Below are 51524 nucleotides of genomic sequence, written 5' to 3'. Positions count from 1 at the left end.
TGCATTTCCTGGTCTTGGATGTACTTGCGAATCTTTGCCTCATTTCCTCCAACCGTATTTACATAGTACCCTTTTGCCCAAAACACTCTTCTTCCATACTTGTACTTTAAATTCGCATGCCTCTCAAAAATCATCAGCGTACTCTTGCCTTTCAAGTACCCCATGAAATCTGCCACCGCCAGTTTCGGCGGAATCGATACCAGCATATGAATGTGGTCTGGCATTGCATGTCCCTCGATGATTTCCACATGCTTGTAATCACAAAGCATTCTCAGGATTTTTCCAATATCTTTTCTTAATTTCCCGTAAATTACCTTTCTGCGATACTTTGGCACCAGTACTATGTGATATTTGCAATTCCAACTCGTATGTGATAAACTTTTTTCGTCCATATGGATGAACCTCCTTTTGCTTTAGTGCGGTTGGCGTTACCCGCTTCTATTGTAGCAAAAGGAGGTTCTTTTTTTACCGTTTCAACGCTCGTGCTCTTCTCGTCCACAAGCATAGCTTGTGGTTTTCTAGTTAACAAAAAATGCCTGTGCCCGGCGGAAAGCCGCCGGACACAGGCATTTTATTTATTATTCTGGAGATACTCAGCCGAAATAGGCGGCAATCTCCTGCATGCGGGCCATCTGATCCACCTGGAAGGGGCATCGGCTGTTGCAATGCCCGCACTGCACGCAATCCCCTGCGTCCCGTCCCAGGCCATGGTAATGCTCTGCGGCCATGGAATCCCCGTTTCGGGCCAGATCGTAATACTTGTTCACCAACCCCACATCGATCCCCATCGGACAGGGCTTGCAGTGGTTACAGTAAACGCATTTGCCCACCGCGTCCACCGGGCTGAAAGAAGCGATCATGGAGTAGTCCCGCTCCTGCTCGGAGGCATTGAAAAAGCCCAGCAGATGCTCAGCCTGCTCCACACTGCTCATACCCGGCAGCACCGTAAGGACCCCGGGCCGGTCGAGAGCATACTGCATGCACTGATACTGGGTCAGCGCCTGCCCGAAGGGCGAGAGAGAAGCATCCAGCAGCTGGCCGCCGGAGAAAGGTTTCATCACGGCAATGCCGATGCCCTCCGCTTCGCAACGCCGGTAAATGGCCGTGCGCTCCTCCACCGAGCCCTTGGCGTATTCGCCCTTCTGGTAATCGTAGCCCGGATTGACCGAGAACATCAGCATATCCACCGGGGCTTCGTCCAGCACCCGCTGGATGGTGGCCGGGGTGTGGGAGGAAAGGCCAATGTGCCGGACCACACCCTGCTCTTTTAATTGCAGCAGGTAGGCATAGGCCCCGTTTTCCTGGTATTCCTGCCAGTCGGACAGCTCGTCGATGCAGTGGATAAAACCATAGTCAATGTAATCCGTATGCAGCCGGGTCAGCTGCCAATCAATGCTGCGCTTGATGGCCTCTGCATCCGTGGTCCACCCGTAGGTACCTGTATGGTAATCGGCGCCGAAATGCACCTGGTACATCACGTTTTTCCGCACATCTCCAAGCGCCGCGCCGAAGTACGGGAAGGTTCTGCCCTCCGCCGTTGCCAGATCGAAATAATTCACACCGCCCTCATAGGCCCGTCGGATTGTGGCGACCGCATCCGACTCCTTTGCCTGGGCAATATAGGAGGTACCGAACCCCAGCGTGCTGATCCGGTTACCTGTCCGTTTGTTGATTCTGTATTCCATTTGCCGCCTTCTCCTTTGTCGCTGCGGGCAGCCATGGCCCGCTCCGCCCGTCCGGCTCTGCCTGATAGCTCAGGCGAGACTGTTGTACTGGTCGTCGTTCACCGGCTCCAGCCATTCGTTGGAGGCGCCCGGTGCCGGAATCTCAATGGCAATGTGAGTGAACCATTCATCCGCTGCGGCGCCGTGCCAGTGCTTGACCTCCGGCGCGATGTAGACCACGTCGCCCGGATGCAGCTTGCGGGCAGGCTGCTCCCATTCCTGGTACCAACCCTCGCCATCGGTGCAAAGCAGGATCTGGCCGCCCTTGTGATGGATGTGCCAGTTGTTGCGGCAGCGGGGCTCAAAGGTCACGTTGCACACGTTCACTCCTTCGGCGTTCAGCGGGTTCAGATAGCTATTGCCGATGAAATACTGCGCATAGGCGGTGTTGGGCTGACCGAGGCCGAACAGAGAATCCGAGGGGTCGGCCTTCTCCTCTGCATAAATTTCCCGCACCATGGGGAAAACTGCCCAGGCGTTGGGCCAGCCCACATAAAAGGCGATGTGGGTGATGATCTCCACCATTTCGGTTTTGGTCACGCCATGATTTTTTGCATTCTGAATATGATATTTCAAGGAATTATCGGTGATGCCCTTGGACACCAGTGCCACCACAGTGATCATGGAACGATCCCGCAGCGACAGCTTATCCTCCCGGGACCATACCTCGCCGAACAGCACATCGTCGTTGAGCTGGGCAAATTTGGGCGCAAGGTCGCCCAGTCCGTTTCTTCCTGCCGTTTGTTTGATCATTGATCACTTGCCTCCTGTTTCTGTTTGTGTTTTGCGAATCTGGTGGCGCAGATAATCCAGACGCTGGAGCTGCCGCTCCTTGAAGTGAATCTCGTCCAAGGCGGCGGCCCGCTTCTTTTCCAGCATGCGAAGGCGCTCGGCTCCGGTGGTCTTGCCCTCCAACAACAGCCGCATGTAGGCCTCCACTTCCTCTGTGTTAAAGCCGATGTCGTGCAGGGTCATGATGACGCTCAGGCGTTCCAGGTCGGAATCGTCGTATTGCCAGGCGCCCATCACCTTTTTGACCGCCCCGCACAATCCCCAGCTTTCGTATTCCCGCAGGATGTTCATGGGAATCTGATACCGCTCACTTGCCTCCTGAATGGTCATACGCCGCCTCCAAAAAACAAAAATGTAGATGCCCTGGCCGGACATCTACATTGTAAATTGCTTTCAGAATGCTGTCTAATGCTTATTTTGCAGCTTCAGAAATACCCGAAAGGCATTTTTTAATATGCTCCAGCAGCGCAGCCACTGCGGGCGGGAAGGTCTCGGTCTTTTTCCAGGCCAACACCGTACTGGATTCCAGCGCAGGCGACAGGGGCAGAAAGTGCAGCCCTTCATAGCTGCAGCGAAGCCGGATGGTAAGAAACGCCCCCATGCCCTCCCGGGCCAAGAGGGTCATGTTATAGGGCAGGTTACCGGTGGCCGCCACCTGCATCTGCTGGGCGTAGGGGCCCATCCAGTGCTCCAGCTCTTTTTGAATCACCTCACGGCGGGTGAAAATCAGCGGCACCTGGGAAAGGTCCTGCGCCGTGACGCACTCCTTTTGTGCCAACAGCGAATCCTCCCGCACATGTACCCCCCACTGCTCCTTCACCGGCAGACGGATGAAATCGTATTTGCTGATGTCCACCGGTTCCAGCAACAGGGCCAGATCCAGCATGCCGCCCTCGATTCGCTCCTTGGTATTGTCGGCGTTGCCGCTGTAGAGCTGATAGGTCACCTGGGGATGAAGCGCCTGAAAGGAGGCCAGCCACCCGGCCAGAAGATGCATTCCCTCCAGATCACCACTGCCGATGGAAATCACACCCCGCAGCTCCGGTTCTTTTCGGAATTCCTGCATGGTTTTGTCCGCTAGGTCTACCAGCTCCTGCGCCCGGCGGCGCAGCAGCATGCCGTCGTCGGTGAGAATAATGCGATGGCGGCTGCGCTCAAACAGCTTGACGCCCAACTCCTCCTCCAGCTGCATCAGCTGGCGGGAAAGGGTTGGCTGGGTCAGATGGAGCAGAGCCGCCGCCTTTGTGATGTTTTCCTCCCGAGCCACGGCCAAGAAGTATTTGAGCACTCGAAGATCCATGATTTTTGTCCCCTCCTCTTTTCAACATCCTATCACGGAACCGCCGGGCAGGCAAGGGCGATCCCTTGCGCTGCGGGGTTTTACATTTTGTGCAAAGCAGGTTACAATAGGTCCATAAAACAGCGAAAACGCACCGAACGAACCGGCATAAAATAGTCCGGTTGGCTGCATTTTTCAAGACCAAGACCATCTCCAGAAAGGATTACTATGCTATGATGAAAATACTTTTTGTTTGCTTGGGCAACATCTGCCGCAGCCCCATGGCTGAATATGTGATGCGGGACCTGGTGCGCCAGGCCGGGCTGGAGGACCAGATCCAGGTGGCCTCTGCTGCTACCAGCCGGGAGGAGCTGGGCAATCCGGTATATCCTCCCGCCCGCCGCAAGCTGGCGGAGCACGGTATTGCCTGCGAGGGCCATACCGCCCGTCAAATGACCGCCGCGGACTATGACCGGTTCGATCTGCTGATCGGCATGGACCAGAATAACCTGCGGAACATGAACCGAATCTGCGGCGGCGACCCGGAGCACAAGCTGCACATGCTGATGGACTACACCGACCGCCCCGGCGAGGTGGCGGACCCCTGGTACACCGGCGATTTTGAGCGCACCTGGCAGGATGTGCTGGCCGGCTGCCAGGGTCTGCTGGCGCAGCTGAAAGACCGGGGCTGAATCGCTCTGCTTGACAGCACTTTTCTCTGGTGTTATAGTAAATAGCGAAAATCAAATAGTTTTGGAATTCTGGGGGGACTCTTCGGAGTTGAGAAGGTAAAACCTGACCCCACGAACCTGATCTGGTTCATACCAGCGTAGGGAAGCAATTCTGAAGCCCCGGTTCTGCCCGCCTGTTTCAGTGCGGGCACCGAGACCTTGCAGTAAAAGGGATGCTTTTCCAAGTGAAAGGCGTCCCTTTTTCTTTTATATTTCTTGCAAAGGAAGGAATCATTGCTATGGAAAACAACACCTGCTGCGGCTGCAGCCGGCCGGACCTGCCCTGGGCAGGCCGCGGCACCAATCTGGACATCTCCGGCTGCCGTTTCTCTCTCTACCCCATGGACTCGAACTTTGTTCCCATCATTTTGGGCGCGCTGGAAAAGACCGACACCTCGGCGGTATGGAGCCAGTCGGACGCTCTTTCCACCGTTTACCGCGGCCGTCTGCCCTACGTGGTGGACGCGGTGGAAGGCCTGTTCGTAAATGCCTGGCAGCCCACCGTTCACATGGCACTGGAGGGCCAGTTCTCCAAGGGCTGCCCTGGTGACACCGACGGCGACAGTTTGCTCACCCGGGAAGGCCCCGGCCCCAATGCACAGACCATCGCTGGCGCTCACTTCCCGGTGCTGTGCAAGCTTGCCCTTTACCCCATGGGCGTGAGCGACTACATCGACCGCATCGCCGAGGTCTGGCACATGGCAGAGGATGCCGGTCTGAATCCCACCAGCGTTCACTACGCCACCCGGATTAGCGGCGATGTGCAGGCGGTGTTTGACTACCTGCATGCGGTATGCCGCCATATGGAGCAGACGGTTCCCCACTACATTCTGCACTTCACACTCTCGGTGAACAGCCCCACGGCGGAGTAATCCCGCACCCCTCACACATACAAACAAGGAGTTGGAACAACCAATGAAACAGAAAGAAACAAGCTATTCCTGGAAGCTGCAGGACATTATTTTTGTGGCCATGCTGTGTGTGGTATTCGGCGTGGTATATCTGGCGGGCGTTTACCTGATCTCGCCCCTGACCGCCATCTTTGCCCCTCTGGGCGTTTCGCTGCTGGGCACCGAGATGATCTTCGGCATCTGGTTCATGGCCGCCACCCTGGCCGCCTATATTTTGCAGAAACCCGGCGCGGCCATCATCGCCGAGGTACTGGCTTCCCTGATTGAGGTACTGCTGGGCAACATGTACGGCCCCATGGTGATCGTGGCAGGCATCGTACAGGGCGCGGGCGCTGAGCTGGTGTTTGCTGCCTGGCGCTACAAACGGTTTGACCGTACCACCATGTATCTGGCCTCTGTGGGCTGCACCATCACCGGATTTTTGTGGAGCTTCGTGCGCTCCAACTATCTGGCTATCGCGCCCCAGCTGCTGGTGGTATATTTCATTGTGCGGCTGATCAGCTCCTTCATCTTCTCCGGCGTACTGTGCAAGCTGATGGGTGACAGCCTGGCCCGCACCGGCCTGCTGAAGAGCTACGCCCTGGGCCGGGCCATGCGGGATGAGTAAGCCGGTACTCAGCTGCCGGGACCTGACCTTCCGCTATCAGAAAGAGGATGTGTTCCGGCAGATCTCCTTTGCCATCCAGCCCGGAGAGGCTGTGCTGCTGATGGGGCCTTCCGGCTGCGGAAAAAGCAGCCTTGCCTACTGTCTGGCCGGGCTTTACCCTGCCTACGCGGGAACTTTGAGCGGTGAGATTCTTCTTGAAGGCAAGTCTCTGGAGGATTACCCGCTGGCCCAGCGAGCCCGGGGTGTATCCATCCTGTTCCAGAACCCGGACGATCAGTTCTGTATGGACCGGGTGGACCACGAAATCCTGTTTGCGCTGGAAAACATCAACTATCCGGGCGATCTGCGCGCCCGCACCCGGGAGCTGCTGGCACTGGTGGGACTGGAGGCGGTGGAGCACCAGCTGATTCACACCCTGTCCGGCGGAATGAAACAGAAGCTGGCACTGGCCACCGCCCTTGCCACCGAGGCAAAGCTGCTCATCCTGGACGAGCCCTTCGCCAACCTGGACCCCGGCTCCTGCGCTGATCTTTCGGTGAAGCTGGCCCAACTGAACCGGCAGGGACTGGCCCTGTTCATCGTGGACCACCGGCCGGATTACTGGCTGCCTTTTTTAAGCCGCATCCTGCTGATGGACAAAACCGGCAATCTTTTGCCGGAAAGTGTTCTTCCGGAGGAGCTGCAGGCCCATCGGGAGCTGTTCCGGGAACGTGGCCTGTTTGTGGACGACAGCTGGCTGGAGGGCCAGTCTCCCGCGCCCCTACCCCAGCCGGAAGAGCCCATGATACAGGCAAAGGACCTGCGGCTGCTGCAGGGTAAAACTACGGTGGCAGAACATCTGAGCTTCGACATTCCCCAGGGCGGCATCACCGCGCTGGTGGGGCGAAACGGCAGCGGCAAAACCACTCTGCTCACCTGCCTTGCCGGGGCTGGACGCTGCAAGGGCAGCCTGAAAGTAAACGGCACGGCGGGGCTGGTGTTCCAGAATCCCCGTTTCCAGTTTTTGAGTCTGACCGTGGAGGATGAGGTTTTGACCACTCTGCGGGCGCTGGAACCCAAAGCAGAAGAGCAAGCCCTGCGCCAAAAGGCCCGGGCACTGCTGGAGGAATTTGACCTGCTGGCCTGGCACAAGCACTCGCCCTACGAGTTGAGCCAGGGCCAGCAGCGGCGGCTGGCTCTGCTGGCCATGCTGGCGGGTAACCGGCCGCTTCTTTTGCTGGACGAGCCAACCTATGCACAGGACGAGCGGGCTACCCAGTTCATCATGGACCTGCTGCGCCGCCGCATTGGTCAAGGCCTGACCGCTGTAATTGCCACCCATGATCTGGCGCTGGCCCGCTGCTTTGCCAACCGGATCTATTTGCTGGAAGACGGCCGCATGCAGCTGCTCAGCCCGGAACAGCTGGACCAATACGCCAAGGAAAGGAGCCATGCCCCATGCGCGCTTTGAATCCTGCCTATAAGCTGCTCACTCTGATCATCGCTTCGCTGATGCTCTCGGTCACCTACAACACCCGGCTGGATCTGGTGGTGGCAGGCTGCTGCCTGGTGGTAACTCTATGCACCCCGCGAGTGGACCGGAAGTTTCTGTTCATCTCGCTCACGCCGTTTCTTATTGCCGCCTTCGGCATGTTTATGACCGGCCTGCTCTTCCCCAGCCAGGCGGCTGCTCAGGGGGTGGAGACCGCTGTATTCGGCCAGCGGGTGATCTACGCCAGCTCGCTGAAAAGTGCCTGCCAGTTGGCCGCCCGGGTGCTGGCCTTCGGCGGCCTGGGCATGCTGTTCGCTTTTACTACCGAACCCATGGAGCTGATCATGAGCCTGATGCAGCAGTTCCATCTGCCCCCGAAATTTGCCTACGGCATCCTGGCAGCCTATCATTTCTTCCCGGTGGTGCGCAGTGAGTTCGGAACTGTGGGCGTGGCACTGCGGGTTCGCGGTGTAAAGGCAACCCCCTTTTCATCCAAACGAATCCTTCCTATGCTGGTCCACGCGCTGGAGCGCTCCCAGAGTCTTGCCATGGCCATGGAGTCCCGAGGGTTCCAAAACGACGCACCCCGGGCTGTGGCCTTTCGTGTGCGGTTCGGTTGGGTGGATATCGCCTTTCTGATCGGTTTGCCCGCTGCACTTCTGGTCGGGCTCTGGCTTTTGTAACCACAGGAGACTGCAATGAACCATACAAAACAAGAAGAGCTGGCCCAGCTGCAGGCCCGCTATCCAAACTTTTCCCCTTTTGTGCTGCTGAAGCTGAGCATGATCCGTTACGGGGCAGTGCTCACCCCCGCCGCGCTGGAGAAGATACAGGGCTCCATCTACGCCTTTTCCAGCGACAATGCTTTTGACATCCGGTTTTCCGGACGTGGTGCCGCCGCTGTACCCGGGCCGATCCTGCTGCGGGACGGCACCTTTGTTTACATCAACTACGGCGATCCCTACGAGGACCCCTACCAGATCGACTGGGAGGGCGGGCTGTTTTTGCTGAAGGAGGGCGACGCGCTGATCGACGTGATCGACTTCGTACCCCGGCCAGATTTTTACGGTAAAACCACCAGCCTTGGCACCCCCATGGCTGCAGTGGCGGACGTGCGCGGCCAGAAGCTGATTCTGAACGCCTTCCAGCGCTGCCGCTTCTGGGAGGGCGGTCACCAATGCGGCTTCTGTGCCTTCTTCACCGGCGGTCAGAGCCGGGGCGAGGTGAACTGCCAGGACGTGCGGGAAACCATTCAGGAGGCCATCAAAGAGCCGGGCCGTTTTTCCGAGATCAGCCTGTCCGGCGGATCGGATTTTTCCGGCGAACCACCCTTTTCCTGCGAGGTGGACCGGTACATCCGAGTCCTGCAGGCCATCGGGGAAAACTTTACCGGTCGTTTCCCCTGCCAGCTGATGGCACCTGCCTATCCCAAACAGCAGCTGGAACGCATCTGGCGCGAGACCGGCATCACCTCCTACGCCCCCAACATCGAGGTCTGGGGCAAGGCTCTGTTTCAGGAGCTCTGCCCCGGCAAGGAGCAATGGGTAGGCTATGAGGAATGGATTCGCCGCACGTTGGACGCGGTAGATGTATTCGGGCGTGGCAAGGTTTGCACCCAGGTGGTGGCCGGTGTGGAACTGGCTGCAAAGAACGGCTTTTCCGATGTGGAGGCCGCGCTGGAATCCAACTTCGAGGCCTGCGAGTTTTTCGCCAGCCACGGAGTGAACTTTTTGTGTACCATCTGGCGCCCGCACCGGGCCACCCGGCTGGGTTACCGGCCCATGCCGCCGCTGGAATACTATGTGCGGCTGGCGGAAGGGCTGCACAGTATCCGTAAAGCGCATGGGCTTTACAACACAAACGATGACTACAAGCACTGCGGGAACCACCCGGACAGTGAACTGGAAAGGGGTGACTGAGAATGAAACTGCCTATTTTCACCCCGATGCCGTCTGAAACAGCTGCTCTTCTGCCTGTTTGGGACAGAGCTGTGGTGCAGGTACAGGATCTGGAGGGGCCGGTTACCTTTCTCTGCCCTGTGGTAGCCAGCCAGAATGGCTCCTCACTTTTGCTGGGGCTTACACAGGAGCGGACCGCAGCCGGGCGAGCTCTGGTGCGGACGCTCTGGTTCGATCAGCCGGTGACTGTGTGGCTGCCCGGTGAAGCAGACTGGATTCAGATGACTGCCCGAGCCTGGAAGTGCCACATCACCGGTCCGGTGTTCCGGGAACTGTTGGAGCAGGCACGCCGCCGGGACCCGGCTGCCGATCTGGCCGTTATATGGGAGCTGATGCCCACGGCACAAAGCTCCTGTTCCCAGCCGCCTCAGCCGGTGAACTGCCCTCTTTTACGGGAAGAAGAAGTTCATCTGGAGCTGCTGCGACCTGAGCGGAACGGCGAACAATAAATCAAAAACAGGCGCTCTGCCCGGTATATCTGCCCGGGCGGGGCGCCTATCTTATTTGATTGGGGGGAAATCGATTGATTCCGGCCTTTCCTCCCATGATGGAACGGACTAGTATTTCTTTCTTCTTTCTCTGCGGAAAAGGCTCGAATCCCTGCGCTGCCCGCGCAATTCTCAGGCATTGCCGCCGCGATACATTCCCGCTTTTTTTCAACCGCCTTGACGGTGATGTTGCAGAGGGCAGTCTCCTGCCCGCCTTCTGCTGCCACAGTGACGGTCGTGCTTCCTTCCTTCAAGGGCTTTATGCTGGCCTTTGTCCCGTCTGTTTGACTTTGGATGATCTGAACAATACCGTTTGGGATGCTGCTCCATGTCATATTTGTGTTTGTGGCAGTCGGGTCCAGAGTGGCTTGAAGCTCGGCGGTTCCATCCTGCTTTAGGCTCAGGCTGTTTTGCCGCAAGGTCACACCGGATACTTTCCAGACCGCCTCGCCGGTCACATATGAATAAGATGGAGCGGGCCATTCAACAGGCTCTGAACTGATCCGTCATCACCGGGGGCTTGCTGGCCGGTGGCGAAGCCAAAAGGCCGGCAAAAGCCCCTGGTGCCTGGGTGCGAAGCGCCCAGGGTCGCCAAGGCTAGTATTACCCTTGGTGACTTATGTAGCAGTAGCAAAACTACTGCTGATTCCCATTTACCCAGCAACAACCAAACAACCCAGAACCACCCACAAGGGGGAATTTAAACAGGTATGGCAAACAACAAAAATGAACAGGGGCGAAAGTGGCAGTTGACCATCAACAACCCGGATCAATATAGCATGACCCCCGAAATCATTAAGCAGAAAGTGTTTACCTTCAATTCACTTCTTTATTTCTGCTTCGCTTATGAGATCGGGCTGGAAACAAAAACGAAACATGTTCACATCTATTTGGCTTCCGATGTTCCGATTCGTTTTAGCACCCTGAAAAAGCGTTTCCCTTCTGCTCATATTGAGCGCACTATTGGCACATCCCAAGAGAATCGTGATTACATTAAAAAAGAAGGAAAGTGGGAAAATGATCCAAAGAAAGATACGTCCATTCCTGATACCTTTTTTGAGTGGGGAGAGATGCCAAAAGAACGACAAGGGGAACGAAGTGACTTGGCGCTGCTTTACGACTATGTGAAAGACGGTCTTTCCAACTATGAGATTCTGGAACGCTGCCCCATGTTTATGACCCGACTAACTGATATAGACCGTGCTCGTGCAACAATTCGCAGAGAACAATATAAGAACACCTTCCGCCATCTTCAAGTCATTTATATATCAGGAGCCACCGGCACAGGAAAAACAAGAACTGTCATGGAAGAAAACGGATATGAAGCTGTGTATCGTGTGACTGATTATGAACACCCCTTCGATTCCTATGCTGGTCAAGAGGCTCTGGTGCTGGACGAGTTCCGAAGCCAATTAAAAATTTCTGAAATGCTTAATATCCTAGACGGTTATCCTTTGGAATTGCGATGCCGCTATGCAAACAAGGTGGCTTGTTTTACCACTGTGTACATTATAAGCAATATCCCATTATATGAGCAATACCCAAATGTTCAATCGAGTGACAAAGAAACTTGGAACGCATTATTACGCAGAATTCAGACCGTCAGAGATTATCATAAAGATGGCAGCGTCCATGAATACACAATGGAAGAATATTTAAACGGCTTCATAGTCCTTGATCCTGCTCGTTATCCTCTCCCATTCAAGAACCCACATAATAGGGAACCCCGTCCCGTTTCATCTGAACAAACCGATTTAGCCCAGGCATTTTAAGGAGTGTATTATATATGTTTGAGAACTATCCTGAGATTCTGACCACCAAAGACTTACAGCAGATTTTTCCCAAGAACAAAGGGGCTATTTATGACCTACTTAAAACCGGGCAGATTCCAAGCTTTAAAATCGGGAGAGAGTACATGATTCCAAAAGCCGATTTATTGGACTTCATTAACCAGCAGATGAAAAAGTAATAGCGTGTTCATTATAGGGGTGTTATACTTTATTTGTACTTGTTTCTTTTGCAAGCAGACTTGCCGCAGTAATTGGAAAGGATGCTGTATATGACAGGCAGATTGCAGAAGAAAAATGATTATTATTATGTGGTACTTCAACTGAGAGACACAGACGGAAACCGCAAACAAAAGTGGATCGCCACAGGATTGCCGGTAAAAGGAAACAAGGCAAGGGCCACCGAAGAGATGCGAAAGATTCTAAACGAGTATGAGAGGGCCAACCTTTTATTTAGCCCAAACGAACCGTTTGTAGATGTTCTGGAGCAGTGGCTGGAGCACGCCAAACTTCATTTGGAGATTAACACCTATTCCAATTACGAGATTATTTTCCGTGCCCACCTTCAACCCTATTTCCTAGAACACCCCATAGAGCTGAGAAAGATTCAGACCGCCCATATTCAGGCATATTGTAATTATAAGCTGCAAACCCTCAGCCCTGTTACCGTCAAAAAGCATTTGAGCAATATTTCCTGCGCTTTAGAAGAGGCCCGAAAGAATCACATTATACCCTATAACCCCGCCCATGATGTGATCCTTCGGGGGAGCAAGAAGTTTATCCCGAACTTCTACGATGAAAAGCAGATTGCCCAGCTCTTTCAGGCAGCACGGAAAAGCAAAATTGAAACTGAGATTATTTTAGCCTGCACCTATGGCCTGAGAAGAAGCGAGGTTGCCGGGCTTACATGGTCACAGGTCGATTTTGAAAAGGAAACTATACTCATTTCCAAAACTGCCGTTATCAGCAAAGGCGGCACCGTCTACAAAGAGCGCACCAAAACAAAGAAAAGCTGCCGTGTGCTTCCTATGAGTTCAGAGATTAAGCAATACTTGCAGAATCTCTATAATAGGCAGCAACAGCAGCAGCAAAGTTTAGGCGCTCATTATCACCCATCCGACTTTGTATGCCGACAGGCAGATGGAAGAGTTTTCTCCGTTGAAGCAATCAGCAGCAACTTCAAGAAACTTTTGGCAGACAACGATCTTCCCCCGATTCGGTTTCACGATCTCAGGCACTCAGCAGCCACTAAACTTCTAGCAGATGGCTATAATATGAAGTGCGTTTCTGAGTTCCTGGGGCACTGTGATATTCACACAACCATGAACATCTACGCACATGTGAGCAATCAAACCAAAAAAGAAATGGCTGGCAGCATGGGGGGATTATTAAACAGTCTGAATGATCCACCGCCTCAAACACCGGTAGAAGCTCCGGTAGAAAAGATTATCTACTTCCCAGCTTCCCGCGCAATATAAGGAATCAGGGTAGAAGATGGTAGAAAAGCGGTAGAAAAAACCTTCACATCAGGGGAATTCCATAATAGGAATATATAGCAAAACCCCTGTAAACCGTTGAGTTTACAGGGGTTTCAACTGGTGCGGATGAAGGGACTTGAACCCCCACGGTATCGCTACCACTAGAACCTGAATCTAGCGCGTCTGCCAATTCCGCCACATCCGCATATTCTCTTTCGCTTTGGCTGTTCACCTCAGCGACGTGTTTTATTATAGCACGGATTCAGAGAATGTCAACACCTGTTTTGAATTTTTTTGAAAAATATTTTCTCGTCAGTTTTACCGCCCCTATAATTGACATTCACCTTGTGGATGCGTATAATATATAAAATGTTAGGACAAAGGCGTCCATCCCAAGGCGGTCGTATCCGCTTTCACGGGATGGGCGCCTTTTCTTTTTTACACTATAGCAGATACAATTTCAAGGGGGATATTGGGATTATGGCAAGCAAGCATATTTTCGTGACCGGCGGTGTGGTTTCCGGCCTGGGCAAGGGCATCAGCGCGGCCAGCCTGGGACGGCTGCTCAAGCAGCGCGGCCTGAAGGTGGCAGCCCAGAAGCTGGACCCTTATGTGAACGTGGACCCGGGTACCATGAGCCCTTACCAGCACGGTGAGGTATTCGTGACCGAGGACGGCGTGGAGACCGACCTGGATCTGGGCCACTACGAGCGCTTCATCGACGAGGATCTGAACAAGCTCTCCAACCTGACCAGCGGCCGGGTCTACTGGAATGTGCTGCACAAGGAGCGGGCGGGCGAATACCTGGGCCACACTGTGCAGATCATTCCCCACGTGACCAACGAGATCAAGGAATTCGTTTACGGCCTGGGCGAATACACCAAGGCAGATGTGGTCATCACCGAGATTGGTGGCACCATCGGCGACATCGAGAGCCAGCCGTTTCTGGAGGCTATCCGTCAGATCAGCCGGGAGGTCGGCCGGGAAAACTGCCTGTTTTTGCATGTGGTGCTGGTTCCCTACCTGAAATGCTCCGGCGAGCACAAAACCAAGCCTGCCCAGCATTCGGTGCACGAACTGCAGAGCATGGGCATCATGCCGGACGTGATCATCGCCCGCTGTGACGAGCCCCTGGAAGATGGTATCCTGCAAAAGATCGCTGCCTTCTGCAACGTGGAGCAGGACTGCGTGATTGAAAACCGCACTCTTCCCAGCCTGTACGATGTGCCCCTGATGCTGCACGGTGCACGGCTGGACGAGCTGGTCTGCCGCCGCTTCGGCTTTGCCGCGCCGGAGCCGGATCTGACCGAGTGGCGGCAGATGTGCACCCGCATCAATGAGCTGAACCGTTCGGTGACCATTGCCATGGTGGGCAAGTATGTAGAGCTGCACGATGCTTACCTCTCGGTTGTGGAGGCGCTGCGCCACGGCGGCTATGAGAACAGCGCGGCAGTAAGCATCCGCTGGGTGGATGCGGAGCAGCTGAGTGAAGCCAATCTGAACGAGCAGCTGGCCGGTGTGGACGGCATCCTGGTGCCCGGCGGCTTCGGCCAGCGCGGCATCGAGGGCATGATTCTGGCGGCACGCTACGCCCGTGAGCATTCCCTTCCCTACCTGGGCATCTGCCTGGGCATGCAGATTGCAGTAATCGAAGCGGCCCGGAATATGGCCGGTCTGCCCCGGGCCAACAGCCGGGAATTCACCCCCGAGAACGACCAGTGTGTGATCGACCTGATGCCGGATCAGGCCGGCGAGCTGCCCAAAGGCGGCACCATGCGTCTGGGCGCATACCCCTGCGCTTTGGCAGAGGGCAGCCGGATGCGTGCCATCTACGGTGGCGCGGAACTGATTCATGAACGCCACCGCCATCGCTACGAGGTGAGCAACGCCTTCCGTCCGATGCTGGAGGAAGTAGGTGTGCGCTTCACCGGCACCTCGCCGGATGGCCGACTGGTGGAGGCCATGGAGCTGCCGGAGCACCCCTTCTTTGTGGCGGTGCAGTATCATCCGGAGTTCAAGAGCCGTCCCAACCATGCTCATCCCCTGTTCCGCGAGCTGATCTGCGCCTGCCTGAAGGGCTGACCTTCTCTTTTCGGAATAAAAATGGATACAAAAACGCTCCCGCGTTCGGAACAAGTCGAACACGGGAGCGTTTTTTATTCTCTTTTCCGCACTCATATGGGCGCGTAAAGGGCTTTATACTGGTTCTCCGGATTGGGTTCCAGCACCCAGAAAGAACTGTTCAGAATGGCAGCCAGATCTTCGCCAAAGGCGGTACAGAACTGCTCCAGCAAGGATCGAATCGCTTCTTTGTCCGCCTGCTGCGCCCGGCGGCAGAGGATCTTTTCGGTCAGGTCCCTGGGTGGAGTATTCCCTCGCAGATAGATATGTCCGCCGTACATGCCGCGGCCGCAGAAGCCGCCCACCACCGGCTGGCCTTCCGGCGCGCCGAGGCCCAGCACCACAATCACGCCGCCTGCCTGGTACTCGCCCAGAAAGCTGCCCGCCGTGCCGCCAATCACAATGCTGGCGCAGGAGTCACCGAAGGCCTTCATATGAACACCCGCCCGGTATCCCACATCGCCCCGGACCATCAGCGCACCACCGCGCATGGCATAGCCCGCGGCATCGCCCGCGCGGCCCTCCACCCAGATTGTGCCCGCGTTCATGGTATCACCCACCGCGTCCTGCGCGTTGCCGTGAACCCGAATGCTGCCGCCGTCCAGATAGGCCCCCAGCGCATTTCCGGGCGTTCCCCAGATTTCCAGTTCACGGCCCTGCATACCGCTGCCGATATAGCGCTGGCCGCAGCAGTTATGAATTTGAACATGGGGATCGGTGCAGGAGCGCAGGCAACGGCCCAGCTCCTCATATTCCATTCCCGTGGCGTCGATTCTCATTGTGTTTCTCCCCTCTCTCATTCTCCGGCATGCTTCACGCCCAGGATATCCAGCTCCTTCTGGGTAAGCCCAATACTACGCAGCGCCAGCCGGTTGCCGCACAGCGCCTCAATGGAATTGATGCCCATGCCGCCCATCATCTCGCGGATCTCACGGGTCCAGGCATCCACCAGGTTCACCAGACGCTGTGCGCCCTCGTCCGGGTCCAGACGGGCAGCCAGGTCCGGGCGCTGGGTGGCAATGCCCCAGTTGCACAGGCCGGTATGACAGGAGGCACACAGATGACAGCCCAGCGCACACAGCGCTGCTGTGCCGATGGAAACTGCATCCGCACCAAGGGCAATGGCCTTGACCACATCTGCCGAGTTACGGATGGAGCCGGAGGCAATCACTGAGATGCGGCGGCGGATCTGCTCCTGGCGCAGCCGCTCGTCCACAGCGGCCAGGGCCAACTCGATGGGGATACCTACATTGTCCCGGATTCGTGCAGGGGCTGCACCGGTGCCGCCCCGGAAACCGTCGATGGCGATGGCATCCGCGCCGCTGCGGGCGATACCCGAGGCGATGGCCGCGATGTTGTGTACCGCCGCTACCTTCACGATCACCGGCTTGGTGTAGCCGGTGGCTTCCTTCAGTGAGGCCACCAGCTGGCGCAGGTCCTCAATGGAATAGATATCGTGATGGGGCGCGGGGCTGATGGCATCCATGCCCTCCGGCACCATACGGGTGCGGGCCACATCGCCCACAATCTTAGCGCCGGTCAGATGTCCGCCGATGCCGGGCTTTGCACCCTGACCGATCTTGATCTCGATGGCTGCGCCCGCCATCAGGTATTCCCGGTGCACGCCAAACCGGCCGGAAGCAACCTGCACGATGGTATTGGCTCCATACGGGTACAGATCCCGATGCAGACCGCCCTCACCGGTATTGTAATAAGTGCCCAGCGCCTGCGCCGCCCGGCTGAGGGCCGCGTGTACATTGTAGCTGATGGCGCCGTAGCTCATGGCCGCAAACAGGATGGGGGTCTTCAATTCCAGATGCGGCGGCAGAGTGGTGTCCAGCTTGCCGTCCGGCCCGCGGTGGACCTTATCCGGGCGACGGCCCAGATAGACCTCGGTTTCCATGGGTTCCCGCAGGGGGTCGATGGGCGGATTGGTCACCTGGGAGGCGTTCAGAAGCAGCTTATCCCAATAGCATGGCACCTGCTCCTGTGCGCTGCCCATGCTGGACAGCAGCACGCCGCCGGTGGCCGCCTGCCGGTAGATCTCCTGCCGGGCGTCCTGACTCCATCCTGCATGGGGTCGGAAGGTATTTTCCGCCGGGCGAATCTGCAGCGCCCCGGTGGGGCAGCAGGCCACGCAGCGCTGACAATCCACACACAAGTTGGCGTATGCCCGCATCTTCCCGGCTTTTTCATCCTTTTTATGCACGCCAAAGGCGCATTGCTGCTCGCAGATGCGGCAGTTCACGCACAGCTCCCGGTCACGCAGGACCGCAAAGCGAGGCGTATCCCATTGGATTTTCATTTCCGTTCCTCCTCCTTCAGCCGCACGATCACCGGTTCGCCGCCATTTGGCGCCCAGATACGGTCCAGCTCCGGCTCCACTGCCCGGATGGCGGCCTCTTCACTGGCAAAGTATACCCGGTCGCCCCGCTCGGCCACCACCAGACTGCGCAGCTTGAGCCGGTCGTTCAGGGCCATCATGCCGCCCTCGAAGCCCACCAGAATGGAGAACGGCCCGGTAATCAGCAAATCGCTGTACATCTGACGCAGGAAACGACGCTGCTTCTGCTCCGGCTCGGGCATGGCGGCCAGCTCGCTCCAGAAGGGGGCCGCCACCACCTGTGCAGCCTCCTCCAATGTGAGGCCCTGATGGCGCAGCAGATAATCCAGTGTATAGGTAATAACCTCGGTATCGGTGAGCAGGTTACAGCGGTAACCATACATCTCCACTGCCCTCCGGTTTGCGTCGTAGGAAGAAATCTCGCCGTTGTGGACCACCGACAAATCCAACAGGGCAAAGGGATGGGCGCCGCCCCACCAGCCCGGGGTGTTGGTGGGATACCGGCCGTGGGCAGTCCAGGAATAGCCCTCATATTCCTCCAGACGGTAGAAATCCGCCACGTCCTCCGGGTAGCCCACAGCTTTGAATACACCCATATTTTTGCCGCAGGAAAACACATAGCAGCCCTTGAGCTGGTCATTGATGCGAATCACACAGCGAGCGACATATTCCTTTTCGTCCAGATGGCTGTCCGCCAGCTTGTGGGGCAGCGGCTGCACAAAATACCGCCAGATCAGCGGCGCGTCCTTGATCTTGGGCGTGGGCCGGGTGGGAATTTTAGAAAGGTTGATTACATCGAAATGACGTTCCAGAAACCGTTCGCACTCCTCTCGGGCGGCAAGATCATCATAAAACACATGCAATGCATAATGGTTTTTGTATTGCGGATATATGCCATAACCGGCAAAACCACCGCCCAACCCGTTGCTGCGCTCATGCATCACCGCGATGGACCGGCGGATCACCTCACCGCTGATGGGCTGGCCGTCCCTGGCAAATACCCCGCTGATGGCGCATCCGGACGGGATGCGTACCTGGCCTTCCTTTAACATGGTCCTCCTCCTTTTCACCGCGCAGCGCGCGGAAAACAAAAAAGGCGCCCGCACCGGTGCCTTTGCATCGATGCGAACGCCTTTGTTCGTATGCGTTATCATAGCACTGCATTAAAGCAAAAGTCAAGTGTTTTTTTACTCTTTCAACACTTTCCCGCAGTTCCGACAAAGCTTTTCGAGCAAACGCGCGCAACTTTTGTGCAAATACAAAAAATTGTTTTTTGCGGTCGTCTGCCCCCTTGACGCGGCGGCGTTTGGGGGCTATAATGCAGCTATTGACACAGCAAAGGCGCTGCGATCCCCCACGGATTTGCGGCGCCTTTGTCCCTTTTTATTCCCGGCATTCAAGGAGGAATTGTCCATGAGCCACACCCTTTCGCAGCTTATGCAGTTCATAGAAGAAAACGACATCAAGTTCATTCGCCTGGCTTTCTGCGATATGTTCGGCGTACAGAAGAACATTGCCATCATGGCCAGCCAGCTGTCTCACGCAGTGGAAAGCGGTATCTCCTTTGATGCTTCCGCCATTGCAGGCTTTGCCAATGTTGCGGAATCGGATCTGTTCCTCGCACCGGATCTGGACACTTTCGCCATTCTTCCCTGGCGACCCAGCGAGGGCTGCGTGGGCCGGTTCTTCTGCAACATCAAATACCCGGACGGCCGCCCCTTCGAGGGCGACGGGCGGCACCTGCTGCAGACCATGGAGCAAAAGGCGGCACAGGCCGGATACCGGTTTTTGCTGGGGCCGGAATGTGAGTTTTATCTGTTTGAAACCGATGAAAAGGGCCGCCCCACCCTGGAACCCTTTGACCGGGCGGGCTACTTCGACATCGCCCCCATGGACCGGGGCGAAAACGTGCGACGGGAAATCTGCCTGACGCTGGAAGAGATGGGCATCCAGCCCGAGCGAAGTCATCACGAGCAGGGCCCCGGCCAGAACGAGATCGATTTCCGGTGCGCTTCTCCCCTGCACGCGGCGGACGACCTGATGACCATGCGGGCAGCGGTGAAGGCCATTGCCGCCCAGAACGGTTTGTTCGCCTCCTTCCTGCCGAAGCCTCTGCAGGACGAGAGCGGCAGCGGGCTGCACATCAACCTTTCCATCTTCCAGAACGGTGTGAATCTGTTCGAGAATTTCCGCACCGATCCGCATCCCACCGCCGCCGCCTTTTTGGCAGGTATTCTGCGGCGTATTCCCGAGATTACCGTTTTCGCTGACCCGCTGCCCGGCTCCTATGAACGGCTGGGCCGCTGCGAAGCGCCGGGCGTGGTAAGCTGGTCCTGCCAGAACCGTTCTTCTCTGGTGCGTGTGCCTGCCGCCAGCGGCCCCGACTGCCGCATGGAGCTGCGCAGTCCGGACCCCTCCTGCAATCCCTATTATGTAACCGCGCTGCTGCTGGCTGCCGGGTTTGAGGGTGTACAGGAAGGGCTGAGCCTGCCCGCCGCTGCGGACTATGACGCATTTGCCCGGCCTGCCGGACTTACCCCGCTGCCTGCCAGCCTGGACGAGGCACTGGCACTGGCCCAGGAAAGTGAGTTCTTAAAGCAGGTTCTGCCGGAAAAACTGCTGGTGGATTATCTGGGCCACAAACAGCGGGAGGCGGATGCCTACGCCGCAGAAAGCAAACCCTATGAATATGAGATCCGCCAGTACTTTGAACGGATCTGACCATTGGTTTCGAAAAGTGAGGTGAACGGGGATGCCGGGTGTTCTGATCGCAAGCGATAAGCAATACCACGAAACGCTGCGGGCATTTTTTGCCGCCGGTCAGCCTGCGCAATGCTGTGCCAATGCCGGAGAGGCCCGTCGAGCCATGTGCGGCGGCTCCTTCGAAACCCTGGTGATCAACGCACCTCTCCCCGATGAATTTGGCCGGGAGCTAGCTGTACAGGCGGCGGATGCCGGTATGGATGCCATTCTCCTTTGCCCCGGACCCCAGGCCGACAAGATGGCCGCCGGGCTGGAAAAATACGGAGTCTTCGTGCTGGCCAAACCACTTTCCCGCCAGCAAACCGCTTTTGCGCTGCGGCTGATCCGAACCGGCCGCCAGCGGCTGCAGAAGCTCACCGCGCAAAACCGCCGACTGACCAAGCGGCTGGACGAAGCCCGGATCATCAGCCAGGCCAAATGTGCGCTGGCACTTTGCCAGGGGCTGAGTGAAGAACAGGCCCACCGTTTAATCGAAAAAGAAGCCATGGATGGCCGCATCTCCAGCCGGGAGGCCGCACTGGAGATCATGCGAAGGCTGGAGGACGAAGGCCTTTTGTAACTGCTTTTTCCGTTTCAGGATTGATAATAAATACGCCAAACAGGCAAAGGCGCCTGCATGAATGCTTGAGGAGGTTTCTCCCCGGGCTTTGTGCAGGCGCCTTTGCTTTTAAACCATACAAAGCGAGGGACATTTTATGCAAAAACTTCCCCGGCATCTGCCAATTCATTACGAGGATTACGCACCCGATCTTGCACCGGAGCAGCGCAAGGCCTTTTATGGGCTGCCAAAAAACGTGCAGTTCTGTCGCGAGTGCGTAATGAGCAACCAGAAGCCCAACAGCTGCTACGAGTTCGAGCACACCATTCATTCCAAAAAGAAGACCATAGTCATTCAGGAGGACGGCGTATGCGACGCCTGCCATGCCTGCCACAATAAGGAAGGCAAGATCGACTGGGCCGACCGGGAACGCCAGCTGCGGGAGCTGTGCGACCAATACCGCAAGACCGACGGCAGCTACGACTGCCTGGTGCCGGGCAGCGGCGGCAAGGACAGCTTTTACGCCGCCCACCTTTTGAAGTACAAGTACGGCATGCATCCGCTCACCGTAACCTGGGCGCCCCACATCTACACCGACTGGGGCTGGAAAAACTTCGAAGCCTGGATTCACGCCGGATTCGACAACTACCTGTGCACCCCCAACGGCCTGACCCACCGGCTGCTCACCCGCCTGGCCACCGAAAACCTGTTTCATCCCTTCCAGCCCTTCATTCTGGGCCAGAAGCAGCTGGCACCCAAGATGGCCGCGAAGTTCGGCATCCCCCTGGTGTTCTACGGTGAGAATGAAGCCGAGTTTGGCAACCCCATCGCGGACAACGACAGCGCGCTGCGGGACGAACACTTCTTTGCCACCAATGACTTTGATCACATCTATCTGGGCGGCGTTTCGCTGCGCCAGCTGGAGGAGGACTTTGGTGTGGACAAGGCGGACCTGGCCATCTATCTGCCCTGCGAGACCAGTGACCTGGAGAAGAACCACATCCAGGTGCACTACATGGGCTACTACGAAAAATGGCATCCGCAGGGTGCATACTACTACAGCGTGGAGCATGGCGGATTCATGCCCAGCCCGGAACGCACCGCCGGTACCTACTCCAAATACAATTCCATCGACGACAAGGTGGATGACTTCTTCTACTACACCACCTACATCAAATACGGCATCGGCCGCTGCACCTACGACGCGGCGCAGGAAATCCGCAACGGCGAGATCGACCGGGACGAGGCGGTGCTGCTGTGCAAGAAGTATGACGGCGAATTCCCCAGCCGGTTTGCCGACGAATTCTTCCGTTACATCTCCATCGACAAGGAGCACTTTGGCAAAGCGGCCGACTGCTTCGAGCAGCCCACAATGGATCTGGATTATTTCATGCATCTGGCAGACCGGTTCCGCTCGCCCCATCTGTGGCAGTACGAGAACGGCGTCTGGAGCCTGCGGCATACGCCCTTTGAGGGGCCGAGCCTGTGCGGCTTCGGCGCACCGGAAAAAGGCGGTGCCAAATGAGCGCGGCGCTGCGGCTCATTGCCCGGCTGGACGTAAAAGACCGGTATCTGGTGAAGGGCATCCAGTATGAGGGCCTGCGCAAGCTGGGCGACCCCCACGACTTTGCGCTGGACTATTACCGGCAGGGCATCGACGAGCTGTTTTATCTGGACACGGTGGCCAGCCTGTACGGCCGCAACAACCTGAGCGGCATTTTGGAGCGGGTCACCCGGGACGTGTTCATCCCCATCACCGCCGGCGGAGGCCTGCGCAGCGTGGAGGATGTGGGCACCGTACTGAAGGCCGGCGCGGACAAGGCGGCCATCAATACCGCCGCCCTGCTCCGCCCCCAGCTGATCAGCGAGGTGGCCCGTGCCTTCGGAAGCCAGTGCATGGTGCTGAGCATCCAGGCCAAGCGCCGGGACCCGCTGAACCCCGCCGCCGGTTGGGAAGCCTATTACGACAACGGCCGGGAGCACTCCGGGCGGGATGTTCTGGGATGGGCCCGTGAGGCCCAGCAGTTGGGCGCAGGTGAAATTCTTCTCACCGGTGTGGACCGGGAAGGCGTACGCCGCGGCCTGGACCAGGAGCTGATCCAAGCGGTGTGCAGCGAGGTGACCATCCCGGTGATCGCGGCAGGCGGCGCAAGCAATTCCGGCGACCTGATGCAGGCCGCCCGCCTGGGCGCAGGCGCCGTGGCAATGGGCAGCCTACTGCATTACAAACAAGCCACAATCCCCCAGCTGAAAAAGGAGCTGGCGGAAAACGGTGTGGAGGTGAGACCATGCATCCAACAGTAACCATTGTGGATTACGGGCGCAGCAATCTTTTGAGCGTGCAGCGGGCCCTGGAATACTGCGGTGCGATAGTGGAATACGCCTCCACCTCTGAGCAGGTGGCCGCGGCCGGTGCGCTGGTGCTGCCCGGTGTGGGCGCCTTTGCAGACGGCATGAACCTGCTGCGGGAAAGCGGCCTTGCCCGGGCGGTCTGCACCAGGGCAAGGCAGGGTGTTCCTCTGCTGGGCATCTGCCTGGGAATGCAGTTTCTGTTCGATTCCAGCAGCGAGGGAGGGATCACTCCCGGCCTCGGTCTTTTGCCGGGCACCGTGGAGGCCATTCCCGGCCATACCACCCAGGGCCAGCCGCTGCGGGTGCCGCACATTGGCTGGGCGCCATTGTATCCCGCCCAGCAGCGGGAAGGATTTTCCGGCAGCACACTGGAAGCCATTCCGACCAAAAGCCAGGTGTACTTCGTGCACGGCTACCGTGCAATGCCTGCACGCCAGGCTGACCGGCTGGCGGATACGCTGTATGGAGGGCACCGCATCTGCGCTGCCGTCCAGCGCGGCAATATTACCGGGGTACAATTTCACCCGGAAAAAAGCGGCGAGGTGGGACTCGCCATTCTGCGCACGTTCCTGGGCAGCTGCCCGGCGTGATATAGAGGGTAACTTTTAAGGAGGGAATTTATTATGAAACAGACCTACCGACCTGCACTGAGCCTTTACGAGACCCAGAGTGCCATTGGCATGATCAAGCAGTGCTTCCCCGCACACCTGACTCGCCAGCTGCGGCTGACCCGGGCCACCGCTCCCCTGTTCGTGGACCCCACCACCGGACTGAACGACGATTTGAACGGCGTGGAACGTCCGGTCTCCTTTGACATTCCCGCCATTCCCGAACTGGCAAAAGGCGCGCAGGTGGTGCACAGCCTGGCCAAGTGGAAGCGCCAGGCACTGGGCCGCTTCGGTTTCGCACCGGACACCGGCCTGTACGCGGACATGAACGCCATCCGCCGGGACGAGGAGCTGGACGAGCTGCACTCGGTGTATGTGGATCAGTGGGACTGGGAAAAGGTCATCACCCGTGAAACCCGCACCGAGGAATACCTGAAGGATACCGTGCGGTCCATCGTAAGCGCCATCTGTGCCACGCTGGAGGAGGTCAAGAAGGCATATCCCCAGCTGTGTGTAACCCTCTCCGAACACGTGAGCTTCGTGACCACCCAGCAGCTGGAGGACCTGTGGCCCGACCTGACGCCCCGCCAGCGGGAGAACGCCTATCTGGAGCAGCACCCCACCGCCTTTATCATGCAGATCGGCGCACCTCTGGCCAGCGGCAAGCCCCACGACGGCCGCGCCCCCGACTACGACGACTGGAGCCTGAACGGTGATCTGCTGTTCTGGGACGACGTTCTGGGCTGTGCGCTGGAGGTTTCCAGTATGGGTATCCGGGTGGACGCCGAAGCCATGGAACGTCAATGCAAGGCGGCTGGCTGCCCCCATCGGCTGGAGCTGCCCTTCCACAAGGCTGTACTGGACGGCACCCTGCCCCTGACCATGGGCGGCGGCATTGGCCAGAGCCGCCTGTGCATGCTGCTGCTGGGCAAGGCTCACATCGGTGAGGTACAGGCCAGCCTGTGGCCCAAAGCCATTCGGGAGCAGTGCGAGGCCGCTGGTATCCCCCTGCTGTGAACGCATCCGCACATTTTTGCTTTGAAGTATGAAAAGGAGCTGTGACATATGAATCATGTACCGGAATTGTTTGGCAGTATGGTATTCAATGACAAGGTTATGAAGGCCCGCCTGCCCAAGGAAGTTTACCGTTCTTTGAAAAATACCATCCAGCGGGGCGCTCCCCTGGACCCCAGCGTGGCCGATGTGGTGGCTGCCTGCATGAAGGACTGGGCCGTAAGCAAGGGCGCGACTCATTTCACTCACTGGTTCCAGCCCATGACCGGCATCACCGCCGAAAAGCACGACAGCTTCATCAATCCCTGCGGTGACGGCAGCGTCATCATGGACTTCTCCGGCAAAGAGCTGGTCAAAGGCGAGCCGGATGCCTCCAGCTTCCCCTCCGGCGGCCTGCGCGCCACCTTTGAGGCCCGCGGCTACACTGCCTGGGACCCCACCAGCTACGCCTTTATCAAGGATGACACCCTGTGCATCCCCACTGCCTTCTGCAGCTACAACGGCCAGGTGCTGGACAAGAAGACTCCCCTGCTGCGCAGCATGGACGCCATCAGCAAGCAGGCGGTCCGTGTGCTGGCTCTGTTCGGTAAAAATGTACAGCGGGTGAACACCACCATCGGGCCCGAACAGGAGTACTTCCTGATCAACAAGGAGGACTACGCCCGCCGCCCGGATCTGATTCTGACCGGCCGCACCCTGGTTGGCGCTCCCGCTCCCAAAGGCCAGGAGCTGGAGGATCACTACTTCGGTTCCCTGCGGCCCCGGGTCAAGGCCTTCATGGCTGACCTGGACGAGGAGCTGTGGAAGCTGGGCATCCTGGCCAAGACCGAACACAACGAGGTGGCCCCCTGCCAGCATGAGATGGCTCCCATCTTCGCCACCGCCAACATCTCCACCGACGCCAACCAGCTGACCATGGAGGTGATGAAGAAAGTGGCCGACCGGCACGGCTTTGCCTGCCTGCTGCACGAAAAGCCTTTTGAGGGCGTGAACGGAAGCGGCAAGCACAACAACTGGTCGCTTTCCACCGACGGGGGCGAAAATCTGCTGGACCCCGGCACCACGCCCGCCGAGAACACCCAGTTCCTGCTGTTCCTGACCGCCGTAATCAAAGCGGTGGACGATTATCAGGACCTGCTGCGCATCAGCGTTGCCAGCGCTGGCAACGACCACCGTCTGGGCGCCAACGAAGCGCCTCCGGCCATCGTTTCCATGTATGTGGGCGACGAGCTTCAGGCCGTGATCGACTGCCTGGTGGCGGGCAAGCCCTGCCAGCCCAATGCTCCCACCGTACTGGACACCGGCGCTGTGGTGCTGCCCAACCTGCCCAAGGATACCTCGGACCGCAACCGCACCAGCCCCTTCGCTTTCACCGGCAACAAGTTCGAGTTCCGTATGCCCGGTTCCTCCTTCAACATCGCCTGCACCAACGTGATGCTGAACACCGCTGTGGCAGAATCGCTGCGGCAGTTTGCCGACGTGCTGGAGCAGGCCGACGATCTGCCCCGTGCCCTGCTGGAGCTGATCCGCGGCGAGCTCACCGCTCACCAGCGCATCCTGTTCAACGGCAATGGCTACAGTCACGACTGGGAGGTCAAGGCCGCACGCCGTGGTCTTTCCAACTTCCGCACCACGCCCGAGGCGCTGGTTCACTACACCGACCAGAAGAACGTGGAGCTGTTTGCCCGGCACGGTGTTTACACCCGGGATGAGATTCAGTCCCGCCAGGACATCCTGCTGGATGAATACGCCAAGGCCATCCGCATTGAGGCGCTGACCCTGCTGGATCTGGTGCGCTGCCGCATCTCGCCCGCCTGCGTTACCTACGCCACCGGCCTGGCTCAGGGCGTGAGCACCAAAAAGCAGCTGGGCATTGAGGTTCCCCAGGAGGAAACGCTGGCCCGCCATATTTCCTCCCTCACCGGTCAGCTGATGCAGGCTGCCGATCAGCTGGAGGATCGTCTGGCCGACCCGGTGGCCGAGGATGCCGCCGTTGCCGCAAGCTGGTGCGCCCAGACGCTGATCCCCGCCATGGACGCGGTGCGCACTCCGGCTGACCGGCTGGAACAGCTGGTGGACCGTTCCGTCTGGCCGCTGCCCACCTACAGTGACATGCTGTTCTACGTTTGATTACTCCCAAATTCTTGTTTTCTCCCTATAAAAATGCACAGAGCGCGCGGCTTGCCGGTTTCGGCAATGCCGCGCGCTCTGTGCGTTCTGTGTTATTTGGTTTGATTGGGATTTTCCATACCCATAACCCGGTAGACTGCATCCAGGTCCAGGCTGGCACGCACCGCATCCGCCAACAGATCATACTGGCTTTGCTGGTAATCCCAGTGACTCTGCGGCCGGAAGTTTTTCTGGGCAATGCCCTTACGGGCCAGCAGCCAGGCAGCCAGAGCCTCAGTGAGCGAGCCCTCGTCGAATAGGCCATGCAGATAGGTGCCGAACACATTGCCCTGCACCGCGCCCTCCTCCTGGCCGTTTTCCAGCCGGCACAGGGGCTGGCCTGCCAGCCGCTTTGTGCGGCCCATGTGGATCTCGTAGCCCTGGATGGATGCCCCCGCTAAGGGACCGGCCAGTGCTTTGGCCGCTGTGCGGGTGCGGGCCTTACTGGCGGTAAATTCTGTTTCGCAGGGCAACAGGCCCATGCCCCGCATCTCGCCCGCCTGCTCTATACCATCCGGGTCCCGCAGGGTCTGGCCCAGCATCTGATAGCCGCCGCAGACCCCCAGCACCGGGGTACCGGCCGCCGCCAGCTTGCGTACCGCTGCTTCCAGCCCGTTCTGGCGCATCCAGGCAAGGTCCGCCATGGTGCTCTTGGTGCCGGGAAGCACGATCAGGTCCGGCGCACCCAGCCCGGCAGCCTGCTCCACATAGCGCACACCCAGCGCAGGATGGCTTTCCAGCGGGGAAAAGTCGGTGAAATTGGAGATGTGGGGCAGCCGGATCACTGCCACATCCACCGGCCGGTGGGCCTCGTGGGCGCTCAGCCGGGGAGCCAGACTGTCCTCATCGTCGATGTCCACCCTGGTATAGGGAATCACACCCATCACCGGCAGGCCGGTGAGTGCCTCCAACTGGTCAAGGCCGGGGCGCAGAATGGCTTCGTCACCCCGGAACTTATTGATAATCAGGCCTTTGACCCGCCTGCGCTCCTCTTCTTTTAACAGGGCCACCGTACCGTACAGCTGGGCAAATACGCCGCCCCGGTCAATGTCGCCCGCCAGCAGCACCGGCGCATTCACCAGCTCGGCCAGGCCCATGTTCACGATGTCGTTTTCCCGCAGGTTGATCTCCGCCGGACTGCCCGCACCCTCGATGACCAGAATGTCGTTCTCCTCCGCCAGGCTGTTGTAAGCCTTCAGCACATGGGGAACCAGCCGGGTTTTGTTTTTGAAGTAATCTGCTGCCGAGTAGTCGCCCCAGACCTCGCCGTTCACGATCACCTGGCTGCCGGTGTCGCTGCTGGGCTTGAGCAGGATGGGATTCATCCGCACATCCGGCTCACACCCGGCCGCCTGCGCCTGCACCGCCTGGGCGCGTCCCATTTCCAGGCCGTCGGCGGTGATGCAGCTGTTCAGCGCCATATTCTGGCTTTTGAAGGGGGCCACCCGCCAGCCGTCCTGCGCAAAAATGCGGCACAGCGCGGTGCAGAGCAGGCTCTTGCCCGCCCCGCTCATGGTCCCCTGGATCATGATACATTTTGCCTTAGCCATTTTCGCAGCCACACACCTTTCTGAGGGCAGCGATCAGCTGCCGGTTTTCCCGCCGGGTGCGCACCGCCACCCGGTACCAGCCCTTGCTAAGACCGGGATAATTGGAGCAGTCCCGAATCAGCACGCCCAGCGTCCGCAGCGGGGCGGCCAGTTTTCTTTCACTGTACAAAAGCAGATAATTGGCGCTGCCCGGCAGCACCCGCAGACCCAGATTGGCCAGCTGTCCGGCCAACCAGGGCCGTTCCGTTTGAATAACCGCCCGCAGCCGGGCCACATACCTGTGCTGACCCAGAGCCGCAAGCCCCGCCTCCTGCGCCGGGCCGGACACCGCCCAGGGCTGGCCGCAGCGGGCCATCGCCTTCAGCAGGGCTTCGTCCCCGCACAGGCAGTACCCCAACCGCAGACCCGCCATGGCATACAGCTTGGTGAAGGCCTTTAAAATCAGCAGGTTGGGAAAGCGGTCCAGCTCCCCTTTCAGGGTGTGGGCGGCGGGGTCGTCCAGCCAGTCGTTGAAGCACTCGTCCACCACCAGCAGGGTGCCGCAGGCCGCGCACCGCTCCAGAATCTTTCGCAGCAAGTCCGGCTCAGTGAGCGCCCCGGTGGGGTTGTTTGGCTCACACAAAAAGAGTATGTCCAGCTCCGGAGTGATTTCCTCCAGAATGGCAGGCGTGACGGCAAAGCCGTTTTCCTCGGTGAGCATGTGCTGCTTCACCCGGCAGTCCACTGTTTCCAGCGCCTGGCCGTATTCCGCAAAGGTGGGTGCGGTGACGAGGGCTGTGCGGGGCTTCTTCGCCAGCACCACCCGGAAGATCAGGTCCGCTGCGCCGTTGCCGCACATGATTTGCTCCTGCTTCACGCTCTCGTGCCGGGCCAGCGCTTCGGTGAGCTTTCGGCAAAGGGGGTCCGGGTAGCGAGCCGCCTGCCGGGCTGCTTTTGCCACCGCCCGGCGCACTGCCCAGGGCACACCCAAGGGGCTCACATTGGCGGAAAAATCCAGCGGCGGGCGGCCGTATTCGGCCTCAAAGCCCGCCCAGTCGCCGCCATGGGTCAATTTTTGCTGCATTGCAGTTGATTCTCCTTTTACTTATAAAGCCAGCAATACCGCCCAGCGCACCGCTGCCAGCACTGCCAGGCCCAGCAGGCTGGCGGCCAGCATCATCCGATTGGTGCGAGGGATGTCCTCCAGCTCCACCGGGCGCAGCGCATCGCCCAGCGTGGGCTTTTCGTGCAGCTTGCCGAAGTACCAGGCCGGGCCTGCCAGCTGGACTCCCAGCGCACCCGCACAGGCGGCTTCCGGCTGGGCCGCGTTGGGGCTGGCGTGCTTGCGCCGGTCCCGCCGCCAGATACGCCAGGCATTCGCCGCGTTGTTGCCGGTTAAAAAGGCTGCGGCGATCCACAAAAGGGCGGACAAACGGGCGGGGATGTATCCGGCCGCATCGTCCAGCCGGGCGGCAGCCCGACCGAAGTACAGGTATTTGTCGTTTTTGTAGCCCACCATGCTGTCCATGGTGTTGATGGCCTTGTAAGCCAAACCCAAAGGCGCACCGCCGATGAGCAGGTAGAGCATGGGAGCCATGACGCCGTCCGAGAAGTTTTCCGCAATGGTTTCCACCGCTGCCTTGGTCACGCCTTCGCTGGTGAGGGACTGGGTGTCCCGTCCCACCACGCGGCTCACCGCCTGCCGGGCGGCAAGTAGATCGCCTTTACAGAGTGGTTCATACACATGCATGGTCTCCACCCGCAGGTCCTTTACCGCCAGCGCCTGCCAGCACCACAGCACCTGCACTGCAAAGCCCAGCGTAGGATGGATTCGGCCCGCCAGCCAGATGACACCCGCACTGAAAGCCAGGGTGCCCAGCGGCAGCACCGCCGCCAGCACCACACCGCCCCAGAACAGCGCGCGGGGTGTATCCGGCAGAAGGCGGCGCAGCAGCCGCTCCAGCCGGGTGATGGCCTTACCCATGTACACCACCGGGTGGGGCATCCAACGGGGGTCACCCAGAATCAGGTCCACGCAGAAGCCCAGCAGAACCGCAAGTAAGATCGTCATGCCTGCCCGCCCCTTTCATAACACACCGTGCACTGGTATTCCAGAGTGTGCTCCTTGTGCCAGCGCTCGGCATCGGTGGTCACCAGATAGCCGCCGCCGTTGGGGCCGCACCAGCTGTAATAATCCTTTTTGGGCAGGCCGTACTGCTCCATCAGGGCCATCTGGGTACCGCCGTGGGCCAGAATTACCAGCTCCTCCTCCCCGGCTGCCAGAGCATCCTCCAGCAGGCGGCAGAAGGCTTCACAGGTGCGCCGGGTGAACTCCGCCTTGGTTTCGCCGCCGGGGCAGCGGCCGGTACAATCCTCCCCCACCCAGGCAATGTAGTCCGGGTCCTTTTCCATCTCAATGTAGTTGCGGCCCTGAAATACGCCAAAGCACATCTCCTTCAGGTCCTCCACCTCCACCAGCTTGGCATCCGGAAAGAGAATTTCGGCGGTATGGCGGGCACGAATCAGGGGGGAAATATAGACCACTTTGGGCGAGATCGGCGCTTTTTGCAGACGAGCAAGACCCTCGGCGCTCAGAGGGATATCCAATGTACCCTGGTAACGTTTTTGCTTATTGTATTCCGTTTCGCCATGGCGAAGCAGATAGATATTCATTCCGGCAATTCTCCTTTTAATAAGATGGGCAAGCCGCAAAAGACCCGCACCACAGTGTCTGCCCGCTGGGCCAGCAGGCAGGCCAGACGGCCCGCCGCTTCCCGGTCAGCCCTCTGCTTTGTATCCACCGGCACCACGCCGCCGCCCACCTCGGTGGCGATGACCACCGGCCAGGTTTTCAGCCGCTCCGCCAGCTCTTCCGGGGTCTGCTGCCCGGCCAGTTCCTGCACATCCCACACCGCATACTTGGCAAGCTCTTCCGCTTTACAGCCCAGAATGTGGCAGGCAAAGTCTCGTTTGCCCGCAAACAGCGGGCCTGTGATAAAAATCATAACGCTGCCTCCAACAGCTGCACCGCCACCAGAGCGGCCAGCATCCAAAGTTCTGCAGTCTGCAAAAACCATCCTGCCAAATCACCGGACAGCCCGCCGAACTGCTTTTGGCTCATGCGGCGGTAGTACCGCAGCACCAGAAACGCTGCCGCTGCCATGGCTGCACCTTCTATCCGGCCCACCACACACAGGGAAACAGTCAGCACCACTGCCAGTGCCAGCAGCACCCGGCGCACCGCCGCCCGGTCCGCCGAGGTGGCGAAGGTATGGGCAAGGCCGGTGTTTTTGGCCAGCGGGAAGGTGGCCACCGCCCAGCCGGACAGCGCCCGGCTGAGCACAAAGCCCATACCAAAGCAGGCAAGGGCCGGACCATCCAGCCGTACCACTGTGCACAGAGTGAAGCTGGCCACAAACCAGACCCCCAGCCGAATCACCGCAAAAGCGCCGCAGCGGGGGTCCTTTAAAATCTCCTGCTTTTTCTCCGGCGATGCACAGCTGGCCAACGCGTCGCTGGTGTCGGCGTAGCCGTCCAGATGAATGCCTCCGGTAAGCAGAACAGGAATCAGGCACAGCCCCGCTCCTCGCAGCATTTCCGGCATGGAAAGCCAGCCTGCCGCCAACAGCCACAGCCCCTGGACCAGTCCGATCACCACCCCAATCAGGGGCAGCGCGCACAGCGCATACCGCATGTTGCGCGCCCCCCACACCGGCTGAGGCACCGGAATGGCGGAAAACATGGCAAAGGCCACCGCGATGGTCTCAAACACGATCATGCAGATAGGGCTCCTTTCCTTTGTAATACCGGGCAATGCCGCACTGCACCTCGCACACATTGTCCGCCCGGGCAGCCAGCTCCCGGTTGAGCCGGGCCAGCAGCCTTAGATATTCCAGGGTATCGCCCTCGTAATCGCTGCCGCCGCTGAACACCTCGTTGCTCACCAGAATCAAATCGCTGCACTGGCGGCAAAGCTTGTCCACTCCGTTCAGAATAGCGCGGCAGGCATCCTCGCCCGCGCCCTCGGGGCTGTAGCGCTCGTTGGCCGCCAGATTGCTCAGGCATTCCAGCAGCGCTGCACCCTGTTCCGGCAGACGCAGGGTTGCCAGGTTCAGCGGGCATTCCAGAGTCTCGAACCCCTTGCCCGCCCGCATGGCCCGGTGCCGGGCGATGCGCTGGCGTGTCTCCTCGCCCCAGGGCTGCATGGTGGCGATGTAAAACCGGCGGGCCGCCGGGGCCGCCACTGCCAGCCGCTCGGCATATTCGCTTTTGCCGCTGGCCGCGCCGCCCACGATCAGGGTAAACATGGCTCGCCTCCCTGGGGCTGGTAGGCCTCCATGCCGTATTTTTCGAAGGTGTTGGATTCCTCATACACTGCTTGGGCCATATCCAGCAACGGCATGGCTGCCAGTGCGCCGGTGCCCTCACCCAGGCGAAGCCCGGCGGTGATTAGGGGGTGCTTGTCCAGCGCGTTCAGCAGCAGCGCACCTGCAGGCTCTGCCGATACATGACTGGCCAGAATCGCTTTGCCCGCATCCGGGCAAAGGCGCACCGCCAAGAGGGCTGCCGCCGCGCTGATGACGCCGTCCATAAGCACCGGCACACCAAAGGCCGCGCCGCCCAGAAACGCACCGCACATCCCCGCGATGTCAAAGCCGCCCAGTTTGGCCAGTACGTCCAGCGGGTCTGACGGGTCCGGCTGGTTGCACGCGATGGCCCGGCGGATGGCTGCTTTTTTGCGGGCAAGGCCCTCGTCGGAAAGGCCCGCGCCCCGGCCGGTGATTGCCTCCGGCTCACAGCCCAGCAGCACGCTGGCCACCGCGCTGGCGGTGGTGGTGTTACCGATGCCCATTTCGCCGGTGGCCAAAAGGCTCACGCCCTGTTCCTTGCAGTCTTTTACCAGCAGTGCGCCCGCCAGAATGGCCTGCTCGGCCTGGGCACAGGTCATGGCCGGGCCCTGAGAGATATCACCGGTGCCGTTGGCCACCCGACGGTCGATCACACCGGGCTGGGGGGCAAAATCCTTGATGCCCATATCCACCGGAATCAGCTTGCAGTTTGCCCGGCGGGCCATCCGGCAGGCGGGGGTGGTGCCCTGCGCAAATCCCCGGGCCACCAGCGCCGTGATCTCGCTTCCGGTTTGCGTCACACCCTGAGCCACCACGCCGTTGTCCGCACAGAAGATCAGCAGGGCTTTCTTTTCCAGGTCAATGTCCGCCGAACCGGTCACCGCCGCGATCTGGCACAGCGCATCCTCCAAAAGGCCCAGACTGCCCAGCGGCTTTGCACAGGCGTTCCACCGGCGGCGTGCCTGCTGCTCCGCCGCTTCATTCTTCGGTTTGATCTGCTCCAGCAATTGTTCCAGCGTCATACCTCTTCCTCCCCTCGCCGCGCATACTCTTCTGCCGCCGCCGCGAAGCGCTCGGCCAGCGGCAGATCACCTGCAAAGTACAGGTGCGGGAACCCGGCATACAGGCTTTGGGTGGCAAAGCAACAGTTCCACTGCCTGCCGCCCGCTGTCTTTTCCGCCTGCAGGGCTGCACCGTTTTCGCTGCTGTCCCAACAATGGAACTCGTGGGCGTTTGTGGTCTCGCCGGTGCGCAGCAGCATGCTGTCGCTCCGGGCGGTCATCCGGTTATAGCCAAACCGCACCAGTCCGCCGGTTTTATGTCCTTCTCCGGGCAGCACCCCGGCCATGGGCCAGGCGTCGCCGTTCGAATCCTCCAGGCTCTGGCCCAGATACAAAAATCCACCGCACTCCGCCACCGTGGGCATGCCCCGCTCCACTGCCGCGCGAACCGCATGCCGCATAGAGCGGTTTTCGCTGAGGGCTTTGGCATGCAGTTCCGGATAGCCGCCGCCCAGATAAAGCCCCGCAGCCCCGGCTGGGAGCGCGTCATCGTGCAGCGGGCTGAAAAAGTGCAGCTGCGCACCGGCCCGGCGCAGAGCGTCCAGACTTTCCTCGTAATAGAACTGGAAGGCTTCGTCCCGCGCCACGGCGATCACCGGGCCGTTCTCGCAAGGCTGCTCGGCAATTGCGGGCTCCGGCTGCCGCCCGGTCTGGTAGACCGCTAAAAAGCGAGGCCAGTCCAGTGTGGTCTCCAGGCAGGAGGCAATGGCATGCACCCGCTGGGCCAGATCGTCGATCTCTCCGGCAGTAACCAGGCCCAGATGTCGGCTGGACAGCGACGCCTGCTCCAGCTCTGGCAGATAGCCCAGCACCGGCACGCCGGTCTCCTCTTCCAGCATGGGTTTGAGCGCGGCGTATAGTTCGGCGCTGCACCGGTTCAAAAACAGGCCTTTGATCCGGCTGTCCTTACGGAAGGAGAGCATCCCCTTCACCTCGGCCGCCAGCGTCAGGCTGGAACCGTAGGGATGCAGCACCAGCAGCACCGGAAGCTCCAGCAGGCGGGCCACATCCCAGGCGCTGGCCTTGTCGCCGCCGAAGGTCATACCGTCGTAAAAGCCCATCACGCCCTCACACACCGCGGCATCGCAGCCTGCCGTGTGACGGCGGTAGAGCTGGCGCACCCGCTCTTCCCCCGCCAGGAACACATCCAGATTCCGGCTGGGCACCTGCAGCACCGAGCGGTGGAACATGGGGTCGATATAATCCGGCCCGCATTTGAAGGCCGCGGGGGCAAGGCCCCTGTCCTTCAGCGCCTGCAGCAAACCACAGGTAACGGAAGTTTTGCCGCTTCCGGAAGCCGGAGCGGCGATCATCAGCTCGAGCATACGTCCTCCTTATCCGCAGCGGTCATGAAAGCCGCCGCGCAAAATAAAAGGCCTCTCTCGCCTTGCCAAACAGCAAAGCCAAGAAAGACCCGGAAACGCGCAACACGCACCGGCGCAGCAGCCGGTGCTTTGCCCCGTGCGCGGTTGGTCCGCCCGGCGCGGGGGTTCCTGCCTTTGACAGTGATCCATCCACCGGGCAGGTCTTCCGGCTCAGGCCTTGTGCGTACCGGCAGAGCCTTCCCGGGAAATACTCTTCCCAGTGGCTTTTTCTGCCGGAACTCGGCCTTTACGGCGGCGGTCCCGCATGGGCATTGCACCCATTTCCCTATTCTCCCGGTCAACCTTTGACGGCTCCGGGCACCCGGCGGCGATTTAACTTATATAATATACCACAAAAGCGGCTGTTTGTATAGAGATTCATGCAGTACTGCCCACGGGCCTGCGCCGGGCCAGAATAGCCTGCATCGCGTCCCACAGACCAAAGCGCAGCATCAAAAGGCAGTAAAGGCCGCCGGTGACAAGGCACCCCGACAGCAGCTGCGGCCAGTCGCCGTTTACCCCCATCAGACGCAACGCTCCCTGCCCCAAAACCGCCGAAATCAAGAAAATCAATGCGGGCTGGATGAACCACCGGTACCAGCGGGTGCGGATGCGGGCCACCTTCTCGATGCGGAAGATATTCAGCAGTGCGGACAGCACATTGGAGCAGATCATCACAAACAAAAAGCCCTTCATTCCCATACGGGGCATGAGCAGGATCACCAGACCGATGCGAATGAGGGAATCCCAGATGCTGTAGCGGAAGGTGGCCACTTCCTCGCCCAGGCCTTTTAAAATGGAATCGCCCATGGCATCCAGATACATGCCCGGCAGCACCGGGGCCAGCACCGCCAGATAAAAGCCGATGGTCTCGTCGTGGTAGAGAATCCGGCCCAGCGGATAAGCGTACAGGGCGATCAGGCCCCCGGCCAGCACCGAAAAGGTGGTGGTGAACAGCATGATTCGGCCCACCAGTGTTTCCAGTGTTTTCTGCCGTCCCAGAATGTGCGCCTCGGTAACCTCCGGCATCAGCAGGGTGGCCAGCGGCGTGAGGAAGGAAAACGGGAACAGAAGCACCGGCATCGCCATGCCTTTGAGCGCGCCGAACTGGGCCAGAGATTCCTCCCGGCTGCCCAGAAAGGCCAGCAAACAGGCAGGTACCAGCGTATTTTCCACGGTATGAAGCGCACTGTCCAGACAGCGGCCTCCCTCCACCGGAGCAAGAATGCGCCAGATACGCCCGGAGGTTCCCTGGGGCACCTGAGCAGGCGCGGCGCCAAAGGTCCGGTCCAGATCACGCCGGTAGTACCACAGCACCAGCAGGGTGGACGCCACCTCGCTGACCATGCTGCCCGCCAGCACCGCGGCGCAGGCGTACTGCACGCCCCGCTGCACCGCACCGGGCAAAATCAGAAGCACCAGGGCGATGCGGATGATCTGTTCAAAGATCTGGCTGACCACATTGGGCCCCACCTTGCGGCGGGCGAAGAAATAGCCCCGGGCTGCCGACCCCACCGCCATGAAGGGCAGACTGGGCGCCAGCAGAGCCAGCGAGGGCGCGGCTCGCGCGTCCCCCAGCCAGAAGCGGGCGGCAGGCCAGGCCAAAGCAAGCTGAACCGCCCCTGCTGCAAGGCCAAACGCCAGTGCGAGCCCCATCACCCGGCCCAGAACCCCCTTCGCGCGGCCGGGCTGGGGCCGGGCCAGTTCCTCTGCCGCCAGCCGGGTGGCCGCCACCGAAACACCCGCAGTGGCCACTGTAATGCACAGGCTGTGAAGCGTGAAAATCAGCTGATACAGGCCCATGCCCTCGGCCCCGATGCGCGCGGCGATATATACCCGAAAAAACATACCCGCCGCCCGCAGCCCCAGGCCGGTGATGGTGAGGATCGCCACATTCTTCAAATAGGTTTTCAGTCTGCCCATGGGCCCACCCTTTCTTTTGGCTCAAAACGCCTGTTCCATGGGTATGCGTTCGGACGTTGGGGTATGCTTTGACGCGGTAATCTCTTTTGGTTTATTGGCACATTCTTTTCTTTTGTTGACAGTTGTGGTAAAATCATTACCAGACACTTTCACATTGCCCGCCCCTTCCCCGGCGGCGGGCTGCAGGAGGATTTGAAATGATGATGGAAATCATTCAGCAGGCAGCCGACCTGCTGCGCAGCCGTCTGCCCGAAACCCCCACCGTGGGTATCGTTCTGGGCAGCGGCCTTGGGGGCCTTGCCGACCGCATCGAAGCGCCGGTATACGTGCCCTACAGTGAGATCCCGGGCTTTGCGGTCTCCACCGCGCCGGGCCATGCAGGCCGTTTTGTGGCCGGGCAGCTGGCCGGCAAGCAGGTGCTGTGTATGCAGGGCCGCCTTCATTACTACGAAGGCCATTCCATGCAGGACATCGTGTTCCCCATCCGGGTGATGAAGGCCCTGGGCGTGGAGACGTTGATTCTGACCAACGCCGCGGGCGGTGTGAACACCAGCTTCTCGGTGGGCGATTTGATGCTGCTGGAGGATCACATCAACTTTATGGGTGCCAATCCCCTGACCGGCCCCAACGACGAAGCCGTCGGCCCCCGCTTCTGCGATATGACCTTTGCCTACACTCCCGCTTTGCGTGAGCTGGCTGAGCAGGTGGCTGAAAAGCAGAGCGTTTCGCTGCAAAAGGGCGTATATCTGGGTTACATGGGCCCCAGCTATGAGACCCCTGCCGAGATTCGTGCGTTCCGCACCCTGGGCGCGGACGCGGTTGGCATGAGCACTGTGCCTGAGGTGATCGCTGCCAGCCACTGCGGCCTGAAAGTGCTGGCCATGAGCCTGATCACCAACATGGCCGCGGGCATTGAAAAGAAAAAGCTTTCCGGTGATGAGGTCATCGAGATCGCCAACCAGCGCGCACAGGTGCTGCAGAATCTGGTGAGCGGCATCATTGCCGAGCTGTAATAGAAAAAAGGAGAGAAACAAATCATGAGCGAATGTTCGCATGATTGCAGCAGCTGCAGTCAAAACTGCTCCAGCCGTCAGAACCCTCAGGACTTCCATGAGGCTCCCCACAAGCTGAGCAGCATCAAGAAGGTAATCGGTGTGGTAAGCGGCAAGGGCGGCGTCGGCAAGAGCATGACCAGCGCCCTGATGGCCGTGGAGATGCGCCGCCGCGGTTACGGCGTGGGCATCCTGGACGCCGATATCACCGGCCCCTCCATCCCCAAGCTGTTCGGCATCCATGGCCGTGCCATGGGCGACGAGAACGGCATCTGGCCCATCGAGAGCCGCATGGGCATCGACGTGATGAGCATCAACCTGCTGCTGGAGCATGAGGAGGACCCCGTTGTATGGCGCGGTCCTGTCATCGCCGGCGCGGTGAAGCAGTTCTGGCAGGACGTGATCTGGAAGGACGTGGACTTCCTGTTCGTGGACATGCCTCCGGGCACCGGTGACGTTCCCCTGACTGTGTTCCAGACCCTGCCGGTGGACGGCATCATCGTGGTTGCCAGCCCGCAGGAGCTGGTGAGCATGATCGTGGGCAAGGCCGTGAAGATGGCTCAGATGATGAACATTCCCATTCTGGGCGTGGTGGAGAACATGAGCTACGTGGAGTGCCCGGACTGCGGCAAGCAGATCAAGGTATTCGGCGAGAGCCACGTGGACGAGGTTGCCGCCAAGTACAACATTCCCGTTCTGGCCAAGTGCCCCATTGACCCCAAGCTGGCAGAATGTGCCGACCAGGGCCTGATCGAGGTGTATGGCGGCCAGTACCTGAATGCCGCGGCTGACGCGGTGCAGGCGCTGCTGAAGTAAGCCGCCCGGACCTATGGGAGGCGCCAAACCACCGAAGGAGTGGACCCGGATGTTCCGCGAGCATCTGACCGCCGGTTATCTGGCCGGGTTTCTTTTGATCGTGGCGGTGATTTTCATCGCCGGAGCTGTTTTCTGGTCCACTGCATTGTTCTGAACCGCATGCCCCGTGGCAGCCGGGTGATTTTTCCCGCCTGCCCGGGGCATTTCTTATCTCACCAAGGAGGTATTTTTCCATGCACATTCCCGCCTGCGAAACGCGGCAGCTTGAGATTCTCACCTTTCAGCAAGCCATGGAGCACCGGGACCAGAGCGCTGAATACGACCGGAGCCGGTGGCTGTACATCCCGGATTTTTACTCGGAATACCGGTACATTCTGGGCACCGTGGGCAAGCGACCGCTGATCACCATTGGCATCAACCCCTCCACCGCCGCCCCCGACGCGCTGGACAACACCCTGAAATCCGTACAGCGCATCGCCCTGGGCAACGGTTTCGACTCCTTCATCATGTTCAACGTGTACGCCCAGCGGGCCACTAACCCGGACCAGATGGACAAGGAGTTCAACGAACCCCTGCACCGGGAGAACATGAACGCCTTCCGCTGGGTGCTGGAGCGCAGCGGCGAGCACCTGGCTTTGTGGGCCGCCTGGGGTACCATCATCGAAAAGCGCCCTTACCTGAAACAGTGCCTGGCGGATATGATGGAGCTGGGCCGCCAGTTTGATGCGGTATGGTACCAGGCGGGCAAGCCCTCGGTGAAGGGGCATCCCCACCACCCGCTGTATCTGAAAAAGGATTCCGCTTTGGACCCCTTTGACGTGGCTGCCTATCAGGCAAGTTTATAAAAAAGAACGCTGAACTCAAATGCAGAGTTCAGCGTTTTTTTTATTGAATCAATTTGAAATGCTCCGCCAGCGCGGCGCGGCCCAGGGGGGCATCGCTTGTTTGCAGCGCTTTCAGAATCCGGCGGTGGGTATCCAGCAGCGGGGCGCGAGTTGCCTCGTCCAGCTGGGCAAGGGTCTCCCGGCGGTACAAGTCGCCCTGGCTGGAAAGAGCCTCCATGATTGCGGCGATGAGCTGGTTCTCCCCCGCCTCGATCAGTCCCCGATGAAACCGGCACTCGGCCTCCTCCAGCTGGCCCGGCTCCTGCGCCTGCTCCATGGACTGCACCGCCTGCTCCATCTCCTGTATCGGCTGCGGGGGCGCAAGGCGTACCGCCCGCTCATAAGCGGCGCTTTCCAGACTTTCCCGCAGGGCCAGAAACTCCTCCCGGTCGCTTTGACGAAGCAACAGCATCATGGAAAGGATGGAGGAAAAGCCCTGACCGGCCTCGTTCACCAGAAAGCTCCCCTGCCCGTGTGCACTGCGCACAAAGCCCATGTTTTCCAGCTGGCGCAGGGCCTCCCGCACCGAGTTGCGGCTAAGGCCCAGCTCCGCCATCAGACTGCGCTCCGAGGGCAGCTTCGCCCCCAGAGTCAGCTTGCCCTCCAGGATCTGGCCTTTCAGATATTCCAGCACCAGATCATAGGTACGGACGGTGGATTTTTCCTCACTTGCCGGCGGCTTCGTTTTCATCCAATAAACCCCTCCAGCGCAGATAATTCAGGATCATCTCCACACAGCCGTCCACCCCCAGGACGCCGCTGTCCAGGCAAAGCTCGTAGCCCTCGGCCTGTCCCCACTGCTCACCGGTGAAATACTTGTGGAACTCGATCCGCTCCTCGTCCACCTCCTGCATACGCATCGCTGCTTTTTTCGATGAGATGTTCTCCAGCTGGGCAATGCGCTGGCAGCGAATCTCGGGAGCCGCATGGATGAACACACTCACGGCGTTTGCATCCGGGCGAAAAATCACGTTGCCGCACCGGCCGATCAGCACACCGCTGTGATCCTGCATCAAGGCGCGAATCCGGCGGAACACCGTCTCGCTTGTTACGGCAGGCTCCTCATTCATGGCAATGGCATAGAGCAGGCTGTTCACCGGCCGCTCCTCATAAAAGCCCTTGACCTCGCTGTAGTCCGGCGTACTGCGGGCGATGGTCATCAGCTTTTCCTTGTCGTAAAACTCCACGCCAAGGCGCTCGGCCAGCTTTGCGCCCACCAGACGGCCACTGCTGCCGTATTGACGGCCCACCGCCACGATCAATGGTTGTTTCATGGTTATCCCCTCCGCAGGTTACATAAATTGGGCAAACACCGAAGCGCCCACCACGGTGCACAGGCCCGCCACCGCAATTGCCAGGCTGCTCATGGCACCCTCTACCGCACCCAGCTCCATGGCCTTGGCGGTACCGATGGCATGGGCGGAGTTGCCCAGCGCCAGACCCTTGGCCGCCGGCTCGTGGATACGGAACAGCTTGAACACACCGTCCGCGATCACATTGCCCAGAATGCCGGTGATGATGATGGAGGCCACCGTGATGGTAACAATGCCGCCCAGCTCCTGAGACACGCCCATACCGATGGCCGTGGTGATGGACTTGGGCAGCAGGGTCACATAAAGCTCGTGGTCCAGCCCGAACAGCTTGGCGCAGGCCAGCACACCCACAAGGCTTGCCAGAACGCCGGACAGGATGCCGCAAACCACTGCCTTCAGATTCTCCTTCAGCAGGCTCAACTGCTCATACAGGGGCACCGCCAGGCAGACCGTTGCCGGGGTGAGCAGGTAGGACAGATACTGCCCGCTGGCGTTGTAGCTCTGGTAATCCACACCCAGCACCAGGTTCACCCCGATCACGCAGATCACCGCAATGAGCAGCGGGTTGAGCACCGCCAGACGAAATTTCTTTTTCAGTGCCAGGCCCAGCTCGTAGGCCAGCAGGCTGACCGCCGCCCCATAAAACAGCGACGAGGCAAAAAACTCACGCATCCTTCTTCCCCTTTCCCCTCTGGATCACAAACTGAGTAGCCTGGCCGGTGACCGCCATTACCAGGACCGTGGTGAACACCACAGTAATAGCCACCGGCCAGAACACCGGAGCCAGGCTGGGCCAGGCATCGGTCAGGCCCACTGCCGCCGGGATGAACATAACCGGCATGATCTCGATGAGAAACAGCGCCGCCTCCCGCACCTGACTCACCCGGAGCAGACCGGTGCACAGCAGCACCAACAGGATGACCAGGCCGTATACACTGGCTGGAATCGGCAGCGGAATAACCGCTTTCAGCACCTCACCCACAAAGGAGATGGCGAGGATGCGGGACGCTTGCTTTAAAAACTTCATGCTTCTTCCCCACTTTATTCAAGCATTGCAACTGGTAGGACCAGTTTGCATTTTTGATTATACGGCTCTGTTCCGGCCTTGTCAAGACAGCATAAAACAGAAAACCGCCCGCGAAAGGATTTTCTCCCCGCGGGCGGTTTTCTGCAAAAGGGCGGCGGTCAGAAATTGCTGCCGTTCCAGCCCCAGTATTCCGTTTCAGCGTATTTCACATAGATGCGGTCCGGCTGCACGTCCAACGTGCTTTCCAGAATCTCAGTGATCCGGCTGGTCAGGTCGTCATAGGCGTCACTGCGGGCGCCGCCGTACAGGCTCACCTCGGCCAGAGCCGCCGGGGCATCGCTGCCCGCAAACCACAGGCGGGCGTCGCCGGTGAAATTCAGCATCAGCCAGTTTTCGTTTTTGCCGGGCAGAATCTCGATGGCACGGCCCAGCTGGGTTTTCAGCATCTCTTCGGTATTATCCGGAATGGAGGTATTGGTCACGATATGAATATACGGCATGAAGATTGGTCCTTTCTGATTATGAAATAAAGCTGCAAGGTCACTCGGTGCGCCAGTAGGCCACGCTGTAGGGCGGCATCTGGCTGCCGCCGCCGAAGTCGTGGTCCGCGCCGGTGATCAGGTCCACCGCGCGGCCCGCCTGGGCGTCGAAATGAGCAGTGTAGGTCTCACCGGAGGCGTTCACCGCAACCAGCACCCGCTCATCCTCAAATTTACGCTCGAAGATGATCTGATGATTGGTGAGCATCACGTTGCGGTAGCTGCCGTAGCACAGTGCTTTGCTTGCCTTGTGGGCTGCCGCCAGCTTGGCGATCCACTCGGTCAGCTCATTCTCCTGGGGCAGCTCGATGGCCGGACGCAGGGCGGCGTCGCCGTCGCTCTTCTTGCCCTCAATGCCCCACTCGCTGCCGTAGTATACTGCCGGGGTGCCGGGCATACCGAACAAAAGGCCGTAGGCCGGGCGCAGATGCTCCTTGTTCTGCAAAATGCTCGCGATGCGTTCCACGTCGTGATTGTCCAAAAAGGCCAGCAGATGCTTGCCCTTGTAGAGGGTCCACTGCTCAGGGCCGAACTGGCGGGCCAGACTGTGGCCGATCTCGAACATATTCATGCAGTTGAAGCTGGAATACAGGCCCTTGTAGCACTCGTAGTTGGTAACGGAATGGCACATTTCATCGTTCATCCAGCGGTTGTAGTCCCCGTGCAGGGTCTCGCCCATCAGCGCGAAATCCGCCTTCAGACCAGCGGTAAAGCTGCGCAGCTGCTTTAAGAACTCCGGGGCCAGGCTGTAGGCCACATCCAGACGCAGGCCGTCGATGTCGAACTGTTCTACCCAGCCGCGGATGGAACGGAACAGGTAATCCACCACCGCCGGGTTGTGCAGGTTCAGCTTGACCAGCTCGTTGTGGCCTTCCCAGCCCTCATACCAGAAACCGTCGTTGTATTCGGTGTTGCCGTCAAAGCTGACATGGAACCAGTCCTTGTAGGGGCTGTCCCACTTCTTTTCCCGCACGTCCTGGAAGGCCCAGAAGCCCCGGCCCACATGGTTGAACACGCCGTCCAGCATGACGCGCAAGCCAGCCTCATGCAGCGCCGCACAGACCTTCGCAAAGTCCTCATTGGTTCCCAGTCGGCAGTCCATCTGGGTCATATCACGGGTATCGTAGCCATGGCGGTCGCTCTCAAACAGCGGGTTGAACAGCACGGTATCCGCCCCGAGGGTCTTGATATGCTCCACCCAATCGAGCACCCGAAGAATCCGGTGTTCCTGTACCCCGTCGTTCTCTGCGGGCGCGCCGCACAGGCCCAACGGATAGATCTGGTAAATCACTGCTTCGTCAAACCACATATCGTGTTCTCTCCTTTATGCCCAAAAGGCATCTGTTTCTGCTTCCCAGTATACCATAGATTTGCCGAAAATCCCACCAAAAAAACGCGCACAGAGTGAAAACTCTGTGCGCGCTGTGCTTATTGATTTTCCGGGAGCGTTTCCTCGCTGGGAACAGCTGACTCCGGCTCCAGAGGCTCGCCGTTTGCCGTGATGCCCTTGGCCTTCAGACGATCGGCCAAAAAGTCGCTGGTGAGCGAATAGAGCACCGCGAAGGTGGGCACACCCACCACCATGCCGGCAAAGCCAAACAGGCCGCCGCCCACGATAATGGCTACCAGCACCCAGATAGCGGACAGGCCGGTGGAATCGCCCAGGATCTTGGGACCCAGGATGTTGCCATCGAACTGCTGGAGCGCCAGCACGAAGATGGCAAACTTGATGGCGTCGATGGGGCTTGCCATCAGCAGAATCATAATGCTGGGAATCGCACCGATGAAGGGACCGAAGAAGGGAATCACGTTGGTGACGCCCACGATCATGCTGATCAGCAGGGTGAAGGGCATCCCCAACACACTCATACCCACAAAGCAGATCACGCCGATGATAGCACTGTCGATGATCTTGCCGATGATAAAGCCGCTGAATACCTGGTTGGCATGGCTGCACACCGTGAGCACCCGCCGGGCCTTGGGCAGCGGCAGGAAGGCGTAGGTGATTTTGTGCAGCTGGCTCAGCAGCTTGTGTTTGTCCATCAGCATGTAGACCGAAGCGATGAAGGCCGTGAGGGCGCTCACCACGCCGCTGCCCACCGCCATACCGTAGTTGAGGATCTGCGGTATGAACGCAGTGACAAGCACGGTGGCCTTGTTCATCAAATCCGTATAGGAAAGCATCATACCGGAGATGACTTCCGGGTCGATGTTCAACCGGTCGCCCCAGTCGTTCACCACTCCGTTCAAATTATCCAGATAGCTCGAAGCGTTGTTAATGAGCATGCTCACGCTCTGCACCAGCTGGGGAATCACGAAGCTGAGCAGCAGGACCAGCACCGCCACTGCCAGCAGATAGCTGATGAGAATGCTCAGCATCCGTCTGCCGCCCAGCTTCTTTTCAAACCAGCGCACCGGGGCATCCAGCAGATAGGCCACCGCAAAGCCCCAGATAAACGGCGCCAGAACATCCATTACAGTTTTCAAGGCGCCATGGACCAGGTCCAGATTGGACATGGCCAGATAAAAGGTAATTCCGATCAGAACCACCGCCAGATTGGAAAAGAAGCGATGATTCGGCCGCCATTTGTTCACACTGTTTCCTCCATTAAATTCGATCCCTCATTTGTTTTACTTCCCGCCGGGATTCACAGCATCCGCCGCAAACGGGGCTGCATTTTGAGCACATACACGTGCAGCAGATTGTTCAGCGCTGCATCATAGATCCAGAAGCAGGCGTTGCCCATGATCAGAAGCGCCGCCAGCATCCACTGTGCCGTTTGAGCAAATTCATCCACCAGACTCGGCATCGGGAAAACAAACAGCAGGACACCGTACATAGCCAGCACCGCGCCATTGAAGAAGGCCGCCTTCACCAGCATCTGCAGCGCCTTGCCGGGGATGCGCTGGATATACGCCTTCACAAGCGGATAGCACCCGAAGAAAAAGACGAAGATCGCCGCCATCTCCTTATCCGGTACAAAAAGCACCGACAGCACGCTGATGGCTCCGTAGCTCACCCAGGCCAGCCGCATCCCGCATTCCACCGCCACCGGCATGAGCAGAAGCCCGCTCATTGCCGGAGCGCAGAAGGTCGCAAAGGGGATGATGCTGCCGCTGAGCATCAGCACGATGGAAAGGCCGCACATCACACCGCACAAAGCGACCCGACCGCTTTGCCGCCTGCGCATCTCAGCAGCACCCCTGCCCGCCGCAGCTGCAGCAAAGGTCCATGCAGTACATGGCCATACACATATCGCAGCAGCTGCAGCCCACCGCATTGGCCTGCGCGCCGCCATAAGGTCCGTAAGGATTGCCGGGCATCTGGCCCTGCGCGCTGCTCTGCAGGTTGTGCAGGGCGGCGGCGTATTCCCGGTTGGCCGGGTCCAGCCGGCAAGCCTGCTGGAAATAACGCAGCGCCTCGTTCATCCAGCCCTTGTAATAGTAAGCGCTGCCCATCAAGAAGTTCCACTCGGCGTTGGCCGGGCCGTTGGGGATGCTCTGCAGCTGGGCCAGGGCCTCGTCTGCCCGGCCCGCACGGATCAGCGCCCGAATCTCCGGGTAGCTGCCGGTCGCCCCCTGGGGACCGCCGCCCTGCTGGCCGGGATTCTGCCCGCCATAAGGATTCTGCGCGCCGGTGCCGGAGGTACCGGTACGCAGCTCACTCATCACCGTGTCAAAGGCCTCGTTGATCTGGTTCATCTTGCGCTCGGCGTCCTCCCGCAGGGGACCCGCCTCGTAGTTTTCCGGGTTGTACTTCTGTGCCAGCGCCCGGTAGGCCGCCTTTACCTCTTCCTCGCTTGCGCCCCGCGCAAGGCCCAATACCTGATATGCGTCCATCCTTGTCTCTCCTTCTGCCATTCCATTCAAATTCAGTTCAACCCGCCGCGCCGTGCGCCGCGGGCCGGCATTCCCGCACGCTGAATGCTGCCGGGAATGCCCAGAAAAATAATGTTATCCAAAATCGGGCGGTTCAGCCGCAGCTCCAGCAGATTGTAGCAGCGGGCCGCTTCTCCCGCCGCCAGCCTGCACTGCAGTCTGGCCTGCTCCACAGCCTGTTCCTTGCTCAGGCCGTTTTGCACAAACACATTGTACCGGTGTTTTTCCCGGTCCTCTTCATAGTCCTCTGCCGCGTCCAGCCAATAGAGGATCTTGCCCAGAAACAACCCCAAACGGCGCAGCACCCGTTCCTGATCCGGTGTTTCGGCACAGGCTGCCAGGATCTGGGCCGTCATGTTGCCGGTGGGCTCGGCTGCCTCGTCGTAAAGAGCGGTCTGCTTTTGCTCCACCTGCTGCTGCAGCTCGGTCTGGCGGGCCAGCTCCGCGTCGATCTCCGGATAAAAGGCCGCCGCCCGCTTGTAGGCCCGCCGCAGCAATAAGCTCAGTGTGCGAGCCGCCTGCCGTTTGAAAAAGGTCTCGTCGGCCTCGTCATCCACCAGCTTATACCAGCTGAGCAACACAAGGCCCGCAGCTGCCAGCCGCAGCCCCTGGGTGCCCTTTTGCATACAGCGTTTCTGCAACGGATTAGCAATGCATCGCTCCCGGCAGGGGCTGCCCGTCTCGCCGGAAAGGCCGTCGGCCAGAAGCGCCACCGTAACCAGATCGTAGTTCAGCAGCATCCGAGGCAAAAAGCCGTAATCTGCCTTGAGCTGCTTGCACAGCCCGCAATACATGGCCCGGTAGCTCTCGAACTCTTTCACTTTCATCTCCGGTTTTTCCGGGGTGACATATCCGAACATTCTGCCGTTTCCTTTCCGCGTTTCGTGTGCAGCCTTGGGCAAACACCCGGGCAGTACCGCATCGCTCTTCTCCTTGGAATTATGCGGTATTGCACTAGGTTATCATACAATATTTTATCGCGGTTTACAACGCGGATGCGACTTTTCCCGACAAAGTTCCCAAAAAATTTACAAAGAAAAAGCCCGGACTTCGCCGGGCTTTTGATTCAGATTTGCTGATCCAGTTCGCTGATGCCGCAGAACCGGTAACCGTTTTCCGAAAACCAGTCGATGATATCCGGCAGAGCTTCCACCGTGTTTTTGGTCGCTTTGGTATCGTGCATCAGCACCACACAAGTGGTTTTGCCCTCGGCCTCCTTCACCACGTTTTCGTAGATTGTCTCGGCACTGGGATGACCGCCCGCCGCATCCTCCGCGCAAACGTTCCAGTCCACATACCGGTAGCCTTTTTCCTCTGCCTGCTCCTTCAGGGCTTTCATGATCCCGCTGCCGCCGTATTTATGGCTCACCGTGTTGGTACTGCCGCCGGGAAACCGCAGCCAGTGCACAGTATTCAGGTCCACATAGGGTTCGATGGTCTGGCGCAGCTGCTTGATGTCCGCCCAGAAAGCGGTGGTGCTCTCGTAAATGGTCTTGTAACTGTGGCTGCAGCTGTGAAGGCCGATCTGGTGCCCCTCTTCCGTCATGCGCTGCAGCAGCGGCAGATATTTCTGGTTATTCTCGGCCCCCACCACGAAAAAGGTGGCGCAGACCTGCTTTTCCTTTAAAATATCCAGTACCGATTCCGTGGTGGCGCTGGGGCCGTCGTCAAAGGTCAGGAACACCCGTTTCTCCTGCTCCGTCGTTTCGCTTTGTGTTGCTGCCGCCGGGACCACCGGCACGTTGGTCAGGTCCGCGTTGCTGCACACAGCGCTCTGTCCGGCGGCCCAGAGCATTGCCCCCGCCACCGCCGCGCAGCACACGCCCCACGCAGTCAACCAGAAAATGCGCTTTCGTTTCATGGATGCTTTCATATCCGATCCCCTCGTTTTCCATTGTTGATTTGCCCCGGCAAACCTTTTATACTTATAGCTATGAAGTTCGGGGATGGGTTATCCCCTTTTTTGAAGGAGAAAAATATGGAAATCGCAACCCTTGTGCTGGCCGCTCTGGCCTGTGTATTCAGCCTTCTGGCTCTGCTGCGTCGCCCGCCGCAGAGCGATCTGTCCGGCGAAGACCTGGAAAAGGTACGCCAGGACCTGCTGGCAGAAATTCGTCAGACCCGCCAGGAGCTGAGCGGCCGTGTAATGGCTGGCATGCAGGCAGGCGCCAACCAGACCGAGCAGAAGCTGGAAAGCATTCGCACCACCATGGAGGTCCGGCTGAATTCCATGCAGGCCAGCAACGACCGCCGCCTGAACGAGATGCGCCAGACTGTGGACGAGAAGCTGCAAAAGACTCTGGAGGACAAGCTGCAAAAGAGCTTTGGGCTGGTGAGCCAGCAGCTGGAGATGGTCTACAAGGGGCTGGGCGAGATGCGCACGCTGGCCGCCGGCGTGGGCGATCTGAAAAAGGTTTTAAGCAATGTGAAGACCCGCGGCATTCTGGGCGAAATCCAGCTAGGCGCCATTTTGAACGAAATTCTGGCCCCGGAGCAGTTCGCAGAAAACGTAGCCACAGTGCCCGGCAGCTCCGACCGGGTGGAGTTCGCCCTGCGGCTGCCCGGCGACGGAGATGGTCAGGTATGGCTGCCCATCGACGCAAAGTTCCCTTCGGACGCTTACTCTGCCCTGCTGGCTGCCTACGATCTGGGTGACCGGGCAGCGGTGGAGACGGCCGCCAAGGAACTGGACAAGCGCATCCGCAGTTTCGGCAAAGACATTCACGACAAATACATCGCCCCACCGCACACCACCGATTTCGGCGTGATGTTTCTGCCGGTGGAGGGTCTTTATGCTGAGGTGGTGCGCCGCGGCATTGCTGAACGGTTGCAGCGGGAATTCAAGATCGTGGTGGCCGGCCCCACCACCATGGCAGCGCTGCTGAACAGCCTGCAGATGGGCTTCCGCACCCTGGCCATTCAGAAGCGGTCCAGCGAGGTCTGGAAGGTGCTTGCCAGCGTAAAAGCCGAGTTCGACACTTTTGGTCAGGCGCTGGCCCAGGCGCAGAACCGGCTGAATCAGGCAAGCCACGAACTGGAGAATCTGGTGGGTGTGCGCACCCGGCAGATTCAGCGCAAGCTTCGCCAGGTAACGGAGCTCCCGGCAGACAGCGACGTCGCCGCCATGCTCGGTCAAGGCAGCCTGGAAGAAAATGAAGGTTAAGTATTGACTTTTTGTTTCAAACCTGATAAACTATCTCTTGCGGTCGTAACCGGCCGCAGGATTATGCGAGGGTGGCGGAATCGGCATACGCGCATGTTTGAGGTGCATGTGGTTTTTACCTTGAGGGTTCAAGTCCCTTTCCTCGCACCATAACGAGTGTTCTTACAGTATTTGAAAAGCTGTAAGAACACTCGTTTTTTGTTTTTACAGGTCAAAGAGTAAAGCTTTATAGGAATCGTGCCGTCCTTAGTTCCCCTTCCAGAAAACTCACCCGGAGATAGCAGGCAGATATTCAGCTTCCGCGGTTAGTGGGCATCTTCCTTCTTGTTAAGCAGCCGCGCTTATGCTATATTAAATATTAAGGGAGCCTGTTTAGTTGGTGCTATTGGGCTTGTACTATGCGGTTATCTGTTGGAGCAGATAGCCGCTTTTCTGTATCTGTCGAACCGCTCAAGATGTTCACTTCCGGGAAGCTGTTCAAACTGCGTGCCGGTCATGCCGGTATCCTTTGCGGTTTCCTTGGTGTAAACCCGATTTATTATGTTTTTCATGTTGCCATGAGTCAAATTGATTGCCACAATGCTTATGAGGTGATAGCATGCCCAGAAGTGCCAAATATAGCGAAGCCGAAGCGAAGACTGCAAAACTTGAAAGTAACGCAAAACACCAACGGGAAAAGCTGGACAGAATTGTGATTCAGCCATAAAAGGATATTGGGGCAAAAATAAGAAAATCCGCTCAGTTGTCGGGGCAAAGCTTGCAGGGATACATTTTACAGGCTATCCAAGAGCGTATGGAAAAAGAGGAAACAGAAAAACTGTAGACAATCACGCCGAACCGCCTTTGAACATACGACCGGTGTGAACCTGCCCGAGCCCCATAACCGTCCCCCGCAAATCACTGAGCCGCGGAATTGACACGAATCCCCCCCGAACAGTATGATAAAGCCATAGAATCGACAGAAAGGGCGATGAACGATGGCGAAGCAGCCTTACCGGGGACTGGAGGATTGGATGGCCGACTACACAGGTCACCCGCGGATGAGCGACGAGGAGTGGGCGGAGTACCTGAAGGAATGGCAGGAGGCGGAGGAGTTCGACGAGAAGTACAGCCGCCCCTTCGCGACTCAGTGGAAAGCACAGCGCGGGCTGGGCAGACGAATCAGCATGCAACAACAGATGGAGATGCTCCGGGATTTCGAACAATATCTGAAGGAAAACGGGATAGAACGCCCCTCCTGTAAACGTCACACGAACCCATAAAGCAAACAGATGTTTCCAGGATAGTCCGCGGATAGATCGAACACTGCCAATTTTGTCTGTAAGCCGGTGCACGTTGAACAACGCCCGGCAAGATTACAGGAGCCTATCCCCTTCACGAACAGGAAATTATTCTGGTTGTTCAGCCGGTTCCGTTCAATCATCACAAAATGGCTCAGCAACTGAGTAATACAACCAACTCAGCGGTAAAGTGAGAGTTCTTTCGAGAAT

Annotated in this window: 54 protein-coding genes, 2 tRNA genes and 2 riboswitches; of the genes, 25 read left to right on the top strand and 31 right to left on the bottom strand. The window is 58.9% G+C overall.

Features of this window, described 5'->3' with window-relative positions:
* The 5 genes from tnpA to B5G03_RS13045 all read right to left on the bottom strand — a co-directional run.
* On the bottom strand, positions 1-392 hold a 392-nt coding region (tnpA, locus tag B5G03_RS13065; RefSeq protein WP_087182126.1), incomplete at its 3' end, for an IS200/IS605 family transposase.
* A 201-nt stretch (positions 393-593) separates the two neighbouring features.
* Positions 594-1685, bottom strand: coding sequence for an aldo/keto reductase (locus B5G03_RS13060; RefSeq protein WP_087182125.1), 1092 nt, complete (start codon positions 1683-1685; stop codon positions 594-596).
* A 69-nt stretch (positions 1686-1754) separates the two neighbouring features.
* Complete coding sequence (locus tag B5G03_RS13055) at positions 1755-2477, bottom strand: carboxymuconolactone decarboxylase family protein (RefSeq protein ID WP_058962909.1); 723 nt, start codon at positions 2475-2477, stop codon at positions 1755-1757.
* A 3-nt stretch (positions 2478-2480) separates the two neighbouring features.
* Entirely contained in the window at positions 2481-2846 is a 366-nt protein-coding gene (locus B5G03_RS13050) for a MerR family transcriptional regulator (protein WP_087182132.1), read from the bottom strand.
* Between the two features lie 82 nt (positions 2847-2928).
* On the bottom strand, positions 2929-3816 hold the full coding sequence (locus tag B5G03_RS13045) for a LysR family transcriptional regulator (protein ID WP_087182124.1): 888 nt from the start codon (positions 3814-3816) through the stop codon (positions 2929-2931).
* Between the two features lie 212 nt (positions 3817-4028).
* Between B5G03_RS13045 and B5G03_RS13040 the strand changes: the two genes are divergently transcribed.
* The 7 genes from B5G03_RS13040 (at position 4029) to B5G03_RS13010 (ending at position 9922) form a co-directional block, all read left to right on the top strand.
* Positions 4029-4487, top strand: coding sequence for a low molecular weight protein-tyrosine-phosphatase (locus B5G03_RS13040; RefSeq protein ID WP_087182123.1), 459 nt, complete (start codon positions 4029-4031; stop codon positions 4485-4487).
* Between the two features lie 61 nt (positions 4488-4548).
* Positions 4549-4648, top strand: a riboswitch (TPP riboswitch).
* Positions 4649-4765: 117 nt separating this feature from the next.
* A complete protein-coding gene (locus tag B5G03_RS13035) occupies positions 4766-5398 on the top strand; it encodes a YkoF family thiamine/hydroxymethylpyrimidine-binding protein (protein ID WP_087182122.1) in 633 nt (210 codons plus the stop codon).
* Between the two features lie 43 nt (positions 5399-5441).
* Positions 5442-6044, top strand: a complete 603-nt coding sequence (locus B5G03_RS13030; protein ID WP_087182121.1) for an ECF transporter S component — start codon at positions 5442-5444, stop codon at positions 6042-6044.
* Positions 6037-7494: an ABC transporter ATP-binding protein gene (locus B5G03_RS13025; RefSeq protein ID WP_087182120.1), complete on the top strand. Its 1458-nt coding sequence runs from the start codon at positions 6037-6039 to the stop codon at positions 7492-7494. The genes B5G03_RS13030 and B5G03_RS13025 overlap by 8 nt, the downstream gene beginning before the upstream one ends.
* On the top strand, positions 7482-8198 hold the full coding sequence (locus tag B5G03_RS13020) for an energy-coupling factor transporter transmembrane component T family protein (protein ID WP_087182119.1): 717 nt from the start codon (positions 7482-7484) through the stop codon (positions 8196-8198). Before B5G03_RS13025 ends, B5G03_RS13020 begins: the two co-directional genes overlap by 13 nt.
* A gap of 15 nt (positions 8199-8213) precedes the next feature.
* Positions 8214-9434 carry a radical SAM protein gene (locus B5G03_RS13015; RefSeq protein WP_087182118.1) on the top strand — a complete coding sequence of 407 codons (1221 nt, stop codon included), beginning with the start codon at positions 8214-8216 and terminating at the stop codon, positions 9432-9434.
* Positions 9435-9436: 2 nt separating this feature from the next.
* On the top strand, positions 9437-9922 hold the full coding sequence (locus tag B5G03_RS13010; RefSeq protein WP_087182117.1) for a hypothetical protein: 486 nt from the start codon (positions 9437-9439) through the stop codon (positions 9920-9922).
* Here the strand turns inward: B5G03_RS13010 and B5G03_RS18180 are convergent.
* Positions 9880-10386 (bottom strand): hypothetical protein, encoded by a 507-nt coding sequence (locus B5G03_RS18180; protein ID WP_162613409.1) that lies wholly within the window; start codon positions 10384-10386, stop codon positions 9880-9882. The genes B5G03_RS13010 and B5G03_RS18180 overlap by 43 nt on opposite strands.
* 285 nt (positions 10387-10671) lie before the next feature.
* On the opposite strand from B5G03_RS18180, the gene B5G03_RS13005 reads away from it, so the two are divergent.
* The 3 genes from B5G03_RS13005 (at position 10672) to B5G03_RS12995 (ending at position 13226) form a co-directional block, all read left to right on the top strand.
* On the top strand, positions 10672-11733 hold the full coding sequence (locus B5G03_RS13005; protein WP_087182116.1) for a replication protein: 1062 nt from the start codon (positions 10672-10674) through the stop codon (positions 11731-11733).
* A 14-nt stretch (positions 11734-11747) separates the two neighbouring features.
* On the top strand, positions 11748-11930 hold the full coding sequence (locus tag B5G03_RS13000) for a helix-turn-helix domain-containing protein (RefSeq protein WP_087182115.1): 183 nt from the start codon (positions 11748-11750) through the stop codon (positions 11928-11930).
* Positions 11931-12020: 90 nt separating this feature from the next.
* Positions 12021-13226: a tyrosine-type recombinase/integrase gene (locus B5G03_RS12995; RefSeq protein ID WP_162613408.1), complete on the top strand. Its 1206-nt coding sequence runs from the start codon at positions 12021-12023 to the stop codon at positions 13224-13226.
* A gap of 118 nt (positions 13227-13344) precedes the next feature.
* Here B5G03_RS12995 and B5G03_RS12990 read toward each other — a convergent pair.
* A tRNA-Leu gene (locus B5G03_RS12990) sits at positions 13345-13431 on the bottom strand.
* A 275-nt stretch (positions 13432-13706) separates the two neighbouring features.
* Here B5G03_RS12990 and B5G03_RS12985 point away from each other — a divergent pair.
* On the top strand, positions 13707-15308 hold the full coding sequence (locus B5G03_RS12985) for a CTP synthase (protein ID WP_087182113.1): 1602 nt from the start codon (positions 13707-13709) through the stop codon (positions 15306-15308).
* Positions 15309-15400: 92 nt separating this feature from the next.
* Here B5G03_RS12985 and B5G03_RS12980 read toward each other — a convergent pair whose 3' ends face one another.
* Genes B5G03_RS12980 through B5G03_RS12970 form a run of 3 tightly spaced genes read right to left on the bottom strand, consistent with a single transcriptional unit; the run spans position 15401 to position 18743 of the window.
* Positions 15401-16126: a GltB/FmdC/FwdC-like GXGXG domain-containing protein gene (locus B5G03_RS12980; RefSeq protein ID WP_087182112.1), complete on the bottom strand. Its 726-nt coding sequence runs from the start codon at positions 16124-16126 to the stop codon at positions 15401-15403.
* A 17-nt stretch (positions 16127-16143) separates the two neighbouring features.
* Positions 16144-17652: a glutamate synthase-related protein gene (locus tag B5G03_RS12975; RefSeq protein ID WP_087182111.1), complete on the bottom strand. Its 1509-nt coding sequence runs from the start codon at positions 17650-17652 to the stop codon at positions 16144-16146.
* Positions 17649-18743: a class II glutamine amidotransferase gene (locus tag B5G03_RS12970; RefSeq protein ID WP_087182110.1), complete on the bottom strand. Its 1095-nt coding sequence runs from the start codon at positions 18741-18743 to the stop codon at positions 17649-17651. The genes B5G03_RS12975 and B5G03_RS12970 overlap by 4 nt, the downstream gene beginning before the upstream one ends.
* A gap of 361 nt (positions 18744-19104) precedes the next feature.
* Here B5G03_RS12970 and B5G03_RS12965 point away from each other — a divergent pair, with 361 nt between their 5' ends.
* The 7 genes from B5G03_RS12965 to B5G03_RS12935 all read left to right on the top strand — a co-directional run bounded on the left by B5G03_RS12965 (position 19105) and on the right by B5G03_RS12935 (position 27096).
* Entirely contained in the window at positions 19105-20412 is a 1308-nt protein-coding gene (locus B5G03_RS12965; protein ID WP_206423628.1) for a glutamine synthetase family protein, read from the top strand.
* A gap of 31 nt (positions 20413-20443) precedes the next feature.
* A complete protein-coding gene (locus tag B5G03_RS12960; RefSeq protein ID WP_087182108.1) occupies positions 20444-21013 on the top strand; it encodes an ANTAR domain-containing response regulator in 570 nt (189 codons plus the stop codon).
* A gap of 136 nt (positions 21014-21149) precedes the next feature.
* On the top strand, positions 21150-22517 hold the full coding sequence (locus B5G03_RS12955; RefSeq protein ID WP_087182107.1) for an N-acetyl sugar amidotransferase: 1368 nt from the start codon (positions 21150-21152) through the stop codon (positions 22515-22517).
* Entirely contained in the window at positions 22514-23296 is a 783-nt protein-coding gene (gene hisF / locus B5G03_RS12950; protein WP_087182106.1) for an imidazole glycerol phosphate synthase subunit HisF, read from the top strand. The genes B5G03_RS12955 and hisF overlap by 4 nt, the downstream gene beginning before the upstream one ends.
* A complete protein-coding gene (gene hisH / locus B5G03_RS12945) occupies positions 23281-23934 on the top strand; it encodes an imidazole glycerol phosphate synthase subunit HisH (RefSeq protein ID WP_087182105.1) in 654 nt (217 codons plus the stop codon). The genes hisF and hisH overlap by 16 nt, the downstream gene beginning before the upstream one ends.
* A gap of 33 nt (positions 23935-23967) precedes the next feature.
* Positions 23968-24969 carry an aspartate--ammonia ligase gene (asnA, locus tag B5G03_RS12940; RefSeq protein ID WP_087182104.1) on the top strand — a complete coding sequence of 334 codons (1002 nt, stop codon included), beginning with the start codon at positions 23968-23970 and terminating at the stop codon, positions 24967-24969.
* Positions 24970-25017: 48 nt separating this feature from the next.
* Positions 25018-27096, top strand: a complete 2079-nt coding sequence (locus B5G03_RS12935; RefSeq protein ID WP_087182103.1) for a glutamine synthetase III family protein — start codon at positions 25018-25020, stop codon at positions 27094-27096.
* 92 nt (positions 27097-27188) lie between these two features.
* Here B5G03_RS12935 and B5G03_RS12930 read toward each other — a convergent pair whose 3' ends face one another.
* The 10 genes from B5G03_RS12930 to B5G03_RS12885 all read right to left on the bottom strand — a co-directional run bounded on the left by B5G03_RS12930 (position 27189) and on the right by B5G03_RS12885 (position 37361).
* On the bottom strand, positions 27189-28685 hold the full coding sequence (locus B5G03_RS12930) for a cobyric acid synthase (RefSeq protein ID WP_087182102.1): 1497 nt from the start codon (positions 28683-28685) through the stop codon (positions 27189-27191).
* A complete protein-coding gene (locus tag B5G03_RS12925; protein ID WP_087182101.1) occupies positions 28678-29748 on the bottom strand; it encodes a pyridoxal phosphate-dependent aminotransferase in 1071 nt (356 codons plus the stop codon). Before B5G03_RS12925 ends, B5G03_RS12930 begins: the two co-directional genes overlap by 8 nt.
* Positions 29749-29769: 21 nt before the next feature.
* Positions 29770-30735, bottom strand: a complete 966-nt coding sequence (gene cbiB / locus B5G03_RS12920; RefSeq protein ID WP_087182100.1) for an adenosylcobinamide-phosphate synthase CbiB — start codon at positions 30733-30735, stop codon at positions 29770-29772.
* Positions 30732-31337, bottom strand: coding sequence for a histidine phosphatase family protein (locus tag B5G03_RS12915; RefSeq protein ID WP_087182099.1), 606 nt, complete (start codon positions 31335-31337; stop codon positions 30732-30734). Before B5G03_RS12915 ends, cbiB begins: the two co-directional genes overlap by 4 nt.
* On the bottom strand, positions 31334-31669 hold the full coding sequence (locus tag B5G03_RS12910) for a bifunctional adenosylcobinamide kinase/adenosylcobinamide-phosphate guanylyltransferase (RefSeq protein WP_087182098.1): 336 nt from the start codon (positions 31667-31669) through the stop codon (positions 31334-31336). Before B5G03_RS12910 ends, B5G03_RS12915 begins: the two co-directional genes overlap by 4 nt.
* On the bottom strand, positions 31666-32442 hold the full coding sequence (locus B5G03_RS12905) for an adenosylcobinamide-GDP ribazoletransferase (protein ID WP_087182097.1): 777 nt from the start codon (positions 32440-32442) through the stop codon (positions 31666-31668). Before B5G03_RS12905 ends, B5G03_RS12910 begins: the two co-directional genes overlap by 4 nt.
* Entirely contained in the window at positions 32429-32971 is a 543-nt protein-coding gene (locus B5G03_RS12900; protein WP_087182096.1) for a bifunctional adenosylcobinamide kinase/adenosylcobinamide-phosphate guanylyltransferase, read from the bottom strand. Before B5G03_RS12900 ends, B5G03_RS12905 begins: the two co-directional genes overlap by 14 nt.
* A complete protein-coding gene (cobT, locus tag B5G03_RS12895) occupies positions 32959-34035 on the bottom strand; it encodes a nicotinate-nucleotide--dimethylbenzimidazole phosphoribosyltransferase (protein WP_087182095.1) in 1077 nt (358 codons plus the stop codon). Before cobT ends, B5G03_RS12900 begins: the two co-directional genes overlap by 13 nt.
* On the bottom strand, positions 34032-35399 hold the full coding sequence (locus B5G03_RS12890; protein WP_087182094.1) for a cobyrinic acid a,c-diamide synthase CobB: 1368 nt from the start codon (positions 35397-35399) through the stop codon (positions 34032-34034). The genes cobT and B5G03_RS12890 overlap by 4 nt, the downstream gene beginning before the upstream one ends.
* A 178-nt stretch (positions 35400-35577) precedes the next feature.
* Positions 35578-35779, bottom strand: a riboswitch (cobalamin riboswitch).
* A gap of 37 nt (positions 35780-35816) precedes the next feature.
* On the bottom strand, positions 35817-37361 hold the full coding sequence (locus B5G03_RS12885) for an oligosaccharide flippase family protein (RefSeq protein ID WP_087182093.1): 1545 nt from the start codon (positions 37359-37361) through the stop codon (positions 35817-35819).
* 197 nt (positions 37362-37558) lie between these two features.
* On the opposite strand from B5G03_RS12885, the gene B5G03_RS12880 reads away from it, so the two are divergent.
* The 3 genes from B5G03_RS12880 (at position 37559) to B5G03_RS12870 (ending at position 40074) form a co-directional block, all read left to right on the top strand.
* Positions 37559-38374, top strand: a complete 816-nt coding sequence (locus B5G03_RS12880) for a purine-nucleoside phosphorylase (RefSeq protein WP_087182092.1) — start codon at positions 37559-37561, stop codon at positions 38372-38374.
* Between the two features lie 24 nt (positions 38375-38398).
* Entirely contained in the window at positions 38399-39229 is an 831-nt protein-coding gene (locus tag B5G03_RS12875) for an Mrp/NBP35 family ATP-binding protein (RefSeq protein WP_164496674.1), read from the top strand.
* Positions 39230-39462: 233 nt separating this feature from the next.
* Entirely contained in the window at positions 39463-40074 is a 612-nt protein-coding gene (locus B5G03_RS12870) for a DUF1643 domain-containing protein (protein ID WP_087182091.1), read from the top strand.
* A gap of 40 nt (positions 40075-40114) precedes the next feature.
* Here the strand turns inward: B5G03_RS12870 and B5G03_RS12865 are convergent, their stop codons facing one another.
* From B5G03_RS12865 to B5G03_RS12815, 11 genes are all read right to left on the bottom strand, one after another.
* A complete protein-coding gene (locus B5G03_RS12865) occupies positions 40115-40804 on the bottom strand; it encodes a FadR/GntR family transcriptional regulator (RefSeq protein ID WP_087182090.1) in 690 nt (229 codons plus the stop codon).
* Positions 40779-41387 carry a cytidylate kinase-like family protein gene (locus tag B5G03_RS12860; RefSeq protein ID WP_087182089.1) on the bottom strand — a complete coding sequence of 203 codons (609 nt, stop codon included), beginning with the start codon at positions 41385-41387 and terminating at the stop codon, positions 40779-40781. The genes B5G03_RS12865 and B5G03_RS12860 overlap by 26 nt, the downstream gene beginning before the upstream one ends.
* A gap of 18 nt (positions 41388-41405) precedes the next feature.
* Complete coding sequence (locus tag B5G03_RS12855; RefSeq protein ID WP_087182088.1) at positions 41406-42098, bottom strand: LrgB family protein; 693 nt, start codon at positions 42096-42098, stop codon at positions 41406-41408.
* Positions 42091-42453 carry a CidA/LrgA family protein gene (locus tag B5G03_RS12850; protein WP_087182087.1) on the bottom strand — a complete coding sequence of 121 codons (363 nt, stop codon included), beginning with the start codon at positions 42451-42453 and terminating at the stop codon, positions 42091-42093. Before B5G03_RS12850 ends, B5G03_RS12855 begins: the two co-directional genes overlap by 8 nt.
* A gap of 158 nt (positions 42454-42611) precedes the next feature.
* Positions 42612-42953 (bottom strand): phenylpyruvate tautomerase MIF-related protein, encoded by a 342-nt coding sequence (locus tag B5G03_RS12845; RefSeq protein ID WP_087182086.1) that lies wholly within the window; start codon positions 42951-42953, stop codon positions 42612-42614.
* 40 nt (positions 42954-42993) lie between these two features.
* A complete protein-coding gene (locus B5G03_RS12840; protein ID WP_087182085.1) occupies positions 42994-44301 on the bottom strand; it encodes an alpha-amylase family glycosyl hydrolase in 1308 nt (435 codons plus the stop codon).
* A 119-nt stretch (positions 44302-44420) separates the two neighbouring features.
* Positions 44421-45587, bottom strand: a complete 1167-nt coding sequence (locus B5G03_RS12835; protein ID WP_242962445.1) for an AI-2E family transporter — start codon at positions 45585-45587, stop codon at positions 44421-44423.
* Between the two features lie 53 nt (positions 45588-45640).
* Entirely contained in the window at positions 45641-46183 is a 543-nt protein-coding gene (locus B5G03_RS12830; protein WP_140401696.1) for a hypothetical protein, read from the bottom strand.
* A 1-nt stretch (position 46184) separates the two neighbouring features.
* Positions 46185-46832 carry a J domain-containing protein gene (locus B5G03_RS12825; protein ID WP_162613407.1) on the bottom strand — a complete coding sequence of 216 codons (648 nt, stop codon included), beginning with the start codon at positions 46830-46832 and terminating at the stop codon, positions 46185-46187.
* A 32-nt stretch (positions 46833-46864) separates the two neighbouring features.
* On the bottom strand, positions 46865-47731 hold the full coding sequence (locus B5G03_RS12820) for a DUF5685 family protein (protein ID WP_087182082.1): 867 nt from the start codon (positions 47729-47731) through the stop codon (positions 46865-46867).
* A gap of 206 nt (positions 47732-47937) precedes the next feature.
* Positions 47938-48744 (bottom strand): polysaccharide deacetylase family protein, encoded by an 807-nt coding sequence (locus B5G03_RS12815; RefSeq protein ID WP_087182081.1) that lies wholly within the window; start codon positions 48742-48744, stop codon positions 47938-47940.
* Between the two features lie 105 nt (positions 48745-48849).
* Between B5G03_RS12815 and B5G03_RS12810 the strand changes: the two genes are divergently transcribed.
* The 4 genes from B5G03_RS12810 to B5G03_RS12800 all read left to right on the top strand — a co-directional run bounded on the left by B5G03_RS12810 (position 48850) and on the right by B5G03_RS12800 (position 51296).
* Entirely contained in the window at positions 48850-50034 is a 1185-nt protein-coding gene (locus B5G03_RS12810; RefSeq protein ID WP_087182080.1) for a DNA recombination protein RmuC, read from the top strand.
* A gap of 65 nt (positions 50035-50099) precedes the next feature.
* Positions 50100-50184 (top strand) — tRNA-Leu (locus B5G03_RS12805).
* A 248-nt stretch (positions 50185-50432) separates the two neighbouring features.
* Positions 50433-50729 (top strand): hypothetical protein, encoded by a 297-nt coding sequence (locus tag B5G03_RS17120; protein WP_140401694.1) that lies wholly within the window; start codon positions 50433-50435, stop codon positions 50727-50729.
* Between the two features lie 282 nt (positions 50730-51011).
* A complete protein-coding gene (locus B5G03_RS12800) occupies positions 51012-51296 on the top strand; it encodes a hypothetical protein (protein WP_087182079.1) in 285 nt (94 codons plus the stop codon).
* Positions 51297-51524 lie beyond the last annotated feature (228 nt).

Source organism: Gemmiger sp. An50 (assembly GCF_002161595.1).
Classification (GTDB): domain Bacteria; phylum Bacillota; class Clostridia; order Oscillospirales; family Ruminococcaceae; genus Allofournierella.
Note: the sequence above shows the minus strand (reverse complement) of the source record. Positions and strands in the feature narration are given on the sequence as shown.

Bases quoted from the DNA above. Each gene is read 5' to 3' on its own strand.
- B5G03_RS13005 (WP_087182116.1), top strand. From the start codon at position 10,672: ATGGCAAACAACAAAAATGAACAGGGGCGAAAGTGGCAGTTGACCATC.
- B5G03_RS12800 (WP_087182079.1), top strand. From the start codon at position 51,012: ATGGCGAAGCAGCCTTACCGGGGACTGGAGGATTGGATGGCCGACTAC.
- cobT (WP_087182095.1), bottom strand. From the start codon at position 34,035: ATGACGCTGGAACAATTGCTGGAGCAGATCAAACCGAAGAATGAAGCG.
- B5G03_RS12915 (WP_087182099.1), bottom strand. From the start codon at position 31,337: ATGAATATCTATCTGCTTCGCCATGGCGAAACGGAATACAATAAGCAA.
- B5G03_RS12900 (WP_087182096.1), bottom strand. From the start codon at position 32,971: ATGTTTACCCTGATCGTGGGCGGCGCGGCCAGCGGCAAAAGCGAATAT.
- B5G03_RS12850 (WP_087182087.1), bottom strand. From the start codon at position 42,453: ATGAAGTTTTTAAAGCAAGCGTCCCGCATCCTCGCCATCTCCTTTGTG.
- B5G03_RS12955 (WP_087182107.1), top strand. From the start codon at position 21,150: ATGCAAAAACTTCCCCGGCATCTGCCAATTCATTACGAGGATTACGCA.
- B5G03_RS13045 (WP_087182124.1), bottom strand. From the start codon at position 3,816: ATGGATCTTCGAGTGCTCAAATACTTCTTGGCCGTGGCTCGGGAGGAA.
- B5G03_RS12995 (WP_162613408.1), top strand. From the start codon at position 12,021: ATGACAGGCAGATTGCAGAAGAAAAATGATTATTATTATGTGGTACTT.
- B5G03_RS12810 (WP_087182080.1), top strand. From the start codon at position 48,850: ATGGAAATCGCAACCCTTGTGCTGGCCGCTCTGGCCTGTGTATTCAGC.
- asnA (WP_087182104.1), top strand. From the start codon at position 23,968: ATGAAACAGACCTACCGACCTGCACTGAGCCTTTACGAGACCCAGAGT.
- B5G03_RS12870 (WP_087182091.1), top strand. From the start codon at position 39,463: ATGCACATTCCCGCCTGCGAAACGCGGCAGCTTGAGATTCTCACCTTT.
- B5G03_RS12960 (WP_087182108.1), top strand. From the start codon at position 20,444: ATGCCGGGTGTTCTGATCGCAAGCGATAAGCAATACCACGAAACGCTG.
- B5G03_RS12885 (WP_087182093.1), bottom strand. From the start codon at position 37,361: ATGGGCAGACTGAAAACCTATTTGAAGAATGTGGCGATCCTCACCATC.
- B5G03_RS12830 (WP_140401696.1), bottom strand. From the start codon at position 46,183: ATGCGCAGGCGGCAAAGCGGTCGGGTCGCTTTGTGCGGTGTGATGTGC.
- B5G03_RS12970 (WP_087182110.1), bottom strand. From the start codon at position 18,743: ATGTTAAAGGAAGGCCAGGTACGCATCCCGTCCGGATGCGCCATCAGC.
- B5G03_RS12890 (WP_087182094.1), bottom strand. From the start codon at position 35,399: ATGCTCGAGCTGATGATCGCCGCTCCGGCTTCCGGAAGCGGCAAAACT.
- hisH (WP_087182105.1), top strand. From the start codon at position 23,281: ATGCATCCAACAGTAACCATTGTGGATTACGGGCGCAGCAATCTTTTG.
- B5G03_RS12815 (WP_087182081.1), bottom strand. From the start codon at position 48,744: ATGAAAGCATCCATGAAACGAAAGCGCATTTTCTGGTTGACTGCGTGG.
- B5G03_RS12935 (WP_087182103.1), top strand. From the start codon at position 25,018: ATGAATCATGTACCGGAATTGTTTGGCAGTATGGTATTCAATGACAAG.
- B5G03_RS13050 (WP_087182132.1), bottom strand. From the start codon at position 2,846: ATGACCATTCAGGAGGCAAGTGAGCGGTATCAGATTCCCATGAACATC.
- B5G03_RS17120 (WP_140401694.1), top strand. From the start codon at position 50,433: ATGCGGTTATCTGTTGGAGCAGATAGCCGCTTTTCTGTATCTGTCGAA.
- B5G03_RS13060 (WP_087182125.1), bottom strand. From the start codon at position 1,685: ATGGAATACAGAATCAACAAACGGACAGGTAACCGGATCAGCACGCTG.
- B5G03_RS13010 (WP_087182117.1), top strand. From the start codon at position 9,437: ATGAAACTGCCTATTTTCACCCCGATGCCGTCTGAAACAGCTGCTCTT.
- B5G03_RS12905 (WP_087182097.1), bottom strand. From the start codon at position 32,442: ATGATCGTGTTTGAGACCATCGCGGTGGCCTTTGCCATGTTTTCCGCC.
- B5G03_RS12845 (WP_087182086.1), bottom strand. From the start codon at position 42,953: ATGCCGTATATTCATATCGTGACCAATACCTCCATTCCGGATAATACC.
- B5G03_RS12930 (WP_087182102.1), bottom strand. From the start codon at position 28,685: ATGGCTAAGGCAAAATGTATCATGATCCAGGGGACCATGAGCGGGGCG.
- B5G03_RS12910 (WP_087182098.1), bottom strand. From the start codon at position 31,669: ATGATTTTTATCACAGGCCCGCTGTTTGCGGGCAAACGAGACTTTGCC.
- B5G03_RS13030 (WP_087182121.1), top strand. From the start codon at position 5,442: ATGAAACAGAAAGAAACAAGCTATTCCTGGAAGCTGCAGGACATTATT.
- B5G03_RS13025 (WP_087182120.1), top strand. From the start codon at position 6,037: ATGAGTAAGCCGGTACTCAGCTGCCGGGACCTGACCTTCCGCTATCAG.
- B5G03_RS12820 (WP_087182082.1), bottom strand. From the start codon at position 47,731: ATGTTCGGATATGTCACCCCGGAAAAACCGGAGATGAAAGTGAAAGAG.
- B5G03_RS12975 (WP_087182111.1), bottom strand. From the start codon at position 17,652: ATGAAAATCCAATGGGATACGCCTCGCTTTGCGGTCCTGCGTGACCGG.
- B5G03_RS12925 (WP_087182101.1), bottom strand. From the start codon at position 29,748: ATGCAGCAAAAATTGACCCATGGCGGCGACTGGGCGGGCTTTGAGGCC.
- B5G03_RS12825 (WP_162613407.1), bottom strand. From the start codon at position 46,832: ATGGACGCATATCAGGTATTGGGCCTTGCGCGGGGCGCAAGCGAGGAA.
- B5G03_RS12965 (WP_206423628.1), top strand. From the start codon at position 19,105: ATGAGCCACACCCTTTCGCAGCTTATGCAGTTCATAGAAGAAAACGAC.
- B5G03_RS12865 (WP_087182090.1), bottom strand. From the start codon at position 40,804: ATGAAAACGAAGCCGCCGGCAAGTGAGGAAAAATCCACCGTCCGTACC.
- B5G03_RS12980 (WP_087182112.1), bottom strand. From the start codon at position 16,126: ATGAGAATCGACGCCACGGGAATGGAATATGAGGAGCTGGGCCGTTGC.
- B5G03_RS12840 (WP_087182085.1), bottom strand. From the start codon at position 44,301: ATGTGGTTTGACGAAGCAGTGATTTACCAGATCTATCCGTTGGGCCTG.
- hisF (WP_087182106.1), top strand. From the start codon at position 22,514: ATGAGCGCGGCGCTGCGGCTCATTGCCCGGCTGGACGTAAAAGACCGG.
- cbiB (WP_087182100.1), bottom strand. From the start codon at position 30,735: ATGACGATCTTACTTGCGGTTCTGCTGGGCTTCTGCGTGGACCTGATT.
- B5G03_RS13040 (WP_087182123.1), top strand. From the start codon at position 4,029: ATGATGAAAATACTTTTTGTTTGCTTGGGCAACATCTGCCGCAGCCCC.
- B5G03_RS12875 (WP_164496674.1), top strand. From the start codon at position 38,399: ATGAGCGAATGTTCGCATGATTGCAGCAGCTGCAGTCAAAACTGCTCC.
- B5G03_RS13035 (WP_087182122.1), top strand. From the start codon at position 4,766: ATGGAAAACAACACCTGCTGCGGCTGCAGCCGGCCGGACCTGCCCTGG.
- B5G03_RS13000 (WP_087182115.1), top strand. From the start codon at position 11,748: ATGTTTGAGAACTATCCTGAGATTCTGACCACCAAAGACTTACAGCAG.
- B5G03_RS12880 (WP_087182092.1), top strand. From the start codon at position 37,559: ATGATGATGGAAATCATTCAGCAGGCAGCCGACCTGCTGCGCAGCCGT.
- B5G03_RS13055 (WP_058962909.1), bottom strand. From the start codon at position 2,477: ATGATCAAACAAACGGCAGGAAGAAACGGACTGGGCGACCTTGCGCCC.
- B5G03_RS12855 (WP_087182088.1), bottom strand. From the start codon at position 42,098: ATGCGTGAGTTTTTTGCCTCGTCGCTGTTTTATGGGGCGGCGGTCAGC.
- B5G03_RS12860 (WP_087182089.1), bottom strand. From the start codon at position 41,387: ATGAAACAACCATTGATCGTGGCGGTGGGCCGTCAATACGGCAGCAGT.
- B5G03_RS13020 (WP_087182119.1), top strand. From the start codon at position 7,482: ATGCGCGCTTTGAATCCTGCCTATAAGCTGCTCACTCTGATCATCGCT.
- B5G03_RS13015 (WP_087182118.1), top strand. From the start codon at position 8,214: ATGAACCATACAAAACAAGAAGAGCTGGCCCAGCTGCAGGCCCGCTAT.
- B5G03_RS12985 (WP_087182113.1), top strand. From the start codon at position 13,707: ATGGCAAGCAAGCATATTTTCGTGACCGGCGGTGTGGTTTCCGGCCTG.